The organism is Propionispira raffinosivorans DSM 20765 (assembly GCF_000381065.1).
Taxonomy (GTDB): Bacteria; Bacillota; Negativicutes; order Selenomonadales; family Selenomonadaceae; genus Propionispira; species Propionispira raffinosivorans.
Genome location: NZ_KB905839.1, coordinates 173,015 through 230,685, shown reverse-complemented (window position 1 = coordinate 230,685; position 57,671 = coordinate 173,015). Strand labels below are relative to the sequence as shown.

Sequence of the window (57,671 nt, the reverse complement as noted above, 5' to 3'; positions counted from 1 at the left end):
GGAAAACAACGGCTCTTTTTTATTGGAATAAATCCTGCTGCGTCTCCACAGTTAACTTATGCCAACACAAGACCAGCTGCTCTTTCGTCAAACATTCCTGCGGATAATACGTATGATCCCGCAGCAGCATTCGGCGAATCCGCCTGGCATCCAGCTCATCCCAAGCTTCACAAAATGCATCCAGTGCCTGGCAATTCACGCTCTGCTCGACCTTGCCTGATGAACAATCCATGTTAAACAATTCTCGATAAAATGGCATAGCCAGCTGCACCGGCAGTTTTGCCTGCAGTCCATACCAAATCGCAATTCCCTCTAAATCCAAATTGCCAAAATAATAAAAAAAATGCTGCTGCCCGGCTAGTCCAAGCTGACGTGGTAATACAAAAAGATTCCCGATGATTTTCCAGCCCCCGCCAAAAGTAAGGGATGAAAATTCAGTTTCTGGTAAAATTGGCAGCAGCGCATAATAAACAGCTTTGTTTTCTACAATCAAATGCCGGTGTGCATCTTTTAAAAGAACCGACGGATTGATTGCGACCATAAGTGGATCGGGACAATTCGTAATTCGCATTTTTTCTTGCAAATTTAATTTTTCCAACAAAGTCATCCCGCCTTGCAGTAAAACCTGTTCATCACCAAAAATCTGATAAGACCTTTCCTGCTCCGTCACTTCATCACGCGGAAACCCATACAATTTCAAATAATCAGCAATTTTTTTTAGCTGTGGTTTATCTTTTTTCCACTCAATCCAGCTGGCTTTAAAATAATAAGATAAATCCATCAAATGGGATACCTGCATTTGGATCATCTCACGCTGCAATTTTTCTCTGTCATCACGGATTAATCGGGAAAGATTAATTCGATATTTTTGGCATAAGACCCCCTCACGATAAGAACCATGTTTCGCTCCATAGTCTGATAAAATACCAGTCTTAACGAAAGATTGTATCACATCACAAAACTCCTCATACGAGTACGGAGCTGGACAAATTTTTTCTAACTCGGTCAACGAAATTATTTTTCTTCCATACGCTTTAAAATACGTCAAAAAACTTTCTTTCATTGTTTCCTCCAAAATCAACATCTTCAATCCTATATAAACTGCATTAAATATTATACATGGCAATCGTCCGGAGGGGTATACCTATATCCAATTCCTGATAAACGAATAGGCTAGATATAATTTCTTTAATGCATTATATAAAATGCTCTTTTCACTTGGCAAATTTTCTTTGAATTGATTGCAAGCTAACCAATGTTTCCTACTTTGTGTTTATTCCATACAAAAAGGCGTTCTCCTCCATTGAGAAGAACACCTTCTTATGATTACCACCTATTTCGACGTCGAGACCGCTTCCGGCATTGCCAGCGCTGCCATATGGATTGCATCAACAAAAAAAACAAGATACCGCTGCTACTTCCCTTGAAATCCAGAAGCACATCCGCTATTTCCGATGAACGTCCCGGCGAAAAAAGCTGTAAATATTCATCACAGACTGCAGTAAACAAACAAAAAAACAAAACATACCCCAGATAAGTTCGCCGTTTTAAACTGCAAAGGCTAAAAGCAGCACATAAAAAAATTCCCTGCAAAAAATATTCTGTAAAATGAGCATCCTTACGAATGGGTGAACCATCCAAAAAATCAAAAGATACACCAAGCGCATGCGCTATTTCATTCAATTCATTAAAAACAAATTGACTGGTCTGCGTTGATACAGCTGAGGTCTCAGACGAATAATGAAAAATCATAAACGTTGCAGCAGCTGCTAGTACAATACATAAAATTCTTCTCATACAAAACCTTTAACTTTCCAGATAACGTTTAACCGCATCCTGCCAAACTGGTAAACGATGAAAACCAGCTTGTACTAATTTTCCTTTTTCCAAACGAGAATTCAACGGACGCAATGCCTTCGTGGGATAATCCGAAGAAGGTATCGCTTTGACATGAATCGGACGATCAGCCAAGCGGAAAATCTCTTCAGCAAATTCTGCCCACGAGCAGATTCCTTCATTGGCAGCATGGTATATGCCATAAGCCTCTGTTGCAAGCATGTCACACAACAGTACTGCCAAATCAACCGTATATGTAGGCGAACCAACTTGATCCCCCACAATAGCAAGTTCTGTATGATCTTGCGCTAAATGCAGCATGCTTTTTACAAAATTGCTGCCATTTTTACCAAATACCCAAGAAATACGAACTATAAAATACGCATCCAGTATATCCTGCACAATCTTTTCACCAGCTAATTTACTTTTTCCATATACGTTCAGCGGTGCTGTTGCGGTTTCAATATCATGATACCAGCTGCCAATTCCCGGAAATACATAATCGGTGCTCAGATAAACCATCTTCGCATGAATCTTTTTACAGGCAAGTGCGATATTTCGCGTACCAGCTTCATTAATTTCCATACACTCAGCAGGTTCATCTTCGGCTTTATCAACCGCCGTATAAGCTGCACAATGCACGACAGCATCCGGAGCATACGTTTCGATGAAGTCCAGCGTTGCTGCTGCATCACGAATATCAAAATCTTTACTTGACGTTCCCACACACTCAATATTTCGTTTTATAAGTTCTTGTACCACATCGTAACCAAGCTGTCCGGTTACCCCTGTTACTAAAATTTTTATAGTAACCACCTCATTTCAAAATTTCAAAAAAGCTCTCTACCTTTATTAAGTATACCACATCTACGGATAATCGAGAATTGACTGCCAATCTATTTTTTACTTAGCCGCGCTACAGAGAAAATTCATTCAACTCAGCTTAATACGAGAACCATTTAGACCTTAGTCGAGTTTTGTCGTAAAAGAAACTCTATAGTACTCTATAACCAAGCGCTAATTTACGAGAAACCGGTCTCTCAAAAGGTGAGACTATGAAAACAGAACTTCTTGTTCAAAAAGCCCAAACAGGCGATCCACAAGCTGTCTTAAATTTACTCGATCAATTCCAGCCCTTACTACACAAAGCTGCCTGGCAGGCACATTTAGCCTCGATTCGTGAAGATGCTTTATCGCAAGCTTATATAAGCTTCTTAGAAGCAGTCAAAGACTACAACTTGTCACGCAATATCCCCTTTGCCGGTTATGCCAAAGCTAAAATCTATGGCGATATCCGTACTCTTTTTAAACAAAACCGCCGTAACTGGCAGCGTGAATTATCCACCGAATACGAAACAGCCGGTCAAACTATCTTAGACCAACTCGTCAGCCCCACGGGAAACACCAATAGCATCATCGATAAAATTGATATGCAAGCATTACTTACACAACTCCCCCTAAAACAAAAACAGGTACTCTGGCAAACAATTATTCATGACAAAACACAAAAAGAAACAGCCTTGCTCATGCATCTTTCCCAACAAGCCATTGCTTCACTACAAAAAAAAGCATTAAACACGCTGCGCCAATGGCTGAACTCAATTGAGCACGGATGACAGAGCCCAGCGTTTTTCCAAATAATGAATAGCCAATCGATCCAAATAGCGTTGCTCCATTGCCAAAACCAATAAAGCGTTTCGCAGATGCTCCTCGACTGTCTGCCTATTCCACAAGACCTTAAACGAACATCCATTCTTCATACAGAGAACCGTTCGGCGGCCATTTTCTTCTAAGTCGTTAATTTGACAATAATTAAAAAACCCTGCCGTCACATCGCCATTTATTTTAGGATTACGTACTTTAAGAGCTACCAGCACCAGATCGGGGCCTAAAACAAGTGGCATCCAGTTTTTACCTTTTGTTAACTTTCGTGCCTGCTCCTCCAGTAAATAAATATCTTTACATTCACGCCGTACCAGGCGGTGTACTACTGTTTTAACCCGTAATGGCACAACGACTTCACTGCCGTCACACGCATGCAAAACCGAACAATCTCCAAGTTCTGTGTAACGAGGTAAAATCGCCGCAATTTCTTCAGCTGCTACCATGTCTTGCATAATAAAACCCCCTTAAAATTAAGAACATTTGTTTGCTTATATGTATTAATATAACAGAATTTTGTAAATATTTCAATATTAATACCCTAATAATATTCCAAAAATAGAAAAAACTACCGAAATAAGTTATACTTGAGCTCTTATTTCGGTAGTTTTTTCTATTTTTGTTGATTAAATGAATGATAGGTTCGCTTAAGTCCCTCCGCCAGTGACATAACCGGGTTCCAGCCAAGCCCAGTGATTGCTTTCGCATTTGATAAAACCGAACGATAAATATCACCTTTTCTAGCCCTTTCATAAAGTGGTACGACATGGTTTCCTGTTATTTCATCAAACAAAGCAACCATTGCATTTACGCTGACTTCCGTCTGAGTACTCAAATTATAAGCTGTATTCACGTTATCAGTCTGAAGCGCACAATAAATCCCTGCGGCAATATCACCAGCATAGACAAAGTCCCTTGTCTGTCCGCCATCACCATAAATCGTAATGGATTTGCCACTTGCAATTCGTTTCGTAAAGATACTGATGACACCGCCTTCGCCACCATCGCCCTGACGTTCGCCATAGACATTAGCAAATCGCAGCACAACATAATCCAAATTGAATATTTCATGATAAAGTTTCAAATAACGTTCAACGGTGACCTTGCTCAATCCATAAAATGATAACGGTGAAAGAGCCGTTGTTTCGCCGATTGGCAACTCTTTTGCATCGCCATAGGCTGCTGCGGTCGAAGCAAAGATCACCCTTTTAACACCCGTCTTACGTGCCGCTTCCAAAATGTTGATCGTCCCCTGGATATTCACCGCAGCATCAAACTGCGGATCATCAACCGAAACATTAACCATCGTCTGCCCTGCCAAATGCACGATTGCATCAAATTTTTCTTTGGCAAATACCGTCAGGATATTTTCATCTCGCACATCCATTTCAATGAAAGGAACTCCTTCCGGAAGATTTTCCTTAAGACCCGTGTGTAAATTATCTAAAACCATCACCTGGCAATTTTCTTTCAATAATTTTCCGACTAAATGCGATCCAATAAACCCCGCACCGCCCGTAATTAATATTTTCATTTTTTGCCCTCCTATGATTATCTACCTGATAAAACAAAACCGTACATCTTTTTAAGTATAGCACAAAACTCCATCCAATCCTACATTTCAAAGACAGGCTAACCGCCGTGTTATTTATAAAAAAACAACAGGACTCTGGGTGGTTAATCCAGAGTCCTGTTGTTTTGTAGGAGTTGCTGAGGAATCGGGGAATGGTAAGAACCCCGCTCAGCCAGTGTTTAGCAAAGTGTAGGATATATAAAACGAAATAAATCGTTTATTAGTATTATAATGTATTACTTTTTAATTGCTTTAAAAGCAGCAGCTTGTGCCTTGATGCCCTTTTCAGCAGCAAAACGTTCAATACTGGATGCACCAAAAAAGCCATCGATATTTTTTGTATGCTGAATTACATAGGCAGCATCATCCGGTTCAGCAATCGGTCCACCATGGCAAATAACCATAATATCTAGATTTACTTTTTTACCGGCTTCAATGATTCCTTCAATTTTTTTGATACAATCATCCAAAGTCAATGCAGTCTTAGCACCAATGGTTCCCTTCGTTGTAAGCCCCATATGAGCCACCAGAATATCAGCACCGGCTTTAGCCATAGCCTTAGCCTGCTCAGCATCAAAAACATAAGGAGCCGTCAACAAATCGAGTTTATGTGCTTTCGCAATCATGTCTACTTCCAGACCATAACCCATACCTGTTTCTTCAAGATTCTGCCGGAAAACGCCATCAATCAAACCGACTGTAGGGAAATTTTGTACCCCAGAAAAGCCCTGTTCTTTTAACTGTTTCAAAAAAACATCCATGACTCTAAAAGGATCTGTACCACACACTCCAGCAAGTACAGGAGTCTTCTGCACAACCGGCAGTACTTCCGATCCCATTTCAACAACAATCTGATTGGCATCACCATACGATAAGAGTCCTGCTAAGGAACCTCGTCCAGCCATTCTATATCTGCCTGAATTATAAATAATCAGCATGTCTGCGCCGCCTTGTTCACTGCTTTTTGCCGTGATTCCAGTCCCCGCACCAACACCAACTAGTATCTTACCATCTTCGATTTGTTTCTTGAATTGCTGCATAATTTCAGTTCTTGTCAATGTATTCATTTATATAACCCTCCTCAAAATTTGCCTAGCTTTTCACTTCATCAAATCAATAAGTTTTTGTGCTGCTGTTTCAGCAAACAGCTTATCATTGATATGCAAATCAAATTCTTCTAAATCCACTACATTTTTATCAATCGCACCACGCAGTGTATCAAATAAAACCTGATCCTCAGCTGGCCCATAAAAAGGCTGATTTTCCATATCAATCCCGGAAACACCCAAAAGTGGCAGCATAAGAACAGTCGCCCCTGTCGCTTGATTCAGTTTTTCAGCGATTACTTTACCAAGAGCCAAATTTTCATCTTTTGATGTACGCATCAGCGTAACACTCGGATTATGTTTATATAAATTACGGTTCAAAAACTCAGTAGGAACCGTATCAATTGCACCAAAGTTCACCATATCAAGAGCACCGACTGAAACAACTTGTGGAATACCTTTTTTCCCCGCCGCTTCTAAACGATTTGGTCCCGCTGACAATACCCCGCCAACGATCTCATCACACCATTCAGTCGTTGTTAAATCAAGGACACCTTGGATAAAACCAGATTCAATTAAATTTTCCATTGCTTTACCACCCGTTCCCGTAGCATGAAAAATTAAAACTTCATATCCTCTAGCTTCCAAGTATTCACGGGCAAAGGTAACACAAGGTGTCGTTACCCCAAACATGGTAGCTGCTACCAAAGGTTTTTTTTCAGCAACAATGTCATGTGTATAATTCACCATACCCAAAATTGCAAAAACAGCATTATCAAAAATTTTGGTTGAAATTACATTAAGTCCTGCTACATCGACAATAGATGGAATCATGACAATGTCACTCGTTCCTACATACTGTTCCGTATTGCCTGAAGCCATTGTCGATACCATAACTTTCGGCACACCGATCGGCAATTTTTGCATGGCTGGCGTAATCAAGGCTGTTCCACCTGAGCCACCAAAAGACAATATACCATCGAATTTTCCCTGCTCATAAAGTTGAGGAAGCAATACTGCAATTCCCTTCGACAAAATTTCTGTCGCTGAGGCTCGATCCTTTTTCCGAACAATTTCATTTATATCCGCATCGACCGCTTGCGCGACCTCACGATTTGACACATCCGGCTTAAATGCCGGTTCAAATACGCCGATATGAATGGTAAACGTTTTTACACCAAAGCTTTCAATTAGTTTCTTAACATATAAATACTCTGTACCTTTTGAATCAAACGTCCCTGCAATTGCTATTGTTTTCAATAAAAATCCCTCCGGGCACTTTATTATTTGTTAAAACTACTTCGCTTTTGTTCTAAAACACCAAGTACATTCTATTATAATAATTCAAAAGTAATTTGAATATGTAATTTCATCATATTATAATGTCATTTTATGATATTTTATCAGGATTTTGTAAAATACCTTTTACGTTTTATAATAATTGGGTGACACACCCGTATATTTTTTAAAAATCTTACTAAATTGTGCATAATCTGTATAACCAACAAAATTTGCCGCTTCTACACAAGCAGCATCCTGTTTCGTCATCAATTCAATCGCTTTGTTCATCCGAAAAGTTATCAGATATTCGGAGAAAGAAGACCCTGTATCTTTACTGAATAATCTGCTCAAATGCCCGGCTGAAACATGCGCTATTTCGGCCAATTCTTTAAAATGAATTTCATACATATAATTCTGAGCTATGTACTCTTTCACAAAACTCACATAATCATAATGCTTGGTTATGCCATCTAACATGTTTTGCAATAAATGATCTTCGTTGACATTCTCCATTTTTTTAAAAGATTTTGTCACGCGAATCAGCGATTCTTCCGATGGTATTCTTTCAAAGGCAGAGCCACCAATATATCCGTCGATATTCGTATTATTATACATATACTGCACATCAACCGGATTCTTGATTGGACCACCATAAATCATCTTAATTAAAGCAGGATTCAATCTATCACAAAGCATAAAAATTTTGTTAACCTTATCTTTCGCCTTTTTTAAAGATAATACTTTTTTCGACCCTAATATCCCACCTTCGGTCAGTCCCAAATGCACACACAGAATATCCGCCCCGGCTTCAATCATGAGTCTGGTCTGCACTTCATTAAAAACAAAAGCAATTGTCAACAGCTTTTTTTTATGAGCCAGACGAATAGCTTCTACTTCTTGTAAAAAAAGTCCCTCTTCCTCTAGAGCTTCATAAAACTGGCCATCGAATAAACCGACTGTTGGAAAGTTATTAACTCCTAAAAAACCATTTTCTTTTATTACATCCAAATATGTCGGTAAATCAATAGTTGGATCGGATGCGTTTATACCAAAAAACACAGGAAACGGCTGAACCAGTGGTAATATTTCTTTAACCCCCAGATCCATGACAATCTCATTACTGTTAGCAAAAGGTAAAAGTCCCGCTAAAGAGCCCCGTCCCATTTGCCGAAACTTTCCTGAGCTTAAAATAAGTAAAAAATCTGCCCCACCGCTTATTACACATTTTGCGGTCAATCCTGCCCCCACAGCAACCCCAATCAGATATTCATGCTGCTGGATTTGTAATTTCATTTTTTTGATAAAAGCCTTATACATTGAAAATTCTAACTCCTTCATTCTTTATAATAGTGAATAAGAACCAGAAAACATGTCATCTTTCTTCAAAACACAATAAAATCAGCCATTTAATATAGAGCACGGCCCTTCATAAATGACTGATGTGTATTACAATCCATATATACGAATAAATCCTTTTATCCATCTGCTATTATTTTATAATGTTACACTGTTATTGTCTACTATTATATTAACAGCAATTTTTTTATGCTGCCAAAACGCATCAAAAAGTACATAAATTCGCATTTTGAAAAAATTTTATTGGGAAAATACAAAAAAGCAGGATATGATATAGATAGATACTCCCAATATACAGCAACCAATTAAAACGGAGGAAAAATCAGATGCGCAAAAAAATAAAAAATTCTCTATTTTTTAAATATACTGCCGAGCTCATCGCCCGCTATAGATTAGATGATTTATCTGGCATGAGTGCACAAATTACCTACTATTTGATCTTAGCATTTTTCCCATTTTTACTTTTTGTCATAAATCTACTCAGCTTCACCACACTTTCCAGTGAAGTACTTATTGCTAATTTCAATAATTTTCTGCCGACCGATACTGGCACTTTAATCAAAAATCTCTTAATCGAAACGGTACAAGGCAAAAGCAAGACCTTATTGGTTTTGGGGATGTTTGGCAGTCTATGGGCATCATCTCAAGGGATCACCGCACTAATACAAGGTCTAAACAAAGCCTATGCCGTCGAAGAAACGCGTCATTTCACGAAACTCTATCTGATTTCCCTCATTGCAACTTTCGGTGTGGCCTTAATGATCATATTTGATTTTACATTAGTTGTTTTTGGCAAAATTATCGCTTCCTATTTATTTGAATTAGCCGGTGTTAAAGCCTTCTTTTATACAGTCTGGGGAATAGTTCGTTATGCGATCCCCCTGCCTTTAATGCTTCTCACGTTTTATTTGCTCTATGCTTATGTCCCCAATAAAAAATTAAAATCTACGTATATTATACTCGGGTCTATTTTTGCCTCAGGTGGCTGGCTCAGTGCCTCGTTATTATTTTCTTTTTATGTAAATATGTTTACCAATTATGAAAAAATTTATGGGAGTATCGGCGGCATTATTGCCCTGATAACCTGGCTCTATTTAAGTACCCTGATCATCTTAATCGGCGGTGAATTGATCGCAATCCTGAGTCATTTTGAAAACAGAAAAAAAAGATGATTCCGCCCATTTGGTACTGGAATCATCTTTTTATTTATAGCAGCCTAAAAATTATATTAAACAATCGTAACAGCCTCATTTAGATATACATCCTGAATTGCTTGAATCAGCTTTACACCTTCAGCAAATGGTCTCTGGAAAGCTTTTCTTCCAACAATCAGCCCTGAACCACCGGCACGTTTATTAATAACAGCCGTTTTAACTGCATCCGCCAAATCGTTTTTACCAGAAGCACCCCCTGAATTAATTAAGCCAATTTTACCCATATAATTATTCACAACCTGGTAGCGAGCCAAATCAATTGGATGATCCGAACTTAACTCCGTATAAATTCGTTCGTCAAATTTACCATATGAATGTCCACCCGTATTCAGCATTTTATAACCGCCATTATTGGTTGGCAGCTTTTGTTTGATAAAATCTGCTCCAATCGTTACCCCAAGATGATTCGCCTGACCCGTTAAGTCAGCCGATTCATGGTAGTCCTTATCTGTTTTAAAAGCAGAATTACGCAAATAACACCATAAAATCGTAAACAAACCTTTTTCATGTGCGTACTCAAAAGCCTCACTTACTTCAATAATTTGTCTGGCTGATTCCGGTGAACCAAAATAAATAGTAGCGCCAATTCCAGCTGCACCCATGTTATAAGCCTGATCTACTGAAGCAAACATAATTTGATCAAATTTATTCGGATAAGTCAACAATTCATTATGGTTTATTTTTACAACAAACGGTATTTTATGTGCATATTTACGTGACATCAAACCAAGCACGCCTAGCGTTGATGCAATACCATTACATCCAGCTTCTACCGCTAATTTCACAATATTTTCTGGATCGAAATATATCGGATTTTTAGCGAAAGATGCTCCCGCAGAATGTTCTATTCCCTGATCGACTGGGAATATGGACAAATAACCCGTACCGCCTAAATTCCCTTGATCATAAAAACGAGCAAGATTACCAAGGACTCTATTATTACGATCAGAATTAGCAAATACGGCATCGACAAAATTTGGATTTGGCAACGTCAATGTATCTTTTGCTATTTTTGGTGAATCAAACGCTAACAAGCTTTGAGCTTCCGCCCCCAGTAACTCCTCAATCTTATTTATGGTTAAACGTTCTCTTAACATATGTTTCATCCTCTTTTCTATTGCTATTTATTTAAGTAATTTGCCAATTATTCAAGTTATTATGGATTGGAAAATCGTATTGTTTTTATTATTGTAATATCACTCCTTCGTTAATAATATTTATCTTTTATTAATAATATTATACAAAACTCTTTATAATCCTTTATTTTTTTTTACAAAACTAAACACTTCAGCCCCTCATCTTGACCATAAAATTTACCTTATTTCAATCGATTTTACACACAAAAAAAACGATGCAGGCTGACTTATGCATCGTTTTAAAATATTCTTTTCTATCCGGTTTAAGCAATTTTTATATTCACTTCCAAAATAGTACCATCGATATTCATCTCAATAATTAAATATTGATCCTCACTGATATCCACAAAAAAATCTTCACCAACGGTCAAGCTCGGAGTTGAAATATCAACTGGATGCTGCTTTGAAGATAATTTCGTTGCAACATTTGCGCTCAGCATATTTGCAAGCTCTGAAATAGCACTTTCTGCCATTTCATCCAATTGCATAATTGGCATTCCCATCATCATCGTCGATGCAATATGACAAGCCGTCATATTTGTCATATTATACGCTACATTACCACAAATACTATTGCTGAAACCAACCAAGGCTGTAACACCTAAACTTTTTAAAGAACGCTGTCCCATGCCCATCTTACCTCTTGTGATCTTCTGAAAACCCATTTGTGGCATAATCGTTGCAACAGACTCAATAAAAGGATTCACCAATTTAATATCCATTATTCTTTTCCTCCTGCAAAACTAATGCTCAAGGCAAGTTCGCCAATGTCAGTCACTGCCACAATAATAAAAGAACGCATTTTTAGATTGACTATCTTCATCTTATGTCCGCGAATCATCCCTGGAGGAGAAATACGCATGTCTTTATCTTTCAAAGTATCATCAATCTGCGACACATAGTTTCCAACTATAATATTCCCCGCTTCAGCAAAAGCCTCTCTGGCATCCTCATCGTTAAGTTTTTCATCCGGTTCTATATGAAGCATCAAATGTGCCAATGCAATCATAACCGTATCCGCTGCATACAGAACAACCCTGCCGGTAGGATTTCCGGTTAAACCAATAATGACAGCCGTTCCCGTAATCGTATTTTCTTTTTCAATATTCTCATGAAAACTCATCTTACTTTCAATACCATATAATTGCATAATTTCATTTTGAAAAATCTTTAACAATGGATGAATATACGATTCGATTAAAAGATCCCCTGTATTAAACTCATTTTGATAAAGTAATAACAATGTATCAATAAACTCATAAGGCACCACCGGTTTCTGCAAAAAAGAACTGATCCCAACTTCACGCCCCTGTGTCATCAACTGTGCATCTTTCATAGCACTAATCATGAGGATCTTGGCTTGCGGATTTATTTCTAAAATTCGTCGGCTCGTTTCGATACCATTCTGCCCCGGTAAATTCATATCCATGGTAATCAGATCCGGCTTATGCTGTTGATATTTTTCAACCGCTTCATTACTATTGCGCGCATAATCACAAACCTTAAAGTTTGTTTTGGCCAATATGTTTTTCAACATTGTATAGCTAATTCTTGAATCATCCACAATTAAGACACTAACTTCCTTCACAGCCACTCACCTCTTCTGTTTTTTTGATTACAGTAAGTATATTAAGCATCTGTGAAAAAAAACCTGCCTATTTTTAATTTTTCTTATTTAAAACAGTTGGCATACACTAACAAAATAAACCCATACGCCTAATAACACGGTATAACAAAGGCAATAACCTATCGTTGAACGCAGTAGATTCCCTTCCATCCCAATCTGCCCAGTCGCCGATGTTGCGATAGCGATCGTTTGCGGTGAAATCATTTTCCCCGCAGTTGCGCCAGTTGTATTCGCTGCCGTAATCCAGGTTGGATCAGCCCCAATTTGCAGAGCTGTCTGTTTTTGGAGTGCCCCAAACAATACATTGGCATTCGTATCACTACCTGTAACAAACGTCCCCAATGCTCCAATAACCGGAGCAATAAATGGATAGAAACCACCCGTAACCTGTGCCAAAGCGACAGCAATATCACCGATCATCCCTGAATAACTCATAACTCTAGCCAATGCTACAATCGACACAACTGTAATTGTAGTTTTTTGCAGCTGTATACAAGTTTTTTTCAATACGCTGCCTACTCCAGAAAATGAAATCCCTTGCAAAAATCCACCAAGTAATGCACCAATCATAATCAGTGTACCCGGTGTTAAAATCCAGGCAATATCGATTGGTTTTCCGCCTGGTCCGCTGTAAATAGAAAGCGACGTATGTACGACCCCTAACAAATCACTCACCATCGGACAAATAACATTACTCGTTCCCAAAATAAATACAAACAGAAAAATATAAGGTGACCATGCTGTCAATTGTTCTCTTACCGATGTCTTAAACCTAACCTGCTTATCATCTTCAGCCGCCTCATCCGGAAAACGCCATACTGTTTTGGGTGGTGACACTGTATTATAGACAACGACTGCCAGCATTGACATGACCGCACCAACAATAGCTGCTAATTCAGGTCCCATATAAATAGCCACCAAAAGCTGTGGCAACGCAAAAAATATACCCGCCGCCAATGCCATACCAAGTACACCTTTCAATCCAGCAAAACTTTTGGTCATGATTCGAATCAAGGCCACTGGAATAATAAGAATAAACGGTGTTAACTGAATCGCAACTGCCAAAGTCAATCGCATTACATCAAGATCAGCGACTTTCGCTAACGTAATAATGGGAATGCCTACCGCACCAAAAGCTACAGGAACTGTATTCGCTATCAAACACAACATTGCAGCAAAAAATGGATTGAAGCCAAGTCCAATCAAAATCGCCGCCGGAATAGCCACTGCTGTGCCAAAACCAGCTGCCGCTTCTAAAAATGCCCCAAATCCCCATGCAATCAACAATGCCTGCACACGACGATCTGAGGAAAAGCTCGCCATAAGACCCTCGATTTTCCCCATCGCTCCCGTTTGCAGCGTAATATTGTATGTAAAAATCGCTGCAAAAATAACCCATAAAATTGGCCACAGTGCTAAAACCGCACCATCTAAAGCACCAGTTAAAACCAAATCCATCGGCATTGTCCAAACTGCTAATGCAAGTGCCATACTAAAAATCAGAGCGAAAAAACAACTCTTATGGGCTGGCATTTTCCATACACCAAGACTTACCAATAACCATAATAACGGAAGAAAAGCAACGATTGCCGATAACTCAGTTCCAAAAGGATGTGTTACAATTTGCCACATAAATTCAACCTCCATCGTCTCGTTATAAATACCTATACAAAAATTCCCAATATTTAAAATTAATCAAATATTTAGAAATTTACATGTATCATTGTAAGTCTTGGCTGTTATTTTAGAAAAAGCATTTTTATTGGTCGTACCAATTTATATTTTCAGTATAATTCCTCTTGAAAATCCTGTCAATAAGGAAATGTCCATGTGAATTATTTATCTTAATCCCCTACATACATAAACAAAACAAGAGCAGAAAACATCATATTTTTCTGCCCTTGTTTATATTTTAGATTATTTTTTTATCTCAAACCGATACGTTCCAGATTCCAATTGATAAACCGCCCGCCCATTTTCATATTTTATAAAGGTAACACCGTTGCCTTTTTGTAACAGTTTACCATTTTCAAAAACACTTGTCTTTTTATCCATTGGCAAATAGAGAGTTGCCGTGGTATTGGCCGGAATGGCTGCATTGTAAGACCAACTATCATCGTCAATCTTCCAGGCACTTTCAATTCTGCCATAGCTGCTATCATAATAACCATGAGCATTTGTTAAGCCGCCCTTAAAGTCCGGTTGCGGCTGCAAAATAAAATGCTGAAAGCCTGGTGCAGCCGGATCTCGTTGAATGCCCAGCGAATAATTGCATAACCATGCCCCTACAGCGCCAAATGAATAATGGTTAAACGAGTTCATACTGTTATTGCCTCCGAATCCGCGGTCCTTCGTATACGAATCCAGACGCTCCCAAATTGTTGTTGCTCCCTGCTTAACTGGATAGAGCCATGAAGGATAGTCCTCGTTTTCCAGCATCTTATAGGCAATATCCGCATACCCATGATCAGACAGAGCTTTACCGATCCAGGCTGTACCAATAAAACCAGTCATCAGCGCATAAGGCTTATGCTCAATTTTATTATCGTCTGTATTTTTACGTATGCATGCCGCGGCGAGATATTTCGCTGCGTATGGAATATTTTCCTCACTAAATACACCTAAAGCTAAAGGTACTGCATAGGAAGTCTGCGTATCCATTAACAATCCATCTGTCTGAATCGTTTTATGCACTGTGCGATCTACAAAGGTTTCATTGAAGAATTTTTTTCTTTCATTATATTTCTGCCAATACATGGCTGCATCATCTGTATGCCCCAGCACCTCGGCCGTATTAGCCATAATCCAAAGATCATACACATGGTAAGCCGTCCATAAAAATACCGGTTCATTTTTGCTGTATTCCGGTCCAAGCCAGTCACCTAATCCCAGTATAGTTGCTTCATCCAAAAGCCCTTTGCTGTTAACCTTCGTATCAAGATAAGAAATATATTGTTTCATAGCAGCATAATGATCTGTTAAAACGGACTTATCGCCATATTGCTGATAAAGCTCCCAAGGAAGTGTCATTCCGACGCTCCCCCAAAGAAATCCCCCAAAACCATTGCCAATAGGAGCGATGTCGCCAAAGCGTCCATTTTTATCCTGCAAATCGCGCAGAGCCTGTAAGTGACGACGCAAAAACTGGTCTGTATCGGCCACATAACTTGCCGTACGTGAAAAAACGGAAAGATCTCCCGACCATCCCATGCGTTCATTACGCTGTGGACAATCGGTAGGAATCGATAAGAAATTTGCCCGGCTCGACCACACGATATTCTGCCAAAGCCGGTTTACATCATCATTTGATGACTCGTAATCCGCTGTAATTTTTGCGATGGAGCTCAAAACAAGCCCTTTTACCGCCGCAAGTGGCAAAGCCTTCTCAATACCCGTAATTTCGATATAGCGATAACCATGATACGTAAAATGCGGCTCAATTATTTCGTCACCGCCCTTTAAAATATACGTATCTTGCGTAAGCGCACCGCGAATGTTTTCCAGCATAATCATGCCTTTATTTTCGCCGGATTTCTCATGATCGGGATAGATCATTTCGGCATAACGCAAAACAATTTTTGTGCCAGCCTTGCCATTTTTAATCACAATACGCGGCACACCTGCCATATTTTGTCCCATATCATAAATAAACACACCGGGACGTACTTCATTAACCCCTTGAGCACCAAGCGTTAAAATATTTGTAACGCTTGGTCCCATTTGTCCAACTAAAGTAAAGTTATCATAGTTATGCTCCGTAACTGTACCTGTCATGCAATGCGCCCATGATCCAATAAATGCCGTATGCGCATCGACTGGAACAACGCTGGCCTGCTGCCATTTAGCATCCGAATAAGACGACGTAGTCCAAGCTTTCAGATCTTTTTCTTTACGTGCATCATAAACCTCACCCTGAAAAAAGCTTCCTAGAACTACCGGACTTTGCCCGTAAAACTTCCAATTTTTTGGATTCGTTGTAACAACATCTTTTGTACCATCACGATACGTAATTACAAGCTTCGCCATTAGTGATTGACGGTCACCAAAGTAATTCCAGTTTTCCCCTTGAAATGTAATTGCACCACTCCACCAGCCTTCGGCAAGTTGTGCACCCATGGCATTTTCTTTTCCGCCTTGTAAAAAGTTCGTGACATCATAGGTCTGATAAAGCTGTGTGATATTATATTGTGTCAATCCCGGAGAAAAATAATCATTGCCAACTCGTTTGCCATTTATATAAAACTCATAAATACCTCGTGCCGTAGCATAAAGACGAGCACTGGCAATTTCTTTGTTTTTCACGGCAAAAGTAGATCGAAGCAATGGCATCGATCCATGCGAAGGATCTGCTGTAATAAAAACACCATTTGCGCTGCCATTTAAACGATAAACACCATCTTGTACCGTGAATCCATTTACTGGCTTATGTGAAAAAATCCCCTTATAATCGCCTGTCGTTTCAGGTTCTGTAAACAGAGCATTTTGCGGTGCTCGATAATTCAAAATCTGCAAATTAGAAAAATTTGCTTGTTCGCCTTTGTTAACTGAAAAACCGATATCAGCAACCATCGGAAAAGAGATATAATCTCCCCCCGGACCAACCGGATTCACATTATAGCCCGTAGTCCAAAAATTTACGCGTGGCAGTTCAATTTGCGTACCATCGACCCAAAAATTAAAAATGCCAAAATTGCTGCTTACCTCGATATTGTGTTTCGCATTTTGATTTTCTGCACTAACAATTCCATGCGGTATCACAATCGAAGTAAGTGGTGTCAATGTATCCGTCTTACTATAACCTTGTCGATAAATATTTATGCAAGCTTCGCCCCCTGCATTCACTCTGCTTATATCAAATTCAAGCTTGATATAACTCTTATCGGTTGCATTTTTTAAATTGTAAAGATTTTTATTTTTATCCATTAGTCGGCTGTCATTTGCCCCCAGGATAAAACTAGCTTTTTGCGAGCCCGCAGAAATTTGTACGGTATACTTCACACGAAACACCGACAAACTCTGTGAATATAAAGGTAAGTCCTTATCTTTACCACCAATCCACGTGGCATTATCCCAGTTTCCCGAACCAGACCTCGCTAAATTCAGCCCCGTTTCAAACCAGGAACTTTTTTCCTGAACTTCATTTTTCTGATTCCAAACCTTTACAGTCCAGTTATATCTGCTTTCCGGAACAAGCGATAAGCCTCCATATTTTATGCCTATGGAATCGGCATTCGCAACTTTTCCAGTATTCCAAACAATAGTTCCATGCTTATCCTTAACAACAATCTGATAAGCACTCTGCGAAATACCGCGTGCCGCCTTATCACCTTGCATCATCCAGCTGAATTGGGGCTCTTTTGTATCGAGCCCCAACGGCTGAACCATATGCTCCACTTCTAGATTATTCAGTGAAAAATCTGCGGCTGAAACAATCGCTGTACTTGAAAAACAAAATCCACTGTAAATAAAGAAAGATATAAGTATAATCTGCCTCAATTTCATGCCCATCACACTCTCTTTGTATAAAATTGATTACTCATTATCTTCTAAACCAATTAACCGATTTTACTCTTAGCAAATTCAACAACACCCTTGCCATCCATCCGTCCATACATCCGCATATCAATTGCCTCAACCATAACACCGGGACATTGAGCTTGGATTTTATTTAAAGCAAAACGAACCTGGGGTCCAAGCAAAATAAGATCCGCATCACTTGCTCGTTTAATAGCCTCTGAAGTTGGATATGCTGAAATTTGACATTCATAGTTCATCTCCGCCGCTGCTTTTTCCATTGTTTTAACGAGCATACTGGTTGACATTCCTGCTGCACATAATAAGACGATCTTTTTCACAATAACTTCTCCCCTTCTTTTCCTTCTACTGCATCCAATTCTTCTTTAACATAAACAGTATCTTGTATTTTCATAAACGGGAAATAAACGATTGTCGCCATCAAAACGATCGCAATTTGAACGACTGCTCCCTGCCAGCCCGCCAATAAAAAGCCAGCAATAATCGTCGGGGTTGTCCAAGGGACTTGTACCGCTGAAAATGGTGACATAAAACCAACTGCAATCGCTACATAGGTCATAATCATAGCAATAACCGGCACCCCGATAAATGGAACGATAAAATATGGATTAAATACAATAGGTAAGCCAAAAATAATTGGTTCATTGATATTAAACAGTCCTGGAACAAATGCCAGCTTAGAAATAGATTTCATCTGCGCTGACCGTGCCGCAATAAATGCGGAAATCAAAAGTCCTAAAGTAATTCCACAGCCCCCGCTTTTAATAAATACATCATTTACTTGAATTGTTATAATTTTAGCTTGTGGATTACCAATTAGAGCCATTCCCGCATCTAATAAATGCTGGTTATCAATTGCATTTGCCGTAAGGATTGGTCCTACTACACCACCCACTATATTAGGACCATGAATTCCTGCCCAAAATAAAACACTCTGTATGCCTGCTATAATAATACCTGCCACTAAATTATCCGTTAAATTTTGTAAAGGTGTCTGCAATACCTGAAAGACAAGTTCAGGAAAAGTAAGCCCGCCCAGAGCCTGACAAAGAAAAAACACCCCAGCCGAACCAGCAAAGACAATCATCCCTGGTACTAGAGCCGCAAATGCTTTCGCTACACCATCCGGTACACCAGCCGGCATCTTAATTCCAATATGATTTTTTTCGCAATAGCAAAAAAGCCAAGCTACCAATAAACTTACAATGATCGCCGTGATAACACCATTCCCGCCAACCCAGCCTTTTGGAATAACATCGTTTACAACCTCACCAGTTTTTGTCAGCACAGAACCTTTGGTAACGATCAAAAACGAAGCCAGAGCCAAAAGCGAAGCTGTAATTGCATCACAGCCTTCCGCCTGACAATATTTATAACAAATTCCCAGCACACACAAAATTGCTAAAATCCCAAAGGTAGATCCCGCCACTTGGTTTAATGGTGCCGCCCAGCCCGCGCCAAATTGCGCTGTCATAAAATCACTGTACCCAGCGATTGGCAAGTTGGCAATCAATAAAAACACGGACCCTGCTAATGTCAGTGGAAGTGTGAGAATAAACCCGTCTTTCAAGGCTGCCACTGCTTTTATGTCGGCAAAACGCACCATATAATCTAAAAACGTATCAAACAATTCCTGTTTACTCATATTTGACTGTCTCCTTTTTTCCCGCCGAAGCGGGTTTTATAAAACACTCGTCATAAATGATTTCTATTCGAAGAAATCACTTCTTCATATCAGTAAAAAACTAACTTGCTTATAAACATGCCATAAAGGAATTTCTATTTTGCCTTGAGCACTGGCACATTGTATTTTACACTTCTTGCATCCTTGATGATACCCTGCCAATTCATGCCGTACGCAAAATCATAGCTATGACCCTCGCTATCTTTATAGCAAGCCATATCCCGCGGCACATCCTCCAGTTGTGTTTCTACGGTAATCATATCCTTCGGTTGCTGCATCGGCAAAAGGCCCTGTGGTTGAGCTTTCCCAGTCAGAATATCAAAATATGCCTGATCACTGACGCTGAATCCAACAAGAATAACATCCGAGAGTGGTTCAATCTCACTGAAGACCATTGGTTTCGTTGCTTTGACCATCGTGATGACTGGTATCTTTTTACCAGACTTTGCAGCACAATCGCGCCCATAAACTACACCATCAAGATCATGTGAATTGATGGTCCGTGCCGTTTTTCCATAATAGGACCGGTTTTCGCCTTTATCTCCTGCAATAGAAGTCTTGCGTGTAGCAGCAGAGTTTGCCGTATATTTACCATATTGTAAAGAGATTGGAATATATCCATCATCATCAGCATAGCCAATGCCATCAAAATTGTTGCCCTCCGGAGTTGGAGTATCAACAACCGCTAGTACAGCATCACATTTTGCGACTTCAACAGGATTAAGACGTACAATATCCTGTACATCAGCCATTGGTTTTCCATCTTTATCTTTTGCACGAAGTGAAGGAATACTGTCTGTCACAACATTGAAATACTGCTGCGCAACTTCAAAATTCACTGGCAGACTCCAGTTCGCTGCAGTATAAGTGCCAAAACGTTTATTGATAATTACTGGTCGATAAACCATTGGGATATACACCGTTGGTTTCTGTATTTTTTGACCAGCTGCCGCATGAATCACACCGCCTTTATTTTTGAGCATAACGATGGATTTGAGCTGCGCATCATACCCAGCAGCTAAATCGGCTCCATTGCCAACTGTCGCTACACTCTGCTGTACATCAAGATACGGATTTTCAAACAGACCCAGTTGGAAAATATTGCGGAGTAAACGAGTTGCCGATGTACGGAAACGTTCCTGCATAAATCTTTCCCCATGTTCTTTTACACCCAGCGCATAGGCATCGAGTACTGGCTGCTTTGCATTATTACCACCAAACTGATCAACACCAGCCATAAGTGCTTTATAGTGACGTTCAGCTTCTGTATAACCACTTTCCACGCCCCAGGCTGTAGAAAGACCAGCTAACCCTTCACCCGGTGAATGCGTGACACACCAATCCGTGCAGATAACTCCATCATATTTGTACGTATTGCGCAAAAGATCCAATTTATACTTACTATATGCGCTGCCGACTTTTTCTCCCAGCGAACCATCGTCGGACCAGGCAATCGAATACGATGACATCACAGCACTTGGCACTTTAGTCTTGCCAGCAAGTTTCAGACCACCTTCAACAAATGGTATCAGCTGTGTCTGAAAATTATTTCCTGGATAAACGGCATATTTTCCATATTTCGAATGTGCTTCGCGGCCTCCTTCACCAACCCCATCACCTGGCCAATGCTTCATCATAGCATTGATACTATTTCCCCCCCAGCCAAGATCCTTTCCGGCTGCATCTACGGTGGACTGTGCACCATCAATCGAGGCACGGGCCATATCCCGCGAAAGTGCCGGATCTTCACCGAACGTACCATAAAAACGCGGCCACCGTGGGTCAGTTGCCAGATCAATTTGCGGAGAAAGGCCGGTACCTATGCCCATAGCACGATATTCTTTCGCATAGACCTGCCCGAAATGTTTGGCAATCGACGGATCAAAGGTTGCCGCAAGTCCCAAATTACTCGGCCAGCGAGACACACCACCTGTTGTTCCCTTTAGATATACACCATCACCGCGCGCATCGTTACGTGGGTCGGAGCTTGTGTTGACCGGAATCGCAAACGGCTGTGCTTCCACATAATTCTGCATTGCATTGTTCCATTTTGCCGTAGTTTCAACGCTTGCCCCTGTATCAGCATTCAGTACAGTGCGCACATTATCCTGGCTCAACATTTGTTTCTGCGCATCATTGAGTTCCGGCTGCAGATTACGCTGATGCATACTATAGAGCATAAGACCCGCAATCTGATCAATACTGATTTGTTGGGCAAGATCTTCGGCACGCTGTTGCGCTGTAAGACGCCAATCCTCGAATTTATCGAGCTTGCCATTGCGATTCATATCCTTAAAGCCTTTTCCATCCATGGTCAGAAGTTTTACTCCGGAATCTTTCGAATAGCCAAGTTCCGGTCCATTCGTATTCTCAACAAGTTCATAGCCGTCTATAGTGGCTTTCTCAACCGGCGCCTTGGCGGCCTCTGTACCTGTCCCGCCACCAAAAGCCAGAGCTATCATAATTGCCAATGCTGCTGTTTTTTTCATGAAATTCACCCCTATTTCAGAATTATCCATCTTTTCTTGTGCCATCAGGAGTATAGCATCAACGCCATACTCCTGCATGTTATTTATTTTTTTAACCCATCGCCATTCGATGCAATGATTTCTTTGTACCAGCCAAAAGATTTTTTCTTGTAACGTGCCAGCGTACCTGTCCCATCATCCTCACGATCTACATAAATAAATCCATAACGTTTCTTAAGTTCCGCTGTCGATGCACTGACGAGATCGATGCAGCCCCAAGTTGTATAACCCATGACTGACACGCCATCTTCAATCGCTTCACCAACCTGCACAAGATGATCATTAAGATAGCTGATACGGTAATCATCCTTAACCGTTTTACCGCCTTGACCGTCATCCACCAGTTCATCAACAGCCCCTAGGCCATTTTCAACGATAAACAAAGGTTTCTGCCAACGATCCCAAAACATATTGAGAACATAACGAATCCCCTGTGGATCAATTTGCCAGCCCCAATCCGATGCCGGAAGATATGGATTTGCTATTCCTCCCATGAGATTTCCTTCACCTTTTATTTTCTTTGTCGCATCAGCCGTTTCACAAACACTCATATAATAACTGAAAGAAACAAAGTCTACCGTGTTTTGAAGAATTTGTTCATCTTCTTTTTCCATTTTCAATTCAATATGATTTTCCTTGAAATAACGCTTCATATACCCCGGATAGGCTCCGCGAACGTGTACATCACCAAAGAAATAGTTCAGATGATCTGCTTTCATTACCGCAATGACATCATCGGGATTTGGTGTCAACGGATACGTTGGCATACTAAGAACCATACAACCAATTTTCGCATTCGGCATCATTTCATGCCCAATTTTCGTTGCCAAAGCGGATGCAACCAGTTCATGATGAATCGCCTGATAAAGATCTTGTTTTGATAATTGATCTTTGGGCGTATCAATCCCGCCACTCATGAATGGTTCATGTAAAACAGAATTGATTTCATTAAACGTAAGCCAGTATTTTACTTTATCTTTATAACGAGCAAAAACCGTCCGTACATATCGTTCATAAAAGGCAATAAGTTCTCGATTCACCCAGCCATCATATTTTTTCGCCAAATTAAGTGGTGTTTCATAATGTGATAAGGTAACCAAAGGTTCAATACCATATTTATGGCACTCATCAAACAGCCTATCGTAAAATTCTAAACCTTTTTCATTGGGCTCCAGGTCATCACCTTGGGGGAAAATGCGGCTCCAGGCAATCGATGTACGAAATGTTTTGAAACCCATTTGGGCTAAAAGTTTAATGTCTTCCGGATACCGATGATAAAAATCGATACCAATCAATTTCATATTATCCTCTGTTGGCATATCCGTATGCGGCGTTTTTATCCCGTGCGGCATAACGTCTTGAATGCTTAGACCCTTACCATCTTCATTATAAGCACCTTCACATTGATTGGCAGCTACTGCGCCGCCCCATAAAAATTCTTTAGGAAATGTCATTGTATCGAAACCCCTTTATAAAATCATTATTTTTTCTGTTTTGCAAGCCAATCCATAAGTTTTACAGTCTTTCCATTGATGGTATCATCGCATTGATCATTGTACACATAAATCCAGGACCAATGACCAGGATATTCAAATGCTGAACCATCTGCCTTTTTATACAAGCCAGTCCGGTCAACAACATTATCAAAAAAACTGAAATGAACATTTGTCGCACCAGCTGCCTGCAAACGCTGGAACGTCGGTATAACATAGTCTGTTGGTGGAAGCGTCGTATCTGTCTTCGCTGCCGTAAACCAAATCGGGGTCTTCTTAAACGCCTGAATATCCGCATCACTGATCAGTTTGTCCGCCAAGCCCTCGCAGGTTGGGAAAGCCGCAGCAAAATACTCCGGATAATCACGAATCATGAGCATCGTCATATAACCACCATTGGAATCCCCACCGATGTAAATACGACTCTTATCAACGTTTGGATGTTCAGCGGCATAAGCCTCAATGAGCTTCATAAGGCTTTCTTCATAGATGGACGTCCCATCCCCAAAATCCTTATAACCATGCATCCAGTAGGTACGTGCCTGCGGTACAAGCACATAAGCCCCGCCAAAATGCGACTGCAGAGAATCGTCAGCAAACATATCTGCCTTATTAGCTGAAATTGGAATTGACGGACTATCGGTTCCCCCTTCGCCCATACCATGAAGCCAGATAATCAACGGATGTTTTTCATTGTCTTTCGGCTCGTAGCTTGCATAACCATAAGACAAGCGGCCAAACATCTTATGTGCGTAGCTGAATTTATCAACGATTGGACGCACATTACCTTTATTATGATCAATTACCAGACCTTTGACTGAATCGACTGCCTTCATCTGTGTAATTGTATATTCCGGTTTTACCCAGTTATTGAAAAAACTATTCACGTCGAAATTAAGGGCTGAGCCGATAGCAATATTCGGACCGACCTTCAGCTCGATAGTCACATAGCGTCCCTTGTCAGCAGCTTTGCCATCAGCATCGGATACATAAGCTTTCGTGACATCACGATAGCCTTCAAGATCATTATCTTTCTGCGCTTCTGAACCTAAAGAAATCTTGTTTTTCGCCTGCATAGCCTGCTTCGGCGTCGTTGCACCTTCTGCCAGCACACGTTTCGCATAGACTTTAAATGTCCCATTATCCACCGCATTTGCGGTTACATTCTCTCCTAGGTCAACGATAACCTTGGAAACTGCTGCCCCCCAGTCATAGACCTCTGTGACCGTACGATACGATGGTGCTGCTTTGGCAGTCGCTTCAACGGATACACTTGAGCCGAACAGCATTCCAGCCATAAGCACGCTAGCTATACCCGCACAAAGAATTTTTCTACAATTCATGTTACATCTCTCCTTTGAAAACGCCAAAGCGGACAGCTTCCCTGTCCTGCTCCAGCGTTTCTTTATTTTATAAAACAACTACAATCAGGCACTCTTCTTTTATGGCCATTTCATGATTTTTTCATCTTCACCAGTCACTTACTCTACCGTCAGGATCACCCTGGCGTAACGAGTAAGTGGGGGCTGACCGCTATCGATTACTTCTAGAATAACATGAATGGTCTCGCCTTTTATGGCGTTAGCAGGCACTGTAATACTTGCCTCCTGACCTTTCCCATGAATTGCAACAGAAGCACGATAGGAACCAGCTTCCTCGTATGGATACCACTTATAGTTCAGCTTGTCTCCATCGGGATCACTAGCCGAGGCATGCAGTGTAACTTTTCCACCCGGCTTCACCTTAATGTCCAGACCTTCCTGAATCTTAATCGCCTGTGGCGCATGGTTAGCATGCTGATAATCATTCATCGTCCACTTCACACGTGCAGCAAAGTCATTCTGAATGGCATCAATCCATCGTGTCTGCGAATAATATTTATCTAACTTTTTCGTATACGGATTGTAGTCAAAGGAACCTTCGTTATCCTCCCAAAGATTCTTAGTAGAAACCGACGGTGAAAGCCTGCCACTCCAGCCGCCATAGGTCGGACTTTCCGTAGAACGCAGACCATTATTGATAAGATATAAGAAGGACGGAGAATCCCCTTCGGATATCAGGTCATATTTTCCGTAACCATTTTTCATGGCTTCTTCCATCGAGCCGAACTTGTCCTCTGGGTCACCTGCAAGCTTATGCCCATCGCCATAGGTCATATAGCCGCCAGCAAGTGGTCCTTTCATGATATTTTTCTTCATCCATTCGCCGCGGAAGTATTTTTGCTGTGTTTTTGGTACCGTTGCAGGCCATATATATGCCAGACTGCCAAACTGCCAGCTATTGTAATAAACCTTGATACCCGGCCATTTAATAGCAATATAGGTTTTATACGTATCATCCTGGTCCATGATATTATACAGTATAGCTTTTTTACTGATCTTCTGATATATACTGTCCCATTTTTCTGTTCCCTTATATTCCTCTTCAATAGACTTCAAAGATCGGGCAAAAGTATTGGCACCACCCCAGGTTTCAAAGTAAATTGGCGTTTCATCCTCAGAAAGAAGCTCTGTTTTAATGAACTCTGAACCTTCGGTGTCATAATCCATTTCGCCCTCAAAATCAATATTCCCCACACGCACCAGGCTTTGCAGTTTATCCGGAGACGGATAATTTTTATCATGCTGTAAAAGAGTCGGGTAAACTGTGCGATATTTATCAATATATTCCTTAATCCAATCCGTTCCACACCAACGAAGATTTGTGTGCCAGCCTGGATGATATAATTTGACAATATCCATATGGGTAGTAAACGGAGTTCCCCTGCCATCTCCCTTGTAATGCCACATGGAACTCGTATAAATGATGCCCCTTACATCCAAATCATTTGCATAGAGCATAAATCTTAAAAACGAATCCATATCATCAACTTCGCCATCCGTCATAACGATTGTTCTTGGCTTTACATCATTTGGCGCTGCACTTGCAATGCTGACAAATGAGCTAATCGCCATCGTTCCTAAAGCCATCATGCCCAATACAGCTTTAGCAAGTTTTTTCAATTTCATGCAAAGCATCCCCTTAGTATATTTTTGTATTTCACTGCTTCATCAAAAGAAGAATTGTGCTTGGAAACGGAACATGTCATCCCTCTTACCAGTGTCAATTTCGTCTGCCCATGTATAGAACGTATCTAGGAGGATGTTCTTCGCTGGCACATAGCTTACGCCAAGGCGGAAGAAGTGTTCATTGAGCCCACACCAATCTGTGACCGTTGGCCAAGTAAGAGCCGGTTCATAGCGATAATCAGCAGTAATACCATAAGAACCAGGAGACTGAAGATCACTTCCCTTATACTGGAGCTGTATCCAGCGACCCGGCTGCTTCGTCTTTGTGGCTGCCTTTGCGGCTGCAGCTGGCGTCGTATTATCTCGTTTTGCATCACTGTTAATGATGCCCGCGCGAAGATCCCAGTTCGTATCAAATTTGTGATGCGCATGGGTATAGTAATAGAATACACGTCCCTGACTAGGATCTTGATAGCGACTGGCCATAGCCGAACTCGAGGAAACGCCAAAATTGATGTCATTTTTCTTATCAAATGGATAGAAGAAGCGCAGACTGGTAACCTGTTCATACTCACGAGTACCACCCATGCCATTATCCCAAAGATCCATCTTGCCCGTGGTTAAATAGGTTTTGAAATCTTTTTTGCCATAATCAAGCTGCACACCAGAGAAATCGCAGTCAATATCCATACCCCATCCATAAATGTTCCATTCATTCCACTTACCGATTTTAAGACCGAGAGCGTTATCCGCCATGCGGCCAGTCACATAGGTATCCATGGTGGTACCCGTCTGATTTTCATTTGGTGACAGAGATTTCGTTTCATCAAAACCACTAAGGGAATTACGATAACCAAGATCGGCATGAGCCTGCCAATTCTCATCGATCTTATACGTCGTATTGACTTGCACATGAAGCATATTGGCGCGGGTGGTCCTTCCTGTTGTATCCTTCAAATAGTGATCATTACGCAGGCGAGCATAACCATTAATAGAAATCTTATCCGCCAAAGATGCCGCTTTCTTCAGCCCAGCTTTTTCTTCTTCCGTAAAAGTCGTACCGTTTACCTCATTTTCAGCCTTTTCCAAATCCGCATTGTCGAGTTTCGACAATAGGTGTATTTTTTTGATGTCATAGTAATATTCTTTATTCAATTTCTGAATCGTATCCTGATCAGCCGGTGCGAATGCTTTGAGGTTTTGCATGGCATCATCGACAACCAAGGCCATTTCCATGCGGCTCATAATACGGCCTTGTGGTATTGATTCGGTATAGTCATTCACATGTCCTGTGGCAATAAGTCCGTTAACGGCTTCATAAGACCAGTCACTCAGTGGTACCTCTTGAAAAAATCCCGGTGCTGCCTGAGCTTGTACACCGCCACAAAAAATTACAGTGGAAAGTCCTAATACTGCTAATGTTTTTTTCATTATTTTTTCCTCCAACATTATATTATTCAATTATTTCTATTCCCAAAACATAAAGTGTCCTATAGGTTAAATATAGTTATTATGCAATAACCGTAATAAGATTTTCCTTGTAATCTATGTTTCCCTTTTCTGTCACAATAATATCCAAATACTGTTGGAAGTTTGTAATCACTACAGGTGTCATCACAGAATAACCTGCTGCCTTTATCTTTTCCAAATCAAATTCAACAAGGACTTGTCCGCATTTTACCGTATCACCTTGTTTGACCTTTGCCTGGAAATACTGCCCATTTAATTTCACAGTATCAATCCCAATATGAATGAGAATTTCTGTACCTTTATCTGTAATCAATCCCAACGCATGACCGGTGGGGAAAACTGTCGTTATGGTTCCATCTGCTGGGGCAGTGACTCTGCCTTCGGAAGGAATTATAGCGATTCCTTTGCCTAATACCCCTGAAGCAAACGCTTCATCCGGCACTTCATCCAAAGATTTCACTTCACCGATCAACGGACTGGTCAATATTTCTTTTTCCAGAATTTTATTACCATCGTTATCAGCAGCCGAAATTTTTTCAGCCACCTTCTCATCATGGTAGAATGGAAGCGCTAATCCAAAGCCAATAAGAAACGCTGCCAAAGAAGCAATGATACCAAATTTCATGCCACTGATATCATTCGATACGGGATCAACAAAACATGGATAGCCAAAAATACCTAAACCGCCAAACATATACAGTTTTACACCAAAAAAAGCAATCAAGCCGCCACCAATTGAAGCGCCAATACAGCTGATGATAAACATTTTTTTGCGTGGCAGAGTAATCCCATAAATTGCTGGTTCCGTAACACCAAAAATTCCCGAAATAAAAGCTGGCACACAGAGTGATTTAAGTTTCTTATTTTTGGTCTTCAATAAGATAGCCAAAACGACGCCGATTTGGGCAAACGATGCGCCAAAATACGTAACGACAACCGGATCGAATCCTTGAACAGAAACATTATTCAGCATAATTGGGATAAGCCCCCAATGCATGCCAAACATGACAAAAACCTGCCAAAATGCTCCAATAAATAAGCCTGCTAAAACAGGGCTCAACTGGAAAATACCATTTGCCGCTGAACCGACCAACTGACCTGCCCATGTCGATACAGGACCAATTATAATAAACGTCAATGGAATGACAATTAAAATCGTAAAGAATGGCACCATGAAGCCCTTAATCACTGTTGGAATCGTTTTCAACAAGAAACGTTCTACTTTAGCACCAAAATATACGGCAACGATAATAGGAATAACGCTGGATGCGTAATTCATCAAGATAACCGGAATTCCTAAAAACTCCAGTTTTACCGAAGAAGCAAATATCGTCCCAGTAAATAAATTATAAAGTGCTTCCCCTTTGATGATTGCACTAAGCGATGGATACACCAGCGCTGCCCCAATTGTCATACCAGAAAATTCACTCATTTTGAATTTTCTGGCTGCTGTTAGACCCAAAAAGATTGGTAAAAAATAAAAGAATCCATCACCGATTGTTTGCAATATCTGATAAGTTCCGCCCTTGGCTCCAATAAAACCAAAAGCCACGAACATCGCAGTGAAGCCTTTGATCATCCCGCTGGCTGCCAGCATCCCCAAAACAGGCGTGAAAATGCCGGACACAATATCAATGAAGCGATCAATCACATTCATTTTTTGTTCCGGCTCAGCATTTTCAGCCTCACTGCTTGCACCAGCAATTCCTTGTGATCTTACGATTTCATCATAAACATCACCCACTTCATTGCCGATAACAACCTGATACTGACCTCCGCTTTGCACGACCGTAACAACGCCTTCCGTATTTTTCAATACTTCCGTCGCTGCTTTTTTTTCATCACGCAGTTTGAAACGAAGTCTCGTATAGCAGTGTGCTAACGATATAACATTGTCTTTCCCACCGACATTTTCCACGATGGATTTTGCTAATTCTACATACTTTTTCATAAATAAAGCCTCCAAAATTTTAATGAATTTCGAAGGTTTGGCCAACTTAATGTCACCATCCAAATAGAACTTTTTCCTATCCTCCTTTATTGTATATTAGAAAACAAGCTGTCACAAAGGCGCAACTTGGAAATCTTACCTTAATTTTTCCTGCTTACTTTAGCAATATGTATCATCAAATAGAATTTTTCATCCCGATTTAACTCATACTGATATTTCTGCTGAAGGAATTCTGCGATTTTCCCTACGCAACGATGTGCTAAAGCATATTTTTTCTGCACGATACCTTCCATTTCTTCATCTATATCACAAATTGTTTTTTCCTCCGTAAACATGCGCTTGGCAAAAAATTTTAAATGTGTAATAAAACGGTAATATTGCAAAGACTCTATATCATATTCCATCGAGCATGTATAACGAACAATATTTGTGATTTCCTGAATCAATTGGGTAATATCATCCGCTAAAGGCTGATCATTCTCCATCTGTGCATCAATAATATGTAAAGCAATAAATCCAGCTTCGTCGATTGGAAGCTCCAATGAAAATTTCTCATTGATCAAAACCCTTGCTTTTTCACTAACAGCATATTCTTCGGGATAAAATCGCTGAATCTCCCAAATCATCATATTTCGGATAAAATTGCCTTCGCGAAACCGCGAAACCGCCATATGAATATGATCTGTAAGCGAAATATAAATACTTTCATTCAATTTTTTCTTTAGCTCTGCTTCCGCTAATTCAATAATCGCCGTAGATACTTCCATATATTCCATAGAAATATCCGTTAATAAAGTTTTAAACTTTTCCCAAGTATCTTTTTGAGACAGCGTATAGATCTTATCAATCTTATCTTCCGGAATGTCATCACCACAACGTTTTTTATAAGCGATACCACTGCCCATAGCAACAACTTCCTTATGCTGTTCAGTTTCCGTAAGAACGACATTATTATTTAATATTTTTTTGATGAGCATCTTTTGCAGCTCCTTAAACTTTGATTATTTTTAGTCTCGATTTTGGGAAATAAAAAAAACGAAAAAGAACAAATTTCCATTGTTTTTTCGTTTTACTTCAAACTATTTTTCATTTTTTCCACACTCCTTCAAAAAATTTCTTTTCGAAGGTTTAGCCAACTTAATGTCACTACCCTACATTCATTTTACTATAATTATATTAATATATATTATGGACTTTGTCAAATATTTTGAAAATTTTATTAAGTATTTTTTGATCGATATATGATAATGTTTTACTATACCCGGAAGTTTGACATTTATGTGAATAAAAAATTTAAGTTTACTAAAAGAAGAAAAACATTACTCAAAAACCGAAAAAAAAGCGATTAGATCTCTTTATTTTCAAGGGTTCTAATCGTTTTTTCTTTCTCAAGTGTCAAACTCGGAATTATACATCGAATCGCTAATCTGCGTCCAACTTTATTCTATTACTGGCAATGATAGTCATTGTACCAGAAAAGCGAATCCTTAATTAGCGGCTATCACACTGCCCCATAAAAATGCTTCAGGAAATTTATTCATTAAAAATCACGTACCTTTGCCCTTTCAGTTTTCTTACCCACCTCCTATAAAAACAAAAAAACCAGATTTATGTTGGCTAAATCAATTTTTAATCAGCCAACATAAATCTAGGTTTTGCCCGTATTACCAGTCACAATCCTTCCTTGGTATTCAATTGTAAAAAACAAGCTCATCATAATAAGCTATCACTGCTGAAAAACAAAATACACGATCGCAGACTGCCAAGCAATCTGATCAGACTGCTTAATTAATAACCGTAATGAGGTTTTCCCCATAATGAATCGTATCCTTTTTCGATATAATAATATCCAAGTACTGCTGAAAATTCGTAATCAGTACAGGCGTAATCACAGCGTATCCAGCTGCTTGAATTTTTTTCAAATCAAACTCAACTAAAACCTGACCGCATTTTACCCGATCGCCTTGTTTGACCTTGGCTTGAAAATACTGCCCATTCAATTTTACAGTATCAATGCCAATATGAATCAGAATTTCCGTGCCTTTATCTGTTATCAAGCCCAAAGCATGACTAGTTGGGAAAAGTGTCGCTACCGTTCCATCTGCCGGCGCAATAACTCTACCTTCGGAAGGAAGAATCGCAACCCCTTTGCCTAATACCCCAGAAGAAAATGCTTCATCTGGCACTTCATCCAACGATTTCACTTCCCCAATCAAAGGACTAATCAATATTTCTTTTTCCAAAATTTTATTACCGTCTTTATCAGCAGCCGAAATTTTTTCAGCCACCTTCTCATCATGGTAGAATGGAAGCGCTAATCCAAAGCCAATAAGAAAAGCTGCCAAAGAAGCAATCATGCCAAATTTCATACCACTGATATCATGCGATACCGGATCAACAAAACATGGATACCCAAAAACGCCTAAACCACCAAACATATATAGTTTAATACCCCAAAAAGCAATCAAGCCACCACCGATCGAAGCACCAATACAGCTGATGATAAACATTTTTTTTCGTGGCAGTGTTACCCCATAAATTGCTGGTTCGGTAACACCAAAGATCCCTGAAATAAACGCTGGCACACAAAGTGATTTGAGTTTCTTATCTTTTGTCTTCAACAAAATAGCCAAAACAACACCAGTTTGGGCAAAAGATGCCGCAAAATACGTAACTACAACCGGATCAAACCCTTGAACCGAAATATTATTTATCATAATTGGTACAAGCCCCCAGTGCATACCAAAAATAACAAAGACCTGCCAAAATGCCCCAATAAATAAACCTGCTAAAACAGGGCTCAACTGGAAAATACCATTTGCTACGAAACCTACCAATTGTCCCGCCCAAGTTGATACAGGACCAATGATGATAAACGTCAATGGAATAACGATTAAAATCGTAAAAAATGGCACCATGAACCCTTTAACCATCGTCGGAATCGTTTTCAGCAAGAAACGTTCTACCTTGGCACCAAAATATACGGATGCAATAATGGGAATAACGCTTGATGCATAATTCATTAAAATCACTGGAATTCCTAAAAACTCCATTTGTACTGAAGAAGCAAACAGGGTCCCGGTAAATAAATGATAAAGTGGTTCCCCTTTGATAATTGCACTAATTGACGGATATACCAATGCCGCACCAAGTGCCATGCCAGAAAATTCATTCATTTTGAATTTTCTAGCTGCTGTTAAGCCCAAAAAGATCGGTAAAAAATAAAAGAAGCCATCACCGATTGTTTGCAAAATCTGATAGGTACCACCCGCCGCCTCAATAAAACCAAAAGCCACAAACAGGGCAGTGAATCCTTTAATCATCCCGCTGGCTGCCAGCATCCCCAAAACAGGCGTGAAAATGCCGGACACAATATCAATGAAGCGATCAATCACATTCATTTTTTGTTCCGGCTCAGCATTTTCAGTCCCACTGCTTGCACCGGCAATTCCTTGCGATTTTACGATTTCATCATAAACATCACCCACTTCATTGCCGATAACAACCTGATACTGGCCTCCACTTTGCACGACCGTAACAACGCCTTCTGTATTTTTCAATACATCGGTTGCTGCTTTTTTTTCATCACGCAATTTGAAACGAAGCCTCGTATAGCAGTGTGCTAACGATATAACATTGTCTTTTCCACCGACATTTTCCACGATGGACTTTGCTAGTTCTGTATACTTTTTCATAAATAATTCCTCCAAAATTTAAATGAATTTCGAAGGTTTGGCCAACTTAATGTCACCATCCAGTTAAAACTTTTTCATTACTCTTTATTTTGTATTAGAAAACAAGCCGACAAAAAGCACAGCTTGGAAATCTCACCTTAATTTTTTCTGCACGATACCTTCCATATTATTTAATATTTTTTTAAGGAGCATCCTTTGCATCTCCTTAAACTTTGATTATTTTTAGTCTCGCTTTTTGGAAATAAAAAAACGACAAAAACAAATTTCCATTGCTTTTCCGTTTCACCACAAACTATTTTGCATTTTTCAACACTCCTTCAAAAATTTTCTTTTCGAAGGTTTAACCAACTTAATGCCAATACCCTACATTCAATATATAATAATTATACTAATATATTCTATAGAATTTATCAACTGTTTTTAAAATTTTATTAATTCACAAACATCCCTCATTTCAGTAACAGCAATAATCAAACGAGGAGCAGAAAATCTACGATTTTCTGCTCCTCGTTTTGTGTTATGCTAAAGCCACTTCATCCGTGCTTTTGATACTTGTTTCTTTGATTTTCACTGGAGATCCATTGCTGCTTATAATCGCTTTTTTGTCGATAACAGCCTGCATCGCAGCTTCCACTTCGACTTTTGTCAGACCATCTTTCGGATCAGCCAGACTGTACGTCAAAGTTTTACCAGAATCTAACGTAAATACCATCTGCAATTTTTTCGTCATACCGTTTCACCTCCCCTTTTTTATTTATCTTGCTTAGGCTTGTCCGATTTGTGCTTCATCTTGACGATTCACAGAATCCACAGTATGCGACTGCAATGCACCTAAGGCTGTACCGATTGCCAATAAATCTACATCGGCGAGAGCTGGATTTACATTGTTGAATGTTCTTTGACTCAAAGTCACTTCCCCAGCTTTGTTTAGACCAGTCTGCACTTTCAAAATCAGCTTACTGGTTTGTCCTTTTTTTGCTGCTGCCATTTATCTCATCCCCTTTCACTCTACTACATGCCCCGAGGCAAGAATTTTACAAGCACTAAGAAAAATTTTTAAAATAAAAATGAGCTGTTAAAAGAAGTACACCTCCTCTTAACAGCTCATTTACATTATTTGTATATTTTATTGTGTCAGCAAAACGACATCATCGTCCTCCAGATATTCACCGTTTTCTACTTCAATCACAACAAGTGACATCTTCCCTGGATTTTGCAAACCATATTTTGTCGTCATCGGGATAAAGACACTTTCATTACTATGAAGCATCTGCACAACATCACCGATAGTGACCTCTGCTGTCCCCTGCGTAACGATCCAATGGACGCTGCGGTGATAATGCATCCTAGTAGCTAAACCTTCGCCAGAATTGATTACCAGCCGTTTCATCTTATAGCCGCGGCCACCGCCCAGACTCGTTGCACTCCCCCATGGGAAATACATTGTCGTATGCTCGGTTGCTTCCTTACGACCTCTGGCTTTCAAAATATCCACCAGATCTTTCACTTTCTGCGATTCACCTTTTTGTGCTACCAAAATCACATCGGATGTTTCTACAACCATGATATTATCCAGACCAATTCCGGCAATCAGGCGGCTTTGTCCCAGCATTAAGCTGTTGGAACAATCGATTGGCAAACAATCCCCCTGTAAAGCATTGCCAAAATCGTCCTTATCCAGCACATCATAAATTGCATCCCAAGATCCCACATCATTCCAATACAGATTGAGTGGAATCGTAACCCCCAGTTTTGACTTTTCCGCCACGGCATAATCAATCGAAATATTTGGCATATTCGAAAAGTTTGCTGCTGTTTCTCTATAATTAGCTTTCAGCTCTTTATGAATATCTGGTGCATATTGACGAATTTCATTTTGGTACACATCCACCCGAAAAGCGAATAATCCGGAATTCCAATAATAATTTCCTTTGGCCAGATATGCCTTCGCTGTTTCAAGATCTGGTTTTTCCTTAAAAGCACTCGTTTTATAAGCACCATGCAAATCTTCACCCGCTTCAATATAACCAAAACCCGTTTCTGGTTTCGTTGGTTTCACCCCAAATGTAACAAAATTCCCCTTACTCGCAAATTCAGCTGCCTTGGTCACGGCATTTTGAAACACAACGACCGGACGAATAATATGATCCGAAGTCGAAATAAACATCACTTCATCCTTGGCACAGCCCAGTTCATCCAGACAATATTGCGCAGCTAAGGCAATAGCCGGTGCAGTATTCCGAGGTTCCGTTTCCACCACAATATGAGCTTCACTTGCTCCACATAAAGCCAGTTCACTTTTTACATGATGAATATATTCCTGGTTCGTAACGATTACAATATCTTCTGGTTTAACCAAATTCTTGAAACGTTCAATTGTTTCCGCCAAAAGAGTCTTATCTTGATCAATGGCCAAAAACTGCTTTGGCATACATTTACGTGACAACGGAAAAAGGCGCGTGCCACCACCGCCTGCTAAAATAATTACCTTCATAAAATTTGGCTCCTTTATTATTTCTTCAGTCATTTTCTAAAGTTTCTTTTCAATCACACGTGTCAAATCACGGATACTGCTGTCTAGTATATCCAGCTTCTTTTCAATCCGCACCAGCAAAAAAGCACTGACTACCATAGGAAAACCATAGCTGGACATATACATCAAAAGTTGATCCATAATTTCCACCCCCTCTCCTAGGACTACATGCCACAAGAAGGAGTTTCTACAATTTAATTATATAGCGATACTGCACTGTATGCAACAAACTGTCACGTTGATGCCCTTTTATATCCGCCCTCTGCAGAAAACAGACACGATAATAATATAATGCCTAGAATAATGTTATTAAAAAGGGAATTAAAACCAGTATAAATTATCTATTTTTGATGCTATAATAGAACCACTAACAATTAAGCAAGGGAGATACCATCTATGACCAATGAAGAATTTCAGGGATTGGTTTTATCTGAATTAAAAGGTATAAAATTTGATATTTCGGGAATAAAATCCGAAATCACCGATATTAAATCTGATGTTTCTGGCATGAAATCTGAAATCACTGATATTAAATCACAGCTGCAAGAAGATACGGATATTATTAAAGCTCTGTTGCACAATCAGGAAATCACCAATGCGAAGCTTGAAAATTTAGAACTTAATACGGCGAACAAAGATAGTGTAACCAGCATGAATGCCAAAATTGATACCTTGAATACACGGCTTTTTTATCAAGAGTCTGAGCTTACCAGACTTCGTGCTATTAAATAATTTTTATAGCCTTCGGTATCTCTCCCCCAAAAAGATAGCCCATGTCTATTGTAGAATCAACAGACATGGGCTATCTTTGTTAATTAATAAAGTATGTGATATTGAAATCACATATAATTTTCATCCTGCATAATTCAATCTGCACGCAATAAATATATACGATACAAAAAAGCTGTACAATTCGCATAATAAATTGTACAGCTTTTTACATACTGGAGTATGCTCTTTACGCCTTCTCCATCATAATCTGCAATATTTGCGCATCGGTTTGTACCATACCATTACAAGCTAAACTTCCAATATTAGCAATCGAATCATCTACATTCTCCGCAACGATTCCTTCATCACCCGTTACACGAGTCCCTTCAATTGCCATAAGCACTGCTTTACAAGCTGCACCAACCGCGGTTGACACCTTCATAGAGCAGCTGTTTGCCGCGCCATCACAAATCATACCGCTTACATCACCAATCATATTGGATATAGCCATGCTGACAGCCTTAAAATTTTTTGTTAAAAGCCATGTCATTCCTGCCGCTGCCCCCATGGATGCCGTTGTAACTGCACAAAGTGCTGACAAATTTGGCAATTTACTATGAATATAGATTGCCATCATATGTGACAGAGCCAGGGCTCGTATCAATGTTTCCTGACTTTTTTTCTGTTTTTTTGCAATCACGCAAACAGGTACGGTTGCAGCAATGCCTTGATTACCTGAACCAGAATTGGTCATAGCAGGTAAAGATGCTCCCCCCATGCGTGCATCGGATGCCGCTGTCGTCATCATCACAACTTGCAGCATTAAGCTGTCTGCTAACAGACCCGTATGAATTTGTCTATGCAGCGTCGCACCAATATGAAGGCCATATTGCCCTTGCATGCCCGCTTCCGCTAATGCCATATTCAAGTTTTCCGCCTCGTGAAGGAAGGAAATCTTTTCCAAGGGAACCTGTGAAGCAAAATCAAATACATCTTTTGCTGTAATCCCTGCAAGCGAATAAGACATGGTATGCTTATCCATATCCTTCATTTTATAAATGATTTCCCCATTTTGCTCAATCCGAACTACCTGGGTATGTTTATCAGCAATGCAGACCTTAACCCAGTCCGCTCCATGAAAAACTTTGGCCTCTGAATATAAAACATGAGGCACATCGATAACCGCAATCGTAACTTTATGAGCCGCCACCATAGTTTTACCTGCCGCAGCCTGTTTTGGTGTCAAATTTTTCAAAACTTTCAGTTCTCCCTGCGGATCACCGCCAATAGCACCAACAGCAGCCGCTATAGCAAGACCTGCCATGTTTGTCCCTGGCACAATAACCCCCATACCATTTTTCATCATATTCGCTGAAACCATGGCTTCAATTTTCTCCACCGGTTTTCCAAGACGCTGTGCGGCAATCGCTGCCGCCAGTGCCAAAGATACCGGCTCGGTACACCCGATAGCCGGCGTAACCTCCTGCCGGATTGCCTTGATCATTTCTGCCCACAATAAATGAGCCTTTGATACAATCTTTTCTTCTAACATACCCATCCCTCACATTTCTTTTGATTATTTTCAAGATGTAAACGCTAAAAACGGAGATATACAAAGTAAAATACCAGTAGCAATAATGATTTTTAAAGCTGTTCCTTTATATGGATGCAGCAAAGGAACCTGATAAACTAAATACGCCGGAATCAAACAACCAACAAAGCCAAAAACCGGACTGCAAATAGACGTAAAGCTCAGCACCGGTGCATTTAGTACAATAGCTCCCCAAGACATAAGAATAGTAAAAGCTATTATCCCATAGCCTACCATTTTTTTATTAATTTTATTTTCCGGCATCATCCGGCAAAGCAGATTCATTGCCAGCCCCTGACAAGCCTCTCGAAATCCCAGATACACGCCAAAATAGGCCGTCATCACAGCAAAAATATTAAGAATCAAACTAAATATTTTTACCGATTGTTGTCCACCATTTTGTGCGGCCATCGCCAAGGCCGAAATATTCGCCTGATAAGCCGCAACGGCTTGCTCGTGCCCCATCGATAACGTAAAAGACACCGCATAAAAAAAGACAGTCACAAACAAAATCCCAAAAGCAATATTCATCGCGCGCATCGCCTTATAACGTGCAGCCTCAATCGATTTTTCATGAGACCGATACGAAATGACCATCGGACTTAAACTCTGAATAAATAAAATAGAAGTCAAGGTAAATGGGAGCATTACAATCGTATCGTGCAAAAACTTTCCTAGCGGCGGCATAGGACCCACGTTCGCCAAATCCCAATGCCCAACCATCAGAAACCCCAGAAAAGCAACCACCAATAACTTGGTTAGCACCATGCCCGTAGCAATTTTAAACAACACCTTCTCACCACGAGAAGCAATCGCAACTAATCCGCAAATCAAGGCCAGCCCATACAAGGGATTTTTCGACAATAACGTTTCCGTTACACCGAAAGACTGTAAAAAGGAGGCACTATCGTTATTAATAGCCGTAGAATAAACAAACACCCAGATAATCAACATAATAAAATATAAGGCACCTAAAAACATCCCCCAATTTTTTCCCAAATACCCTTTTATAACACTGGGATAATCTTTGCATTCAGGTGAAGCTGCCAATGTATTAATGAATAAACGTTGAAACAAATACATCGCCGGATACCCTATAATGGAGGACAACAAAAATACCCACAGTCCCATCAAGCCAACCTGTACTGGTAAAAATACAATACCCGCACCAATCGCCATCCCGATACTCATAATCACCCAGCCCCAATCCGTCCCATCGAATCGGGTTGCTGCAGACCATTCCTCATCCGTCATACCAGAACGTACTGCCAGACGATTGGATGAAAAATCATCCTTTATGTTCTCTTTCAAGACAAACAAACTCATCCTTTCTCCTCCTTTATCCTTCTATTAAGACTTGATCTCATTACTTATATCACAAGCAATAAATTCAATTTCAACACACGCTCCATACGGCAGACTCGACACCACCACACAAGAACGAGCTGGTAAGTGTACTTGAAAATAACGTCCATAAATTTTATTCAAAACTGGAAAATCATCCATATTCGTAAGAAAAACTGTCGTTTTAAGAACATCCGAAAAGTTCAACTTTTCTTCTTGTAAAAGTTGTTTAATATTTTCCATAACCTGTACTACCTGCTCTGATATTTTCCCCTCAACCAACGTTCCTGTTTTAGGATCAATTGGACTCTGCCCTGAACTAAATAGAAAAACCCCTGCCCTCCGCACGTTTGAATAAACCCTATTTGTCAGTGTCCCGTTCTGATTTTGCTTCATACTTTAGTTTCCCCTTTCTGATTTAGTTATTTATGTTTTGAATGAACGCGCAACAATTCGGCATCACCACCTTTAAGTAGCTGAATTTTTCGAATATTATTGTTATATTATTGATAATGAAAGATGAATCAACTTAATTTATGTTTGCCAGAATCATCACTCTGCATATTTCATTTTGCTTCAATTCGAAGCCATCTAAAGCGAAAAAGCATGAGCTAATTCTAGCCGCAAACTATTCCTGCCATTTTCATAGTATAAGTCATCTATAGCTTCATTATAATGCTTCAAATTGTAGCTGTCAATATTTTATGCAACTTTAAGAAGCATTACATTGAATGCTTCTATTTGTAACATATAATAATTATAGAGGAGTTGATTCTATGTCTCTTGGTGCAAAACTTGCTTTTTTGCGTGAACAAAAAACACTAACACAAAAAGAAATGGCGGCTTTAATAAAAATATCGCGATCACGCTTATCATTATATGAAATTAATCAACGTGAACCGGATTTAGCCACTCTAAAACAACTTGCCGACTTTTTTAATGTAACCCTTGATTACCTTGCTGAGCATCAAAGTAAACCAATATCACAAAACATTGAAACCGAATCCGTTATTCATCTTGATAAACTTTTCGACAAACCGTATATTCTTTGGCACGGTATTCCACTAAATTCTGAAGATAAAGCCAAAATGAAAGCAACCTTAAATGTTGTATTTTGGGATGAAAAACAAAAAGATGACCAGAAAAACCCACAATAATTTTTCTGGTCATCTTTTTGCGGTATAGACTATATGGCTAAATATTTCGGTAAAATGATCATTGTGTATATTACCTATATATTGACAAAATAATTACAAAAATGAAAAGGCGGCGGCTGACTCGAAAGGTCAACAACCGCCTTTTCATTTTACCGTCCTTGCATCATCGAGCGCTCGCTTCAATCAATTTCAATTTTTCCTGTAACTGTGCAAGTACCACCTGAAGTTCATCAATACCAGCAAGCTTTTCCTGAAGGCAAGTATGTACCGGATTCACCCAAGAATCAGTTGTTCCATTGGGCTGGATTGAAGCAGCTTCCGGTGAAATCTGGTTACAAACGGCCTTATTGATTGAATCACGAATGAGCTCAACCGCCTGCTCGGCATAAAGAAACAGCTTATCTGCTTCCACCTCTGCTGTATCTTCCCCTTCAATCTGGCAACGTTTAATGGCTATCGTCTGCCGCATCAAACCGGCAATCGTCCACAGGAGAAGACTTGCCGAATGAATCGCAGCCACGCGCTGAGCTTTGATTAATACCACCTCTTCCGGCAAACATTGCGCATACTGTTCATTTCCTAAAAGATCACCATCGATAAAGCAATCGACACCAATTAAATATTTAACCTTTTTCAATTTTTCTAAAACGACTTCAACAGAAAGATCATCATAGGGCAGCGGTTCAAAAATAATATCTCGAATACCTAAGCTTTGGCAATATTTTTCGATAATTTGCGTATATCGCAAATGATTGTTCCAAACATAAACCGTTTCGCCTTGAGGGATTCTTCCTACAGAGAGAAAAAATTTTGATGAAGGCATAAGTTCCAGACAAACTATCTTTTCCGGCGATACAAGCGTGCAAAGACGTTCCATTTGAGTCGTTGCACAAATATAAAGATCGGCATCCATCTCAGCCGTCAAATTTTCTAAAGTATATGCTTCTATATTAATATCTTTATAAAAAATTGATTTTACAGCTCTTTTTATTTCCTCGGCAACCAAAACGTTCGATCCAACAGCGGCAAATGCCAATTTCATTGAAATCACATCCTCTTTTTTGTATAAAGTTCTTCTGCCAACTGAATAAAGGCTTTAGCCGCATGCGACAAACTTTTTTGCGTTTTATAAGCCAAAGCCAAATCGATATATAATGGCATCCTCAATTTTACGGTTTCAATTTTTCGGTCAACGGAGCACAAATCTTCGGGTAGTATAGCAATTCCCGCATTTTCAGCAACCAAAGACTTAATCGTCTGGATATGGTTCGATTCAAACTGAATCCGTGGCAAGGTGTTATTTCGTTCAAATTCATGCAATAACACATTGCGCAAAGCACAATCTTGCTTGAATAATATCAGCGGCTCTTCGACAAGGTCCTCCAGCCGTACCATGCCCGCCGATGCCAGTGGATGTTCCACAGATAAACATAATGCCAACGCCTGCCGCCCAATCCATAAATAGGTCAGCGAACTACTTTTTATCTCCGGCAGCAAAAAAGCCAAATCAACACGATCTTCAAGCAGCGCCCGCTGACCGTCTTCATTATTATTTTCCTCAAAAACGAGCTGAATCTGTGGATATTTTTCGCGAAATTTTGTCAAAAGTACCGTGAAATTTCGCACACCGGCTAAAGGCGTTAAAGCCAGCCTCAGTATTCCGCCATTGAGATTTTTGATATTGTTGATATCTGCCAATGTTTTACTAACACCGTGTAAGACATTTTCGACATGATTATAAAAAATCTTGCCTTCACTGGTCAGCAAAACCTGCTTCTGGCTGCGATCAAACAACTGTATCCCTAATTCATCTTCTAATGCACGAATGGTGTTCGTTACAGCCGGTTGCGAAACATACAGTCGTTCGGCGGCCCGTGTAAAGCTGTTGACCTTGCTAACCATCTGAAAGTATTCTAATTGACAGAGTTCCATATTCTAGCGTCCACTCCTTCTATCTTCACAAAACGATTTCTATTTAATTGTATCATATCTATTATACAATACCCTATCAAAATAGAACGCATCATCATAATATTAAGTTATCATAAAATAATATTTTATTATCATATTTTGACTCCCCTTATAATATTTCTAAAAATTTATTTTTTCTTTAAAATATTCTGAAAATAATGCTTTTACATGTAAATAATTTCCGTTCCACAATCAAATAAGATTTTCTTATCAAACAATAAGATAGCCGTATTCGTTTATTAATAAACCATATGCTACGATAAACACATCCCACAAATCTAAAACTTATTTGTGATATTCATAGGAACTAGCTTACCAAATGAAAAAGAAAATTAGGGGGAATTATGTATGGCATCTACAGTAATCGACAGCGAAGTTTGGGGTTGCTTATTTAGCAATGACAAAATGAGAGAAGTTTTTAGCGATAAAAATCTAGTACAAAAATTTCTAGATACCGAAGCAGCTCTTGCTAAAGCGCAGGGCGAACTCGGCGTCATTCCAAAAGAAAAAGCCGATGAAATCTGCGCAAAAGCGAACGCAGATCTTCTCGATATTCCACAGATCGGGGAAAATTATAAATCATCGATTACCATTGTTCCTGTATTGAAAGAATTCAAGAAAGTTCTCAACGACAATGCTAGTGAATTCGTTCATTGGGGTGCAACCAGTCAGGATATTGTTGATACAGGTATGGTCTTGATCGAACGTGAAGCTTATAAAATCATTCTCCAACAAATGAAGAACTGCCAAAAATTCGTTCTACAACAAGTAAAAAAACACCGCGATACAATCATGTGCGGACGAACGCATGTTATCCATGCCCTGCCAATCACTTTTGGCTATAAAGCTGCTGTCTGGGCAGATGAACTAGGCAGAGACATTCAACGCCTTGAAGAAATCAAAGACCGTCTATTTGTCGGTGAACTCGCCGGTGCTGTTGGAACCTTGGCCTCACACCAAGTAAAAGGGCTTGAAGTTCAAGCTCGCACGATGGAAATTCTCGAACTCAATATTCCGACCATAGCTTGGCATGTTGCCCGCGACAATCAAGCTGAATTTGCCAGCGTTTTAGCACTCTGTGCCGGAACAATTGGACGTATTGCCCACGAAATTCTTTCCCTGCAGCGCACAGAAATCACCGAACTCGAAGAACCTTTCTTTATGGGAAAAGTCGGTTCTTCAACTATGCCGCACAAAAGAAATCCACAGGTCCTTGAAAACGTAATCGCTTGTTGTCGTTCCGTTAGAAGCATTGCTCCATCAATTGTCGAATCAATGATCAGCGAAAACGAACGTGATTGGGGCTGCTTCCTCACCGAATGGGAAGCAATTCCACGTGCCTGCCACTTAATGAGTGCTGCCTTAGAAAAATCTGAAAATATCCTTGAAAATCTCATCGTTTATCCAAAACATATGGAAGCAAATTTATTCAAGCTGCGCGGTCTCATGATGAGTGAATGCATTATGATGCATATGGCTCCTAAAATTGGGCGCATGAGTGCACATGACATCGTCTACAAAGCTTGTATGAAAGCTTATGAAGAAGAAGATACAATGGAAAATGCTCTCAAGCATAATCCAACCGTCCGCGAAGAATTTACGGATGAAGAAATCACGTATATGCTTGATCCTCATAATTACATTGGTCTGGCTCCACAGTTTGCTGACCGCGTACTGGAAAAATACGGCGCAAAATAAATGTTTTTGAAGGAAGTGTGTCTATTATGTCCAAACAGCTGCGTGCCGGTCTTATCGTACTGTTTATCGGCTGCATAATTTGGTTTATTCCCGTACCTACCGGTTTAACACCGCAGGCTTGGCATTTATTTGCCATATTTGCCGCTACAGTAGCCGCCTTGGTTCTTCAGCCGCTGCCTATCGGTGCTTCCGCCTTTATTGCTATCACGTTTTCCGCCCTGTCAGGGACCCTTAAAGTTGACGATGCCATTGCGGGCTATGGCAACTCGACAATCTGGCTGATTATATGTGCTTTCTTATTTGCCCGTGGCTTCATCAAAAGCGGACTGGGTCAACGCATAGCTTTTGTCATCATCAATTATATTGGCAAATCCTCATTGACACTTGGTTATGCAATTACACTCAGCGATTTCATCATCTCACCAGCAACCCCTTCTAGTACAGCCCGTGCTGGCGGAATCATCTACCCGATCATCCAGAGCCTTGCACTAGCACTTGACTCCAAACCTGGACCTACAGCTCGGCGTTTCGGCGCTTACATTATGCAAATCGAATACCATGCCAACGCCATTACCTGCGCAATGTTTATGACAGCAATGGCTGGTAATCCACTGGCTGCCGAATTGGCAGCTAAAACGATCGGCATTGAAGTCAGCTGGGGAAGCTGGGCATTGGCGGCAATCGTGCCGGGCCTTATTTCACTGCTGCTCATGCCTTATCTGCTTTACAAACTCTTTCCTCCAGAAATCAAAGAAATGCCTCATGCCAAAGAAATAGCTCAAAAAGAACTTCGCCGACTGGGGAACATGAGTCTCAGCGAAAAAATTGTTTCCGTAGTATTTATCGGTGCTCTCATCCTCTGGGCTACGGGCAGTATTACCAATATAAATGCTACCGTTGTTGGCATGCTCGCAGTCTGCGTCATGCTTCTTACCAAAGTCTTAACATGGCAAGATGTCCTGAATGAAAAAGGTGCCTGGGATACCATGTTCTGGATGGGATCATTAATCGCCCTAGCCACAGCTCTTGCCAAAACTGGTTTTATTGGCTGGCTGGCTGCAATGGCTGGAGGCGCGATCCAAGGAGCGGGTATTTCCTGGTATTTAGCTTTTCCATTATTAATTATCGCCTATGTTTATTCTCATTATGCCTTTGCCAGCGTTACCGCACATATCAGTGCCATGTATGCAGCCTTTCTTGCAATTTCCGTAGTGGTTGGTACTCCACCACTGTTAGCGGCATTGACCTTTGCTGCAATGTCAAACCTAATGATTCCATTAACTCATTACGGCGGCGGTGCAGCACCGATCTTATATGGAGCTGATTATGTTTCCATGAGTGATTGGTGGCGGCTCGGCTTCATCATAACAACGGTCAATGTCATGATTTGGCTGGTTATCGGCGGAGCCTGGTGGAAATTTATCGGTCTATGGTAAAACATTTAATGTGTGCAGATTCATAAATACCTTGTGGCATAAATCTAAGTATACTAAAAAGCTGTGCAATTCGTAATTTCACTACGAACTGCACAGCTTTAAATATATGCGTCATATTTTATCAATTTCAATAAAATCTCTTTCTATTACATTCTTTGCCTTTGCTATTTTTCGATAATCATATCTAAAATAAATAAAGCCCCCACCATAAAGGTAAGGGATTAAAAAGCAGCCGCCCCAGTCTCGCAAACTAAGCGGCTTACCATAAGCTAAATTTTCGGGGCTGACCGTTTATGGGTAGCACCTTTTTTCTTATCTTAATTATAACGCACTAAAATAAAAAAGTACAGTTTTTAATAAATGGCAAATCTTCTCATTTCCCAACAAAAAGCTGTGCAATTCGTAATTTCAATACGAGCTGCACAGCTTTAACTATATGCGACATATTTTATCAATTTCAATAGTACAAATCTCTTTCTACGCCATTTTTCATCTTTGCTATTTTCCAATAATCTTATCTAGAATAAATAAGACATGATCGAAGATGTCTTCTGGAACACATTCAATAAATTTCCAATCACAGGCATTATAATCCAATGATTTCAATTGTTCACATAGAATATCTCCATGCGTTTTCGTCCGAGCATCTAAATTAATATGCAACGGAAAATTCCGTTGAGTTGAAGTTATAGGGCAAACCATAACAAGTCCCGTCTTTTGATTAAAAGAACTGTTCGATATAACTAACGCTGGACGGTACTTCTGTATCTCAATACCGCTTTGTGGATCAAAGTTCAGATGAATGACATCACCGGCTGAAGGAGCAGATTTCATTCGAAAACCTCATTTCCAACCACTCTGCCGATACCGATTTCAGTGCAGCTCCAGTCACCTTTATAGTCACTAAAAGTTTCGTCAAAGGCTTCAGCTTTTGTCTGAATAACTTTTTTCAATATAATTTCTTCCCCATTAACCGTGATCTTAATTTTATCATTTGGATGGAGCTTTGCTTGTTGCATCAATTCTTTTGATAAACGGATAGCATGCCCGTTTCCCCATTTCGAAATAGTGGTAATCATGAAACGCACCTCCATAAAACTCTTTCTTTTAGTATATACTATGTATATACGCGATGCAACGATAAATGCACGTAATACTCAAATCGTTTGAATCACTTATTTCATAGTCCTTGCACTACAAACATGCACTCCTTTCTTAATGGCGATCAAACGAAAAAAGCTGTGCAAGTCGTAATTTCACTACAATCTGCACAGCTTTAAATATATGCGTCATATTTTATCAATTTCAATAAAATCTCTTTCTACTGCCTGCAAAAACGGCAGCCACATACTTTTCTCTCAATAGTTTCCCTAAAATTAAATCATTTGTCTGCTTATAAATATCCCTATGAAGCCAATCATTTAATGTATATATCTTTTCTATGTCCAATACTCGAGAACTAATATAATGATTTTATCATCATCTATTTCTGATATGATTCTATAGTCTCCTACACGATAATGCCATTGACCTGAACGATTCGCTGTAAGACCTTTTCCATGTATGCGTGGCTCACAACAACCAACTAGATTTTTTTCAATCCATCCGTATATGAGACTTTTTGTATTCTTGTCAAGTTTTTTCAATTCTTTAACAGCTTGAGACGTATATTCTACCGTATATATCATAAACCTATTAACTCTTTAACTTCCTTGTGAGTATACGTTACCGGATTTTTCTTATATTCTGCCATTGCTTCATTATACGTATTGAGGTCTATTTCATCTTCAATACGTTCAATAACGGATCTTCTGACAAGTTCAGATACACTTATTCCCATTAATGCCGCATAGTTTTTGACAAGACTTTCATCTCTATCATTTAATCTTAATGAAATCATTTTAATCACCCCCGTAATACATTGTATTACTAAAATAAGGTATTGTCAATCCACCTTGTTAAAAACTCATTTCATAGTCCTTTAGCAATAGCACCCAATACAAAAAAAGCTGTGCAATTCGTAATTTCACTACGAGCTGCACAGCTTTAAATATATGCGTCATATTTTATCAATTTCAATAAAATCTCTTTCTACTGCCTGCAAAAACCGGCAGGCACTTACTTTTTTTACTATTTATTACAAAACGGATTTCTTCAATTCATTGATTTTTTCTATAGGCATCCCGCTCATTTTAGCTATGGTCTCTACATCCGTGTTTTTTTTCAATAAATCAATTGCCACAATAGCACAATTTAATCCTTCTGCGCGACCTTCCACTCGGCCTTCCACTCGACCTTCTGACCAGCCTACTAACTTACCTTCTTTTCTTGCCTCTACAGCAAGATTTGAGGTGCTCCAATCCAGTTTCATGTCCTCATCCCCTATCTTCAGTCTTTCACGAAATTCCTCGACGATCTCTTCATTTCTTTCTACTCCATTTATCTTTATTATACCATCAATATATAAAAATAAATCTCTTATTTTTTCCTTTTCCCACTTTTTTTCAGTAAGTAATTTTACCAGCTCTTTTTTAAAACGATATCTCTCATCTTGGTTTTTTTTGGTCTTTAATGTATAAAGTCCTGCTAATACCACCAAGGCAAATGGATTATCTTGCTTCATCAGATCTGCTTCCTTTTGCTTCACAATCTTATAAACTGGATATTTATAGATAAGCGACATTTTGTAAAAATTCTCCTTATAATGATCCGGATGATTTGTTACAATTTCATGTGTATAAATTACCAATGGGTATATTTTTTCATGATACCGATCTCGAATTCTATAATAATATTCAAACATTCGTTCAGCAAAATTTTCATCCCGGTAGCCCTGTATTTCTAAATGCACGAATACCCATTTTCCATTTCCACTCTTCATTTTTACTTTTAGTAATTCATCACAACGCCGATCGTGCCCTTCTGAATTTAACAGAATTTCTCCCAACTCTTTATCCAATCGCTCAAACCCGTTCTCAAATGCAATATCCTGACTAATATCTCCCGCAAAAAAGTTCATAAAATCCTCAAAAAAATTTTCAATTAGATTCTTCCAAATTTGATCACTGGTTAATTCTTTAAAGTCCCCCACAGACTCCCCTTCCTTCTTTTTATATAAATAAGATCATATGTTCTATTTATATTATAGAACAATTTGAGGTGCTGTTCAAGAACATTTATTGCTCTCCCATTCTTATTGCTTCTCCATTGCTTTTCGTTTTGCAGCCACTCTGGGATTAGCTAGAAATTTTGACAATTCTCTTTGAATACGGTAACTATCGCGCAGACCTTCTTTATAAGCCAATTCGGCTGACAGACCTCGTTCTAAATTAACAAGAGGCTCCAGTTTAGTGACCAGAGTGCGTAACTCCTCATTTTGTAACTGCCGACTCAGTTCTAATAAACGACCTTGCATCTTATAAAATTCTTTATTGTAGTGCATGCAATCTTTATCCAATTTGTCCGCCCTGTCTAAAACATCATCCATTCGTTCAAAAACATAATCATTAAAAGCTTTGTACAAACTACTCTTAAACATAATATGCCTCCTAAATTATAAATTAATTAAAAGTAAACTTTTAAGTTTCTTTATACATTAAATAATATCATATGAAACTATATTTGTAAACTATATAATTGCTAAAGATATTTTAAAATTGTCACTACTATGTTTTTAGTGTATATTAGTATATATATTATCTAAAGGATGGATCTACATGTCTTTATCTATGTCCGAAAAAATAAGAATACTTCTAAGACGAAAAAAAATGACGATCACTGACTTAGCTGATATTCTTGATACCTCTCGTCAAAACCTAACTAATAAACTCAATAGAGATAACTTCACCGAAAAAGAACTACAGCAAATTGCTAAAGTTCTTCAATGTGATTTTGAAGGTTTTTTCATTTTTGAGGATGGCAGCAAAATATAAACGTGAATAAAACGAATGCACTCATTATCTTGGTATCTATTTCATTCACTTTATTTTTTGTTTCTAAAAGCAACTTCATATTCTTATTATATAATTACAAGTGCAACATTGTCAATGAAAAAGTAGCTTATTTGTTTCTAAAAGAAACAAATAAGCTTGATTACTCTTAACATAGCAAGCTTTATACTAATGAATCAAGGTGGTGAGTCAATTGTTTTCTAAACGCTTAGTTCAGTTAAGAAAAGAAAAAAATCTAACACAGCAACAATTATCTGATTTAGTTGGATTTTCACGAAATACATATGCACAATATGAAACAAGCCGAAGAGAGCCCGACTTTGACACCGTGCAAATTCTAGCAAATTTTTTTGAAGTAAGCATTGATTATCTGATTGGTAATGATTTTAAACCTTCAAAAGAACCGATTGATTTGATTGAATTTCTTGATTCATCTGATCTTTTATTCAACGGAATCCCCATCACGAAAGAATATAAAATTAAAATAAAAGCAGCTCTTGACCTTATATTTTGGGATGAGCAACAAAAAGAGAAACAGCAAAAATCACAATGATTTTTGTTGTTTCTCTTTTTTCCAGACCATTCATGGCAATGGTAGCAAAAGCAATTAGGTAAAACAGCATGTCACTGATTGCATCCCTAACGATTAGGAGTCCTTACTGAAAGTACCTTAACATCATTTACATGGTAATATCGGCAAAATCCATATTTTGAAATAGCATTGTTTAAATCAACAAAATATACATGACGCAAAATTTCATTTTTAAGCGATACAGGTTCCATTACTAAAGAGCTGCTCCCTTGAGCCACCTGTTTTTCTACTAGTGCCATCCGTTGACTGTTTTCTGTATATAATACAGCATGTTGATACAGCACAGCTGCGGCCATGGGAATAACACTCAGCATCACTATAACCGTCAATGTATTTTTATGTTCTGTACTCAATAAAAATTTTTTAACCTGAGGAATGCGAAAAACCGTCATGACACCAATAATAAAGAAGACAGCTGACCCAAACCCTGCCCTACCTGGAAATGCTGGAGCGGCAAGCATCACAAAATTATTAACAACAGCCAGTGTCAACAGAATCATAACGTGATAACTATTTGGGTGAACTGTAAGCAATCCACTCCCTTGCGCTTTCCAACTGACATTTTTAAAATACGCTTTGCCTAACTTCCATTTTCGAAAAATATATTTTGAAAGCTGGATTCCAATCAATAAATAAATCAATACTTCCTCTACACCTGACAAAGTCGTGAACAACTGCTCGTTAAGATGCTCATCGACGATCCCGATCCGAACTACCACATTCTCATATAACAACTCACTAATCCAAAGAGAAATGAATGACCCTTTCATTTTTGACAATAGCATCAGTCCTACCAAGATCATTCTAACCGTTGATGCGATAATAAATTTTTTTGACTCCTTCTCGACTTCTTTTGATTCGGTCCTCACAATTTTTCTGTTCCCGACAAGCACAATGCGACAAGCCAATACCAAAAAAACTATGGCTGGCAGCAATCCTAATAACATCTCAAAACCACCGCCGAATTGATTGACGATATGCTGCATCAACGGAGTCTTCTGCGCCGCATAGCGAACATAATTTCCCGGAGCCATCGCCAAAAGCAGAAAACCTATTACGGATCCGACAAACCCGCTAAGCATCCATTTTTTTAAACGTTCCTTTTTATATGCATACACAACAAGAACAGCAATAACCAAGTTCATGGTCGCTGCTGTATTTTCAATCGTCCAGCTGGCAATAATACCGCAAAAAAACATACCCAACAATCCCATAAGACCATTGTCAATTATTGGCTTTCCCAAAAAGTCAAAATGATACGGCAGTAAAAAAGCAAAAATCAATACGGCTGTCAATAAATAAACACAAGCCCCCGTCATCCAAATGTTCACTAAAGCAAAATCCGGCAATCCAAACCAGCAGAACATTATAATCAAGGCAAGAATATATGGATTAAATCGTAGCGTAATTTGTTGCTGTGAATGCCAATAAATAAGAACAATCAATGCAACAAATAAAAAAGCATTAAATGGATTAAACCATTGTTTTCCCCACAAAAGAAAGGTATCCAACACAAAAAAGTCCACCATTCGACCGCCATGGATCAAGTAATGAAAATACAGCGACTGAAACACATCCGACATCGTCGTAATTTTTTGCAAAGTTCCCCATATCAAAGAATATTCATAATCATCTCGGTGCAATGGCATTAAAAAGTTCAAGGCAAACATATATATAAATAAACTTGCCAATATTCCCCCGGAAGCCCAGTTTTCGTTTGTAATTTTTTTACATTTTTCCAAGTTAAACCTCTCTCCATTTGCCGTATTTTAAGTATTTATAGATCATTTTTTCACATATTTTCCGTATATGCAAGATGTTTTTGATGGATAACAGTGAGAAGAATTCCCACTTATCAACTTTTTGCAATAATCCCTCTCGATATTCCCGTCGCTCGTTCTATTTCGCGTATAGATAATCCTAAACTTTTTAACTGATTTAAGATTAGATTTCGTTCCGCTTTCTCCATAGACTCTATTTCCTGTGGTTCTATATTCTGGATATTCTTTTTAATTTTCCGTTGAATTTCTTCTTCGGTGAGTTTCAAACGTCCTTCTACTTCAAAATTCTGTTCTATCAATTGTTCATGCACTTTTATCCAGTTTTCTTTTCCAATCAAATCAAAGGCCAACTGTACATCGACAAAATTCCCACCATGTATATATTCTCGATAGCTGCTATATCGATAATTTATTAGATTTTTCACAATTCCAGCTCGCATAGGATTCTGATGAATATATACGATTAAAGGAATAAAATATTCGTCTATCTCCACAGCCTTGCTTTTATACCTGCTTCCTATCAAGGCCCCGCTTCGTTGATACTTTCGATTGAATTTCATTACATATTTTATCAACAGCCGCTTGAGAATATTTGAAACATCGCCTATTTTCACTTCTTTCAACAATAAATGTACATGGTTACTCATAAAGCAATATGCCTGAAGTTCAAATTTCAATTCCAGCTTTAAATCTTTTAATATCTCCAACATATATTCAAAATCTTCTTCTTCTTCAAATATATTCTGATGATTGATTCCCCGAAACATAATATGATAAAATCCACTTTCACTTAATTGCCTGGCTTTTCTTGCCATATTGATTCCTCCCTTTCTCACAATATAGCACTTTGTTGACAAAAAAGGCACGTCCCCTTGTGTCTCTTCCCAATCCATTGCCATTATCCGTCTTTTTAGCTCACTTTTATATTACCATTTACAATTCGAGATATGATTTTCTTAAACCCTTCTAAAATTATAGATATAGTCAAACATATTAAAAGTAATTGCAAAAAAATTAAGAGAGGATACTTGAGTCTGTATGAAAATACGGGGAAATAATAAAAATATATGAACGTATGGAATAAGAATATATTGAATGAATGCACCCCTATAAATATCATTATTCTTTTCAAAAAACTATTTTTAGATAAATACTCGAACCCTATAAATATAATAAACAATGCAAAAATACCGTCCATATGTACCCCTTTTATTATTCCAAATCCATAGTGCCGAAATAACATAATAAAAATTATAGTGGATATATATATTGACAATTTACTAATTGGCTTAGTGCTCATTATTTTTTTCACACGATAAAATAGATCATTTTGCGACGAAAAAATTCCTAGTACAAAAGGAAAAATCCAGTCACTTATTGTACTCGGTATATATGGTATATACATTGTAGAAAAACTTATAATAAGTGCCCACTTTTTATATTTATACGTCAATTTTTTAAGCAAAGGAAACATTATATATAACGGAACTATTGCACCAATAAACCACCACGTTGCATTGTATCCATAAAATCCAAAATAATTTTGAACACCTAGAATATTCAATATAATTTTCAAAGCAACATTATTGTCATATACAGATTCTAAGCTTATATTAAAATATAATATTCCAACTGGAACAAAAGCCACCCATATAAACCAATAATTACTGTATATTTTAGATAAATGTTTTTTATAGAAAGAAAGATTCGTATATTGTTTTTTATCCGTACTCTCATTAAGTCCATACCCACTTAGTAATACAAACATAGCTACACATACTTTTGAAAACTCACTCACTATATTGCTAAATTGACGACCGTTAACCATAATATCTACATAATTGTTAGATGGGCTATAAAACAAGTGATGTATTAATAAAAGACATAGTGCTACACCCTTTGCCAAATTTGTATCATCAATTGTAAAACAAATCCTCCTCATTGAATCTCGCCTCCCTCTATTATTATGGGGTTTTTTCTTAAATTCTATGTTTTTTCAGTATTTCAAAAATCCAAAAGTGTTTCATGTGGTGTAAATAAATGGTACCGTAAATTAAGACATTTTTTAAACACGATTATAATGAATCTGCTATAGTATACTGAATATAATTCAGAAATAAAATTCATTATATGTCGCGTACAAGAAGAAATTGCTCATTTAAAGCCTGGATTCCCGGAAATACATAACGAGGTGATCTCTAACCCGCATAACTACTAGAAAGCTGCATCGTTACGTATTTTTAACGTAACAATGCATTTTGAAGTATCATAAGCGCTCAAAGTGCTGATTTGATTTGTAATAATCCTCGTTATGAGTTAGTGGGAATGCAGGTTACATTATAAAATTGAAACAGGCTCCTCTAAATTCAATATACATCCAGCCCATGACAATCCAACACCAAATCCTATTGTCATAACATTTTTTAAAACTTTTTTTCTATTTTGCTTCATCATATCTACCAATGCAATTGGTATTGAATTTGAAACTGTATTACCATAATTGCTAACATCATTCCAATAAGGTTGCTCTAACAATTCACATTTTTCCTGTAAAAATTTCAACATAAATTTGTTAGCCTGATGAAAAACGTAATAATCTATATCACCTTTATTCATTTTACATTTATTTAAAATTTCTTTTACTGTCTCCGGAACTACATCTAGAGCAAAATCGCTAATAGCCGCACCATTCATATAAAGATTAGCATTCGTTCTAATATTTCCATATTTATCTTTTTCTTCTTTAATCAAACTTTCACCATAATGTACTTTTTGTGCTCCCATTGGTACAATCAAGTTCTTGTATCCACTGCCATCTGTCCCAAATGTAATTCCTTTTATTCCTTTGCTTTCTGATTCTTTTCCTGTGAACAAAGTGGCTGTAGCTGCATCACCAAATAAAGGGCGAACCGTATTATCTTGATGATTGATATATTTACTATATGTTTCTGCTGTAAGAAGCAAAACATTTCGTGCTTGCCCTGTTTCGATCAAGCCCTGCGCCATAGAAATTCCATAAATATAACCCGAACAGCCTAAATTAAAATCAAAAGCACCAATTGTTTTGAGTAAGCCAAGTTTATCCTGTAAAATACAAGCAGTCGTCGGCAATATATAATCAGGTGACTGTGTACAAAACAAAAGAAAATCTATAGATGCTTTATCTATAATATTATTAGAGAACAATTTTTCTGCAGCCTTAATTGCTAAATCAGATGCGCATTCGTTTTCAGCCGCTATATGTCTATGATAGATTCCCGTTTTCTTCGTTAATCGATTCAGTTCATTATCTTCTATTTTTTCTGGTAAATAATACGCAATAGCACTTATATATGCTTGTAAACTCATTTTAAACCACCTTATTTATGCCAAATATCCGCCATCTACAACAATATCGGTTCCTGTAATCCATTTTCCTCTATCACTTAATAAAAACAAAACCACGCCAGAAACATCATCAGGTGAGCCTTCTCCAAGCAAGTGTTTTTCAAAGAATTCTCCTAAGTTAGCTAATTTTCCCGCTTGATCCGTCATATTTGTTTTGACCCAGCCAGGAGTTATTGTATTGATTCGATGATGTTTCCCAGCAATTTCTTTTGCTATCGATTTAACGCCTATTTGCAAAGCAGCTTTTGCTCCCGCGTAGGCAAACATACCTTTTTCACCACTATGGGCACAAACTGAAGAAAATAGAATATTTGACATTCCCTGTTCGCCATATTTATTTTTTGTGCATATTTGAATTAAATTTGCACCTGCCCAAAAGCTAATATTCATAATCTCATGTGCTACTTTTTCATTATACATTTTTATAGGCGTAATATCACTGATTCCAGCGGCATGAACAGCCCCATTAAGTTTTCCATTTTCATGCACAAAATTGCAAATAACAGTTTCTAAAGCTTCTTTATCAGTTACATCACAAACTGCATATTTAATTTGCATTGGATATAATGCCTGTAGTTCTTGCAATTTATTTTCTCCACGAGCGATTGCCATTACACTTGCACCTGCTTGAGCCAGTTCTATAGCAATTTGTCGCCCCATTCCGGAAGATGCCCCTGTAATAACAAATCTTTTACCTAAGAAATTATATGTTACTTCTCTCATATCTCTATCGTCCTTATTATATTTGTACTGTATGCCGTTGCAACTGATAATCCAACACCAAATCCACAGGCAATAACCTTTTTTAATTCAACCTGTTTATCATAATAATTTTCGGTAAACAATAACGGAATGGATGCTGAACTCGTATTCCCTATTTTATTTGCCACAAAAGGTAATTTTTCTCTATCAATTTCCAGGTTATCAGCCAATGACAATAAAATTAACTTATTCGCCTGATGGCATGCATACAAACTCATCTCATTTTTATCAACTTGAACATGATTTAAAAGCTCTTTTATATTTTCAGGAACTATATCTAAAGTAAATTTCATAATTTTCATACCATCTAAAGATAAAAATATGCTTTTCTCTGCTTGATTATTTTTCCTAAAGCTACTATTTTCTACAATAATAGACGAATAATCTTTTCCTAACGTATTAAAGTTGAAAGAAATTATATCATTTCCTTTTGATATGATGGTCGCTGTCCCCGCATCACCAAAGATTGTTCGTGTTGCTCTGTCATTTTTTGCTGTCAACTTACTTATTGTATCACCTGCACATAAAAAAGTACGTTTCTGCAATTTCCAGCAGACACCAACATAGACGAGACGTAGAGACCATATATATACCCAGAACAGCCCTGATTAATATCCAATACAACAATGTTTTCAGATAATCCTAATTTGTTTTGCAAAACAT

53 protein-coding genes are annotated in these 57,671 nt (G+C 38.8%); 8 read left to right on the top strand and 45 right to left on the bottom strand.

The window, feature by feature from the left end; genetic code table 11:
• Positions 1 to 19 precede the first annotated feature (19 nt).
• From F606_RS0101060 to rfbD, 3 genes are all read right to left on the bottom strand, one after another.
• Positions 20 to 1,063 (bottom strand): hypothetical protein, encoded by a 1,044-nt coding sequence (locus F606_RS0101060; RefSeq protein ID WP_019552004.1) that lies wholly within the window; start codon positions 1,061 to 1,063, stop codon positions 20 to 22.
• Positions 1,064 to 1,326: 263 nt separating this feature from the next.
• The gene (locus F606_RS22110; RefSeq protein ID WP_019552003.1) at positions 1,327 to 1,797 is read right to left on the bottom strand and encodes a VanZ family protein; all 471 of its coding nucleotides are present in this window, start codon (positions 1,795 to 1,797) and stop codon (positions 1,327 to 1,329) included.
• A 9-nt stretch (positions 1,798 to 1,806) separates the two neighbouring features.
• Positions 1,807 to 2,643: a dTDP-4-dehydrorhamnose reductase gene (gene rfbD, locus F606_RS0101050; RefSeq protein WP_026329173.1), complete on the bottom strand. Its 837-nt coding sequence runs from the start codon at positions 2,641 to 2,643 to the stop codon at positions 1,807 to 1,809.
• A gap of 248 nt (positions 2,644 to 2,891) precedes the next feature.
• Here rfbD and F606_RS0101045 point away from each other — a divergent pair, with 248 nt between their 5' ends.
• Entirely contained in the window at positions 2,892 to 3,452 is a 561-nt protein-coding gene (locus F606_RS0101045; RefSeq protein ID WP_019552001.1) for a sigma-70 family RNA polymerase sigma factor, read from the top strand.
• Here the strand turns inward: F606_RS0101045 and F606_RS0101040 are convergent.
• The 5 genes from F606_RS0101040 to F606_RS0101020 all read right to left on the bottom strand — a co-directional run bounded on the left by F606_RS0101040 (position 3,435) and on the right by F606_RS0101020 (position 8,715).
• Positions 3,435 to 3,953 (bottom strand): hypothetical protein, encoded by a 519-nt coding sequence (locus tag F606_RS0101040; RefSeq protein ID WP_019552000.1) that lies wholly within the window; start codon positions 3,951 to 3,953, stop codon positions 3,435 to 3,437. The genes F606_RS0101045 and F606_RS0101040 overlap by 18 nt on opposite strands.
• A gap of 158 nt (positions 3,954 to 4,111) precedes the next feature.
• A complete protein-coding gene (locus F606_RS0101035; RefSeq protein ID WP_019551999.1) occupies positions 4,112 to 5,032 on the bottom strand; it encodes an NAD-dependent epimerase/dehydratase family protein in 921 nt (306 codons plus the stop codon).
• Positions 5,033 to 5,307: 275 nt separating this feature from the next.
• Positions 5,308 to 6,138, bottom strand: coding sequence for a phosphoenolpyruvate hydrolase family protein (locus tag F606_RS0101030; RefSeq protein WP_019551998.1), 831 nt, complete (start codon positions 6,136 to 6,138; stop codon positions 5,308 to 5,310).
• A gap of 33 nt (positions 6,139 to 6,171) precedes the next feature.
• Positions 6,172 to 7,377 carry a Tm-1-like ATP-binding domain-containing protein gene (locus F606_RS0101025; RefSeq protein WP_019551997.1) on the bottom strand — a complete coding sequence of 402 codons (1,206 nt, stop codon included), beginning with the start codon at positions 7,375 to 7,377 and terminating at the stop codon, positions 6,172 to 6,174.
• Positions 7,378 to 7,542: 165 nt separating this feature from the next.
• On the bottom strand, positions 7,543 to 8,715 hold the full coding sequence (locus F606_RS0101020) for a phosphoenolpyruvate hydrolase family protein (RefSeq protein WP_019551996.1): 1,173 nt from the start codon (positions 8,713 to 8,715) through the stop codon (positions 7,543 to 7,545).
• 365 nt (positions 8,716 to 9,080) lie between these two features.
• On the opposite strand from F606_RS0101020, the gene F606_RS0101015 reads away from it, so the two are divergent.
• The gene (locus F606_RS0101015; RefSeq protein WP_019551995.1) at positions 9,081 to 9,926 is read left to right on the top strand and encodes a YihY/virulence factor BrkB family protein; all 846 of its coding nucleotides are present in this window, start codon (positions 9,081 to 9,083) and stop codon (positions 9,924 to 9,926) included.
• A 56-nt stretch (positions 9,927 to 9,982) separates the two neighbouring features.
• On the opposite strand, the gene F606_RS0101010 is transcribed toward F606_RS0101015, so the two are convergent.
• The 19 genes from F606_RS0101010 to F606_RS22555 all read right to left on the bottom strand — a co-directional run bounded on the left by F606_RS0101010 (position 9,983) and on the right by F606_RS22555 (position 36,769).
• Positions 9,983 to 11,065: a class I fructose-bisphosphate aldolase gene (locus F606_RS0101010; protein ID WP_019551994.1), complete on the bottom strand. Its 1,083-nt coding sequence runs from the start codon at positions 11,063 to 11,065 to the stop codon at positions 9,983 to 9,985.
• A 302-nt stretch (positions 11,066 to 11,367) separates the two neighbouring features.
• Positions 11,368 to 11,826 carry a chemotaxis protein CheX gene (locus F606_RS0101005; protein WP_019551993.1) on the bottom strand — a complete coding sequence of 153 codons (459 nt, stop codon included), beginning with the start codon at positions 11,824 to 11,826 and terminating at the stop codon, positions 11,368 to 11,370.
• Positions 11,826 to 12,692, bottom strand: coding sequence for a response regulator (locus F606_RS0101000; protein WP_019551992.1), 867 nt, complete (start codon positions 12,690 to 12,692; stop codon positions 11,826 to 11,828). The genes F606_RS0101005 and F606_RS0101000 overlap by 1 nt, the downstream gene beginning before the upstream one ends.
• A gap of 87 nt (positions 12,693 to 12,779) precedes the next feature.
• On the bottom strand, positions 12,780 to 14,363 hold the full coding sequence (locus F606_RS0100995; protein ID WP_019551991.1) for an L-lactate permease: 1,584 nt from the start codon (positions 14,361 to 14,363) through the stop codon (positions 12,780 to 12,782).
• Positions 14,364 to 14,648: 285 nt separating this feature from the next.
• A complete protein-coding gene (locus F606_RS0100990; RefSeq protein WP_026329170.1) occupies positions 14,649 to 18,233 on the bottom strand; it encodes a family 78 glycoside hydrolase catalytic domain in 3,585 nt (1,194 codons plus the stop codon).
• A 53-nt stretch (positions 18,234 to 18,286) separates the two neighbouring features.
• Positions 18,287 to 18,586 (bottom strand): PTS sugar transporter subunit IIB, encoded by a 300-nt coding sequence (locus F606_RS0100985; RefSeq protein ID WP_019551989.1) that lies wholly within the window; start codon positions 18,584 to 18,586, stop codon positions 18,287 to 18,289.
• Positions 18,583 to 19,911: a PTS sugar transporter subunit IIC gene (locus F606_RS0100980; RefSeq protein ID WP_019551988.1), complete on the bottom strand. Its 1,329-nt coding sequence runs from the start codon at positions 19,909 to 19,911 to the stop codon at positions 18,583 to 18,585. Before F606_RS0100980 ends, F606_RS0100985 begins: the two co-directional genes overlap by 4 nt.
• Positions 19,912 to 20,045: 134 nt before the next feature.
• Entirely contained in the window at positions 20,046 to 22,484 is a 2,439-nt protein-coding gene (locus F606_RS0100975) for a glycoside hydrolase family 3 protein (protein WP_019551987.1), read from the bottom strand.
• Positions 22,485 to 22,522: 38 nt separating this feature from the next.
• The gene (locus F606_RS0100970; RefSeq protein WP_019551986.1) at positions 22,523 to 23,932 is read right to left on the bottom strand and encodes a glycoside hydrolase family 1 protein; all 1,410 of its coding nucleotides are present in this window, start codon (positions 23,930 to 23,932) and stop codon (positions 22,523 to 22,525) included.
• Positions 23,933 to 23,958: 26 nt separating this feature from the next.
• Entirely contained in the window at positions 23,959 to 25,314 is a 1,356-nt protein-coding gene (locus F606_RS0100965; RefSeq protein WP_019551985.1) for a prolyl oligopeptidase family serine peptidase, read from the bottom strand.
• Between the two features lie 138 nt (positions 25,315 to 25,452).
• Entirely contained in the window at positions 25,453 to 26,979 is a 1,527-nt protein-coding gene (locus F606_RS0100960) for a DUF1593 domain-containing protein (RefSeq protein ID WP_019551984.1), read from the bottom strand.
• 42 nt (positions 26,980 to 27,021) lie between these two features.
• Positions 27,022 to 28,440: a TonB-dependent receptor gene (locus tag F606_RS0100955; RefSeq protein WP_245542066.1), complete on the bottom strand. Its 1,419-nt coding sequence runs from the start codon at positions 28,438 to 28,440 to the stop codon at positions 27,022 to 27,024.
• A 49-nt stretch (positions 28,441 to 28,489) separates the two neighbouring features.
• Positions 28,490 to 30,400, bottom strand: coding sequence for a beta-glucoside-specific PTS transporter subunit IIABC (locus tag F606_RS0100950; RefSeq protein ID WP_026329168.1), 1,911 nt, complete (start codon positions 30,398 to 30,400; stop codon positions 28,490 to 28,492).
• A 140-nt stretch (positions 30,401 to 30,540) separates the two neighbouring features.
• Positions 30,541 to 31,377 (bottom strand): BglG family transcription antiterminator LicT, encoded by an 837-nt coding sequence (gene licT, locus F606_RS0100945; protein WP_019551981.1) that lies wholly within the window; start codon positions 31,375 to 31,377, stop codon positions 30,541 to 30,543.
• An 807-nt stretch (positions 31,378 to 32,184) separates the two neighbouring features.
• Positions 32,185 to 34,095, bottom strand: a complete 1,911-nt coding sequence (locus F606_RS0100940) for a beta-glucoside-specific PTS transporter subunit IIABC (protein ID WP_019551980.1) — start codon at positions 34,093 to 34,095, stop codon at positions 32,185 to 32,187.
• A gap of 517 nt (positions 34,096 to 34,612) precedes the next feature.
• The gene (locus F606_RS0100935) at positions 34,613 to 34,825 is read right to left on the bottom strand and encodes a DUF2922 domain-containing protein (RefSeq protein WP_019551979.1); all 213 of its coding nucleotides are present in this window, start codon (positions 34,823 to 34,825) and stop codon (positions 34,613 to 34,615) included.
• 33 nt (positions 34,826 to 34,858) lie between these two features.
• Complete coding sequence (locus tag F606_RS0100930; protein WP_019551978.1) at positions 34,859 to 35,083, bottom strand: DUF1659 domain-containing protein; 225 nt, start codon at positions 35,081 to 35,083, stop codon at positions 34,859 to 34,861.
• Positions 35,084 to 35,221: 138 nt separating this feature from the next.
• Positions 35,222 to 36,589, bottom strand: coding sequence for a mannose-1-phosphate guanylyltransferase/mannose-6-phosphate isomerase (locus F606_RS0100925; RefSeq protein ID WP_019551977.1), 1,368 nt, complete (start codon positions 36,587 to 36,589; stop codon positions 35,222 to 35,224).
• Between the two features lie 36 nt (positions 36,590 to 36,625).
• Positions 36,626 to 36,769: a YvrJ family protein gene (locus F606_RS22555; RefSeq protein ID WP_019551976.1), complete on the bottom strand. Its 144-nt coding sequence runs from the start codon at positions 36,767 to 36,769 to the stop codon at positions 36,626 to 36,628.
• Positions 36,770 to 37,024: 255 nt separating this feature from the next.
• On the opposite strand from F606_RS22555, the gene F606_RS20310 reads away from it, so the two are divergent.
• Positions 37,025 to 37,360, top strand: a complete 336-nt coding sequence (locus tag F606_RS20310) for a hypothetical protein (RefSeq protein WP_019551975.1) — start codon at positions 37,025 to 37,027, stop codon at positions 37,358 to 37,360.
• A 226-nt stretch (positions 37,361 to 37,586) separates the two neighbouring features.
• On the opposite strand, the gene F606_RS0100910 is transcribed toward F606_RS20310, so the two are convergent.
• The 3 genes from F606_RS0100910 to F606_RS0100900 are packed head-to-tail and all read right to left on the bottom strand — an operon-like array spanning position 37,587 to position 40,670.
• Positions 37,587 to 38,891: an L-cysteine desulfidase family protein gene (locus tag F606_RS0100910; protein WP_019551974.1), complete on the bottom strand. Its 1,305-nt coding sequence runs from the start codon at positions 38,889 to 38,891 to the stop codon at positions 37,587 to 37,589.
• Between the two features lie 30 nt (positions 38,892 to 38,921).
• Positions 38,922 to 40,256 (bottom strand): SLC5/6 family protein, encoded by a 1,335-nt coding sequence (locus tag F606_RS0100905; protein ID WP_019551973.1) that lies wholly within the window; start codon positions 40,254 to 40,256, stop codon positions 38,922 to 38,924.
• Positions 40,257 to 40,280: 24 nt separating this feature from the next.
• Positions 40,281 to 40,670, bottom strand: a complete 390-nt coding sequence (locus F606_RS0100900) for a Rid family detoxifying hydrolase (RefSeq protein ID WP_019551972.1) — start codon at positions 40,668 to 40,670, stop codon at positions 40,281 to 40,283.
• A gap of 380 nt (positions 40,671 to 41,050) precedes the next feature.
• On the opposite strand from F606_RS0100900, the gene F606_RS0100895 reads away from it, so the two are divergent.
• Entirely contained in the window at positions 41,051 to 41,431 is a 381-nt protein-coding gene (locus F606_RS0100895) for a helix-turn-helix domain-containing protein (RefSeq protein ID WP_019551971.1), read from the top strand.
• 163 nt (positions 41,432 to 41,594) lie between these two features.
• On the opposite strand, the gene F606_RS0100890 is transcribed toward F606_RS0100895, so the two are convergent.
• Positions 41,595 to 42,473, bottom strand: coding sequence for a hypothetical protein (locus F606_RS0100890; protein ID WP_019551970.1), 879 nt, complete (start codon positions 42,471 to 42,473; stop codon positions 41,595 to 41,597).
• Positions 42,474 to 42,478: 5 nt separating this feature from the next.
• Entirely contained in the window at positions 42,479 to 43,363 is an 885-nt protein-coding gene (locus F606_RS0100885; RefSeq protein WP_019551969.1) for a LysR family transcriptional regulator, read from the bottom strand.
• A gap of 387 nt (positions 43,364 to 43,750) precedes the next feature.
• On the opposite strand from F606_RS0100885, the gene purB reads away from it, so the two are divergent.
• Both purB and F606_RS0100875 read left to right on the top strand, forming a co-directional pair.
• Entirely contained in the window at positions 43,751 to 45,100 is a 1,350-nt protein-coding gene (purB, locus tag F606_RS0100880; RefSeq protein WP_019551968.1) for an adenylosuccinate lyase, read from the top strand.
• 26 nt (positions 45,101 to 45,126) lie between these two features.
• The gene (locus F606_RS0100875; protein WP_019551967.1) at positions 45,127 to 46,536 is read left to right on the top strand and encodes an anion permease; all 1,410 of its coding nucleotides are present in this window, start codon (positions 45,127 to 45,129) and stop codon (positions 46,534 to 46,536) included.
• 498 nt (positions 46,537 to 47,034) lie between these two features.
• Here F606_RS0100875 and F606_RS0100870 read toward each other — a convergent pair whose 3' ends face one another.
• From F606_RS0100870 to F606_RS0100845, 6 genes are all read right to left on the bottom strand, one after another.
• Complete coding sequence (locus F606_RS0100870; RefSeq protein ID WP_019551966.1) at positions 47,035 to 47,370, bottom strand: type II toxin-antitoxin system PemK/MazF family toxin; 336 nt, start codon at positions 47,368 to 47,370, stop codon at positions 47,035 to 47,037.
• Positions 47,367 to 47,615 carry an AbrB/MazE/SpoVT family DNA-binding domain-containing protein gene (locus F606_RS0100865; RefSeq protein WP_019551965.1) on the bottom strand — a complete coding sequence of 83 codons (249 nt, stop codon included), beginning with the start codon at positions 47,613 to 47,615 and terminating at the stop codon, positions 47,367 to 47,369. Before F606_RS0100865 ends, F606_RS0100870 begins: the two co-directional genes overlap by 4 nt.
• 360 nt (positions 47,616 to 47,975) lie before the next feature.
• Positions 47,976 to 48,224 carry a type II toxin-antitoxin system RelE family toxin gene (locus F606_RS21915; protein ID WP_019551964.1) on the bottom strand — a complete coding sequence of 83 codons (249 nt, stop codon included), beginning with the start codon at positions 48,222 to 48,224 and terminating at the stop codon, positions 47,976 to 47,978.
• The gene (relB, locus tag F606_RS0100855) at positions 48,221 to 48,436 is read right to left on the bottom strand and encodes a type II toxin-antitoxin system RelB family antitoxin (RefSeq protein WP_019551963.1); all 216 of its coding nucleotides are present in this window, start codon (positions 48,434 to 48,436) and stop codon (positions 48,221 to 48,223) included. Before relB ends, F606_RS21915 begins: the two co-directional genes overlap by 4 nt.
• Before the next feature lie 237 nt (positions 48,437 to 48,673).
• Entirely contained in the window at positions 48,674 to 49,627 is a 954-nt protein-coding gene (locus F606_RS0100850) for an Rpn family recombination-promoting nuclease/putative transposase (protein WP_019551962.1), read from the bottom strand.
• 102 nt (positions 49,628 to 49,729) lie between these two features.
• Positions 49,730 to 50,074 (bottom strand): hypothetical protein, encoded by a 345-nt coding sequence (locus F606_RS0100845; RefSeq protein ID WP_019551961.1) that lies wholly within the window; start codon positions 50,072 to 50,074, stop codon positions 49,730 to 49,732.
• 178 nt (positions 50,075 to 50,252) lie between these two features.
• Between F606_RS0100845 and F606_RS0100840 the strand changes: the two genes are divergently transcribed.
• Positions 50,253 to 50,468, top strand: coding sequence for a helix-turn-helix transcriptional regulator (locus F606_RS0100840; protein ID WP_019551960.1), 216 nt, complete (start codon positions 50,253 to 50,255; stop codon positions 50,466 to 50,468).
• 211 nt (positions 50,469 to 50,679) lie between these two features.
• Entirely contained in the window at positions 50,680 to 51,039 is a 360-nt protein-coding gene (locus F606_RS0100835) for a helix-turn-helix domain-containing protein (protein WP_019551959.1), read from the top strand.
• Positions 51,040 to 51,125: 86 nt separating this feature from the next.
• Here F606_RS0100835 and F606_RS0100830 read toward each other — a convergent pair whose 3' ends face one another.
• The 7 genes from F606_RS0100830 to F606_RS23915 all read right to left on the bottom strand — a co-directional run bounded on the left by F606_RS0100830 (position 51,126) and on the right by F606_RS23915 (position 57,627).
• Entirely contained in the window at positions 51,126 to 52,820 is a 1,695-nt protein-coding gene (locus tag F606_RS0100830; protein WP_019551958.1) for a DUF3329 domain-containing protein, read from the bottom strand.
• A gap of 113 nt (positions 52,821 to 52,933) precedes the next feature.
• Complete coding sequence (locus F606_RS0100825) at positions 52,934 to 53,674, bottom strand: transposase (protein ID WP_019551957.1); 741 nt, start codon at positions 53,672 to 53,674, stop codon at positions 52,934 to 52,936.
• Positions 53,675 to 53,769: 95 nt separating this feature from the next.
• Positions 53,770 to 54,801, bottom strand: a complete 1,032-nt coding sequence (locus F606_RS0100820) for an acyltransferase family protein (RefSeq protein WP_019551956.1) — start codon at positions 54,799 to 54,801, stop codon at positions 53,770 to 53,772.
• A gap of 395 nt (positions 54,802 to 55,196) precedes the next feature.
• Positions 55,197 to 56,207: a 3-oxoacyl-ACP synthase III family protein gene (locus F606_RS0100815; protein WP_019551955.1), complete on the bottom strand. Its 1,011-nt coding sequence runs from the start codon at positions 56,205 to 56,207 to the stop codon at positions 55,197 to 55,199.
• 15 nt (positions 56,208 to 56,222) lie between these two features.
• A complete protein-coding gene (locus F606_RS0100810) occupies positions 56,223 to 56,969 on the bottom strand; it encodes an SDR family NAD(P)-dependent oxidoreductase (RefSeq protein ID WP_019551954.1) in 747 nt (248 codons plus the stop codon).
• Complete coding sequence (locus tag F606_RS0100805; RefSeq protein WP_019551953.1) at positions 56,966 to 57,553, bottom strand: 3-oxoacyl-[acyl-carrier-protein] synthase III C-terminal domain-containing protein; 588 nt, start codon at positions 57,551 to 57,553, stop codon at positions 56,966 to 56,968. The genes F606_RS0100810 and F606_RS0100805 overlap by 4 nt, the downstream gene beginning before the upstream one ends.
• Positions 57,514 to 57,627: a hypothetical protein gene (locus tag F606_RS23915; RefSeq protein WP_407635968.1), complete on the bottom strand. Its 114-nt coding sequence runs from the start codon at positions 57,625 to 57,627 to the stop codon at positions 57,514 to 57,516. Before F606_RS23915 ends, F606_RS0100805 begins: the two co-directional genes overlap by 40 nt.
• Between the last annotated feature and the right edge of the window lie 44 nt (positions 57,628 to 57,671).

Bases quoted from the DNA above. Each gene is read 5' to 3' on its own strand.
- F606_RS0100875 (WP_019551967.1), top strand. From the start codon at position 45,127: ATGTCCAAACAGCTGCGTGCCGGTCTTATCGTACTGTTTATCGGCTGC.
- F606_RS0100940 (WP_019551980.1), bottom strand. From the start codon at position 34,095: ATGAAAAAGTATACAGAACTAGCAAAGTCCATCGTGGAAAATGTCGGT.
- F606_RS0101035 (WP_019551999.1), bottom strand. From the start codon at position 5,032: ATGAAAATATTAATTACGGGCGGTGCGGGGTTTATTGGATCGCATTTA.
- F606_RS0101030 (WP_019551998.1), bottom strand. From the start codon at position 6,138: ATGAATACATTGACAAGAACTGAAATTATGCAGCAATTCAAGAAACAA.
- F606_RS20310 (WP_019551975.1), top strand. From the start codon at position 37,025: ATGACCAATGAAGAATTTCAGGGATTGGTTTTATCTGAATTAAAAGGT.
- F606_RS0100910 (WP_019551974.1), bottom strand. From the start codon at position 38,891: ATGTTAGAAGAAAAGATTGTATCAAAGGCTCATTTATTGTGGGCAGAA.
- F606_RS0100925 (WP_019551977.1), bottom strand. From the start codon at position 36,589: ATGAAGGTAATTATTTTAGCAGGCGGTGGTGGCACGCGCCTTTTTCCG.
- F606_RS0100845 (WP_019551961.1), bottom strand. From the start codon at position 50,074: ATGTTTAAGAGTAGTTTGTACAAAGCTTTTAATGATTATGTTTTTGAA.
- F606_RS0100950 (WP_026329168.1), bottom strand. From the start codon at position 30,400: ATGAAAAAGTATGTAGAATTAGCAAAATCCATCGTGGAAAATGTCGGT.
- F606_RS22555 (WP_019551976.1), bottom strand. From the start codon at position 36,769: ATGGATCAACTTTTGATGTATATGTCCAGCTATGGTTTTCCTATGGTA.
- F606_RS0100965 (WP_019551985.1), bottom strand. From the start codon at position 25,314: ATGAATTGTAGAAAAATTCTTTGTGCGGGTATAGCTAGCGTGCTTATG.
- F606_RS0100935 (WP_019551979.1), bottom strand. From the start codon at position 34,825: ATGACGAAAAAATTGCAGATGGTATTTACGTTAGATTCTGGTAAAACT.
- F606_RS0100825 (WP_019551957.1), bottom strand. From the start codon at position 53,674: ATGGCAAGAAAAGCCAGGCAATTAAGTGAAAGTGGATTTTATCATATT.
- F606_RS0100960 (WP_019551984.1), bottom strand. From the start codon at position 26,979: ATGAAATTGAAAAAACTTGCTAAAGCTGTATTGGGCATGATGGCTTTA.
- F606_RS0100975 (WP_019551987.1), bottom strand. From the start codon at position 22,484: ATGGCACAAGAAAAGATGGATAATTCTGAAATAGGGGTGAATTTCATG.
- F606_RS0101010 (WP_019551994.1), bottom strand. From the start codon at position 11,065: ATGTTAAGAGAACGTTTAACCATAAATAAGATTGAGGAGTTACTGGGG.
- F606_RS0101040 (WP_019552000.1), bottom strand. From the start codon at position 3,953: ATGCAAGACATGGTAGCAGCTGAAGAAATTGCGGCGATTTTACCTCGT.
- F606_RS0100995 (WP_019551991.1), bottom strand. From the start codon at position 14,363: ATGTGGCAAATTGTAACACATCCTTTTGGAACTGAGTTATCGGCAATC.
- F606_RS0100980 (WP_019551988.1), bottom strand. From the start codon at position 19,911: ATGAGTAAACAGGAATTGTTTGATACGTTTTTAGATTATATGGTGCGT.
- F606_RS0101020 (WP_019551996.1), bottom strand. From the start codon at position 8,715: ATGTATAAGGCTTTTATCAAAAAAATGAAATTACAAATCCAGCAGCAT.
- F606_RS0100890 (WP_019551970.1), bottom strand. From the start codon at position 42,473: ATGAAATTGGCATTTGCCGCTGTTGGATCGAACGTTTTGGTTGCCGAG.
- F606_RS0100870 (WP_019551966.1), bottom strand. From the start codon at position 47,370: ATGAAATCTGCTCCTTCAGCCGGTGATGTCATTCATCTGAACTTTGAT.
- F606_RS0100885 (WP_019551969.1), bottom strand. From the start codon at position 43,363: ATGGAACTCTGTCAATTAGAATACTTTCAGATGGTTAGCAAGGTCAAC.
- relB (WP_019551963.1), bottom strand. From the start codon at position 48,436: ATGATTTCATTAAGATTAAATGATAGAGATGAAAGTCTTGTCAAAAAC.
- F606_RS0100820 (WP_019551956.1), bottom strand. From the start codon at position 54,801: ATGAGGAGGATTTGTTTTACAATTGATGATACAAATTTGGCAAAGGGT.
- F606_RS0101060 (WP_019552004.1), bottom strand. From the start codon at position 1,063: ATGAAAGAAAGTTTTTTGACGTATTTTAAAGCGTATGGAAGAAAAATA.
- F606_RS0100900 (WP_019551972.1), bottom strand. From the start codon at position 40,670: ATGAAGCAAAATCAGAACGGGACACTGACAAATAGGGTTTATTCAAAC.
- F606_RS0100990 (WP_026329170.1), bottom strand. From the start codon at position 18,233: ATGAAATTGAGGCAGATTATACTTATATCTTTCTTTATTTACAGTGGA.
- F606_RS0100840 (WP_019551960.1), top strand. From the start codon at position 50,253: ATGTCTTTATCTATGTCCGAAAAAATAAGAATACTTCTAAGACGAAAA.
- F606_RS0100815 (WP_019551955.1), bottom strand. From the start codon at position 56,207: ATGAGTTTACAAGCATATATAAGTGCTATTGCGTATTATTTACCAGAA.
- F606_RS21915 (WP_019551964.1), bottom strand. From the start codon at position 48,224: ATGATATATACGGTAGAATATACGTCTCAAGCTGTTAAAGAATTGAAA.
- F606_RS0100865 (WP_019551965.1), bottom strand. From the start codon at position 47,615: ATGATTACCACTATTTCGAAATGGGGAAACGGGCATGCTATCCGTTTA.
- F606_RS0100970 (WP_019551986.1), bottom strand. From the start codon at position 23,932: ATGACATTTCCTAAAGAATTTTTATGGGGCGGCGCAGTAGCTGCCAAT.
- F606_RS0100905 (WP_019551973.1), bottom strand. From the start codon at position 40,256: ATGAGTTTGTTTGTCTTGAAAGAGAACATAAAGGATGATTTTTCATCC.
- F606_RS22110 (WP_019552003.1), bottom strand. From the start codon at position 1,797: ATGAGAAGAATTTTATGTATTGTACTAGCAGCTGCTGCAACGTTTATG.
- F606_RS0101015 (WP_019551995.1), top strand. From the start codon at position 9,081: ATGCGCAAAAAAATAAAAAATTCTCTATTTTTTAAATATACTGCCGAG.
- F606_RS0100810 (WP_019551954.1), bottom strand. From the start codon at position 56,969: ATGAGAGAAGTAACATATAATTTCTTAGGTAAAAGATTTGTTATTACA.
- F606_RS0100895 (WP_019551971.1), top strand. From the start codon at position 41,051: ATGTCTCTTGGTGCAAAACTTGCTTTTTTGCGTGAACAAAAAACACTA.
- F606_RS0100930 (WP_019551978.1), bottom strand. From the start codon at position 35,083: ATGGCAGCAGCAAAAAAAGGACAAACCAGTAAGCTGATTTTGAAAGTG.
- F606_RS0101045 (WP_019552001.1), top strand. From the start codon at position 2,892: ATGAAAACAGAACTTCTTGTTCAAAAAGCCCAAACAGGCGATCCACAA.
- licT (WP_019551981.1), bottom strand. From the start codon at position 31,377: ATGCTCATCAAAAAAATATTAAATAATAATGTCGTTCTTACGGAAACT.
- F606_RS0101005 (WP_019551993.1), bottom strand. From the start codon at position 11,826: ATGGATATTAAATTGGTGAATCCTTTTATTGAGTCTGTTGCAACGATT.
- purB (WP_019551968.1), top strand. From the start codon at position 43,751: ATGGCATCTACAGTAATCGACAGCGAAGTTTGGGGTTGCTTATTTAGC.